53 protein-coding genes and 1 riboswitch (1 of these 54 cut by a window edge) are annotated in these 53992 nt (G+C 72.1%); of the genes, 17 read left to right on the top strand and 36 right to left on the bottom strand.

The genetic code is table 11. From position 1 onward, the window contains the following. A protein-coding gene (locus D3A59_RS08675) for a GspE/PulE family protein (protein WP_205665144.1) crosses the window boundary here: on the bottom strand, window positions 1-1930 show its 5' portion. 425 nt of this gene lie to the left of the window's left edge; 1930 of the gene's 2355 nt are visible here — the first part of the coding sequence; it begins with the start codon at window positions 1928-1930; its stop codon lies off the left edge, out of view. 203 nt (window positions 1931-2133) lie between these two features. Here D3A59_RS08675 and D3A59_RS08670 point away from each other — a divergent pair, with 203 nt between their 5' ends. The 3 genes from D3A59_RS08670 to D3A59_RS08660 are packed head-to-tail and all read left to right on the top strand — an operon-like array spanning window position 2134 to window position 8283. Beyond that, on the top strand, window positions 2134-3330 hold the full coding sequence (locus D3A59_RS08670; protein WP_157991457.1) for a GGDEF domain-containing protein: 1197 nt from the start codon (window positions 2134-2136) through the stop codon (window positions 3328-3330). Next, window positions 3327-4556, top strand: a complete 1230-nt coding sequence (locus D3A59_RS08665; RefSeq protein WP_119154517.1) for a GGDEF domain-containing protein — start codon at window positions 3327-3329, stop codon at window positions 4554-4556. The genes D3A59_RS08670 and D3A59_RS08665 overlap by 4 nt, the downstream gene beginning before the upstream one ends. A gap of 28 nt (window positions 4557-4584) precedes the next feature. After that, window positions 4585-8283 (top strand): hydantoinase B/oxoprolinase family protein, encoded by a 3699-nt coding sequence (locus tag D3A59_RS08660; RefSeq protein ID WP_119154516.1) that lies wholly within the window; start codon window positions 4585-4587, stop codon window positions 8281-8283. 42 nt (window positions 8284-8325) lie between these two features. Here D3A59_RS08660 and tolA read toward each other — a convergent pair whose 3' ends face one another. The 19 genes from tolA to D3A59_RS08565 all read right to left on the bottom strand — a co-directional run bounded on the left by tolA (window position 8326) and on the right by D3A59_RS08565 (window position 24498). Then, window positions 8326-9438 carry a cell envelope integrity protein TolA gene (gene tolA, locus D3A59_RS08655; RefSeq protein WP_119154515.1) on the bottom strand — a complete coding sequence of 371 codons (1113 nt, stop codon included), beginning with the start codon at window positions 9436-9438 and terminating at the stop codon, window positions 8326-8328. A gap of 14 nt (window positions 9439-9452) precedes the next feature. Beyond that, window positions 9453-9878 (bottom strand): ExbD/TolR family protein, encoded by a 426-nt coding sequence (locus D3A59_RS08650; RefSeq protein WP_119154514.1) that lies wholly within the window; start codon window positions 9876-9878, stop codon window positions 9453-9455. A gap of 13 nt (window positions 9879-9891) precedes the next feature. Then, window positions 9892-10614, bottom strand: coding sequence for a protein TolQ (tolQ, locus tag D3A59_RS08645; protein ID WP_119154513.1), 723 nt, complete (start codon window positions 10612-10614; stop codon window positions 9892-9894). Beyond that, the gene (gene ybgC, locus D3A59_RS08640) at window positions 10611-11045 is read right to left on the bottom strand and encodes a tol-pal system-associated acyl-CoA thioesterase (RefSeq protein WP_119154512.1); all 435 of its coding nucleotides are present in this window, start codon (window positions 11043-11045) and stop codon (window positions 10611-10613) included. Before ybgC ends, tolQ begins: the two co-directional genes overlap by 4 nt. A 135-nt stretch (window positions 11046-11180) precedes the next feature. Next, the gene (locus D3A59_RS08635) at window positions 11181-12347 is read right to left on the bottom strand and encodes a pyridoxal phosphate-dependent aminotransferase (protein WP_119154511.1); all 1167 of its coding nucleotides are present in this window, start codon (window positions 12345-12347) and stop codon (window positions 11181-11183) included. Window positions 12348-12361: 14 nt separating this feature from the next. Continuing rightward, window positions 12362-12865 (bottom strand): transcription antitermination factor NusB, encoded by a 504-nt coding sequence (gene nusB / locus D3A59_RS08630; RefSeq protein WP_119154510.1) that lies wholly within the window; start codon window positions 12863-12865, stop codon window positions 12362-12364. Then, on the bottom strand, window positions 12865-13329 hold the full coding sequence (gene ribH / locus D3A59_RS08625) for a 6,7-dimethyl-8-ribityllumazine synthase (protein WP_119154509.1): 465 nt from the start codon (window positions 13327-13329) through the stop codon (window positions 12865-12867). Before ribH ends, nusB begins: the two co-directional genes overlap by 1 nt. Before the next feature lie 31 nt (window positions 13330-13360). Continuing rightward, window positions 13361-14461, bottom strand: a complete 1101-nt coding sequence (gene ribBA, locus D3A59_RS08620) for a bifunctional 3,4-dihydroxy-2-butanone-4-phosphate synthase/GTP cyclohydrolase II (protein ID WP_119154508.1) — start codon at window positions 14459-14461, stop codon at window positions 13361-13363. A 78-nt stretch (window positions 14462-14539) separates the two neighbouring features. Continuing rightward, the gene (locus D3A59_RS08615) at window positions 14540-15172 is read right to left on the bottom strand and encodes a riboflavin synthase (RefSeq protein ID WP_119154507.1); all 633 of its coding nucleotides are present in this window, start codon (window positions 15170-15172) and stop codon (window positions 14540-14542) included. A 155-nt stretch (window positions 15173-15327) separates the two neighbouring features. Then, window positions 15328-16437, bottom strand: coding sequence for a bifunctional diaminohydroxyphosphoribosylaminopyrimidine deaminase/5-amino-6-(5-phosphoribosylamino)uracil reductase RibD (gene ribD / locus D3A59_RS08610; protein WP_240635996.1), 1110 nt, complete (start codon window positions 16435-16437; stop codon window positions 15328-15330). A gap of 37 nt (window positions 16438-16474) precedes the next feature. Continuing rightward, complete coding sequence (locus tag D3A59_RS08605) at window positions 16475-17857, bottom strand: type IV pilus modification PilV family protein (protein WP_119154506.1); 1383 nt, start codon at window positions 17855-17857, stop codon at window positions 16475-16477. A gap of 32 nt (window positions 17858-17889) precedes the next feature. After that, window positions 17890-19101, bottom strand: a complete 1212-nt coding sequence (locus D3A59_RS08600) for a PilX N-terminal domain-containing pilus assembly protein (protein WP_170162325.1) — start codon at window positions 19099-19101, stop codon at window positions 17890-17892. 54 nt (window positions 19102-19155) lie between these two features. Further along, window positions 19156-19908 (bottom strand): PilW family protein, encoded by a 753-nt coding sequence (locus D3A59_RS08595; protein WP_119154504.1) that lies wholly within the window; start codon window positions 19906-19908, stop codon window positions 19156-19158. Beyond that, the gene (locus D3A59_RS08590; RefSeq protein WP_119154609.1) at window positions 19902-20357 is read right to left on the bottom strand and encodes a GspH/FimT family pseudopilin; all 456 of its coding nucleotides are present in this window, start codon (window positions 20355-20357) and stop codon (window positions 19902-19904) included. Before D3A59_RS08590 ends, D3A59_RS08595 begins: the two co-directional genes overlap by 7 nt. Continuing rightward, window positions 20357-20860: a type IV pilin protein gene (locus D3A59_RS08585; RefSeq protein ID WP_157991456.1), complete on the bottom strand. Its 504-nt coding sequence runs from the start codon at window positions 20858-20860 to the stop codon at window positions 20357-20359. The genes D3A59_RS08590 and D3A59_RS08585 overlap by 1 nt, the downstream gene beginning before the upstream one ends. Window positions 20861-20962: 102 nt before the next feature. Continuing rightward, on the bottom strand, window positions 20963-21502 hold the full coding sequence (locus D3A59_RS08580; RefSeq protein ID WP_119154608.1) for a GspH/FimT family pseudopilin: 540 nt from the start codon (window positions 21500-21502) through the stop codon (window positions 20963-20965). A 103-nt stretch (window positions 21503-21605) separates the two neighbouring features. Beyond that, the gene (gene nrdR, locus D3A59_RS08575; RefSeq protein ID WP_119154502.1) at window positions 21606-22046 is read right to left on the bottom strand and encodes a transcriptional regulator NrdR; all 441 of its coding nucleotides are present in this window, start codon (window positions 22044-22046) and stop codon (window positions 21606-21608) included. Window positions 22047-22094: 48 nt separating this feature from the next. Next, window positions 22095-23345: a serine hydroxymethyltransferase gene (glyA, locus tag D3A59_RS08570; RefSeq protein ID WP_119154501.1), complete on the bottom strand. Its 1251-nt coding sequence runs from the start codon at window positions 23343-23345 to the stop codon at window positions 22095-22097. 66 nt (window positions 23346-23411) lie between these two features. Further along, window positions 23412-23544: riboswitch (ZMP/ZTP riboswitch) on the bottom strand. Window positions 23545-23607: 63 nt separating this feature from the next. Next, window positions 23608-24498 carry a lytic transglycosylase domain-containing protein gene (locus D3A59_RS08565; protein WP_205665143.1) on the bottom strand — a complete coding sequence of 297 codons (891 nt, stop codon included), beginning with the start codon at window positions 24496-24498 and terminating at the stop codon, window positions 23608-23610. 247 nt (window positions 24499-24745) lie between these two features. Here D3A59_RS08565 and D3A59_RS08560 point away from each other — a divergent pair, with 247 nt between their 5' ends. After that, on the top strand, window positions 24746-26314 hold the full coding sequence (locus D3A59_RS08560; RefSeq protein ID WP_119154500.1) for a UbiD family decarboxylase domain-containing protein: 1569 nt from the start codon (window positions 24746-24748) through the stop codon (window positions 26312-26314). 240 nt (window positions 26315-26554) lie between these two features. Here the strand turns inward: D3A59_RS08560 and D3A59_RS08555 are convergent, their stop codons facing one another. Beyond that, window positions 26555-27379: a YdcF family protein gene (locus D3A59_RS08555; protein ID WP_119154499.1), complete on the bottom strand. Its 825-nt coding sequence runs from the start codon at window positions 27377-27379 to the stop codon at window positions 26555-26557. A 179-nt stretch (window positions 27380-27558) separates the two neighbouring features. Between D3A59_RS08555 and D3A59_RS08550 the strand changes: the two genes are divergently transcribed. Then, window positions 27559-28503, top strand: coding sequence for an ion transporter (locus D3A59_RS08550; RefSeq protein ID WP_119154498.1), 945 nt, complete (start codon window positions 27559-27561; stop codon window positions 28501-28503). On the opposite strand, the gene D3A59_RS08545 is transcribed toward D3A59_RS08550, so the two are convergent. The 4 genes from D3A59_RS08545 to D3A59_RS08530 all read right to left on the bottom strand — a co-directional run bounded on the left by D3A59_RS08545 (window position 28500) and on the right by D3A59_RS08530 (window position 31759). Further along, window positions 28500-29108 (bottom strand): DUF924 family protein, encoded by a 609-nt coding sequence (locus D3A59_RS08545; RefSeq protein ID WP_119154607.1) that lies wholly within the window; start codon window positions 29106-29108, stop codon window positions 28500-28502. The genes D3A59_RS08550 and D3A59_RS08545 overlap by 4 nt on opposite strands. Window positions 29109-29125: 17 nt before the next feature. Beyond that, window positions 29126-29413, bottom strand: coding sequence for a GNAT family N-acetyltransferase (locus D3A59_RS08540; protein WP_119154497.1), 288 nt, complete (start codon window positions 29411-29413; stop codon window positions 29126-29128). 127 nt (window positions 29414-29540) lie between these two features. Then, complete coding sequence (locus tag D3A59_RS08535) at window positions 29541-30866, bottom strand: Hsp70 family protein (RefSeq protein ID WP_119154496.1); 1326 nt, start codon at window positions 30864-30866, stop codon at window positions 29541-29543. A gap of 80 nt (window positions 30867-30946) precedes the next feature. Then, window positions 30947-31759, bottom strand: coding sequence for an acyl-CoA thioesterase (locus tag D3A59_RS08530; protein ID WP_119154495.1), 813 nt, complete (start codon window positions 31757-31759; stop codon window positions 30947-30949). 142 nt (window positions 31760-31901) lie between these two features. Here D3A59_RS08530 and D3A59_RS08525 point away from each other — a divergent pair, with 142 nt between their 5' ends. The 3 genes from D3A59_RS08525 (at window position 31902) to D3A59_RS08515 (ending at window position 36606) form a co-directional block, all read left to right on the top strand. Further along, on the top strand, window positions 31902-32762 hold the full coding sequence (locus D3A59_RS08525; protein ID WP_119154494.1) for a D-hexose-6-phosphate mutarotase: 861 nt from the start codon (window positions 31902-31904) through the stop codon (window positions 32760-32762). A gap of 92 nt (window positions 32763-32854) precedes the next feature. Beyond that, on the top strand, window positions 32855-33316 hold the full coding sequence (locus D3A59_RS08520; protein WP_119154493.1) for a Rossmann-fold NAD(P)-binding domain-containing protein: 462 nt from the start codon (window positions 32855-32857) through the stop codon (window positions 33314-33316). A gap of 143 nt (window positions 33317-33459) precedes the next feature. Further along, window positions 33460-36606, top strand: a complete 3147-nt coding sequence (locus D3A59_RS08515) for a CHASE domain-containing protein (protein WP_170162323.1) — start codon at window positions 33460-33462, stop codon at window positions 36604-36606. 105 nt (window positions 36607-36711) lie between these two features. Here the strand turns inward: D3A59_RS08515 and D3A59_RS08510 are convergent, their stop codons facing one another. Further along, window positions 36712-36921, bottom strand: coding sequence for a cold-shock protein (locus D3A59_RS08510; protein ID WP_119154491.1), 210 nt, complete (start codon window positions 36919-36921; stop codon window positions 36712-36714). A 408-nt stretch (window positions 36922-37329) separates the two neighbouring features. Between D3A59_RS08510 and D3A59_RS08505 the strand changes: the two genes are divergently transcribed. The 3 genes from D3A59_RS08505 (at window position 37330) to D3A59_RS08495 (ending at window position 39840) form a co-directional block, all read left to right on the top strand. Then, window positions 37330-37818 carry a hypothetical protein gene (locus D3A59_RS08505; RefSeq protein WP_157991455.1) on the top strand — a complete coding sequence of 163 codons (489 nt, stop codon included), beginning with the start codon at window positions 37330-37332 and terminating at the stop codon, window positions 37816-37818. A gap of 186 nt (window positions 37819-38004) precedes the next feature. Further along, window positions 38005-38622: a BON domain-containing protein gene (locus D3A59_RS08500; RefSeq protein ID WP_240635995.1), complete on the top strand. Its 618-nt coding sequence runs from the start codon at window positions 38005-38007 to the stop codon at window positions 38620-38622. A gap of 150 nt (window positions 38623-38772) precedes the next feature. Then, window positions 38773-39840, top strand: coding sequence for a 6-phosphofructokinase (locus D3A59_RS08495; RefSeq protein ID WP_119154489.1), 1068 nt, complete (start codon window positions 38773-38775; stop codon window positions 39838-39840). A 13-nt stretch (window positions 39841-39853) separates the two neighbouring features. On the opposite strand, the gene D3A59_RS08490 is transcribed toward D3A59_RS08495, so the two are convergent. Further along, window positions 39854-40819, bottom strand: a complete 966-nt coding sequence (locus tag D3A59_RS08490) for an AEC family transporter (protein WP_119154488.1) — start codon at window positions 40817-40819, stop codon at window positions 39854-39856. Window positions 40820-40949: 130 nt separating this feature from the next. Between D3A59_RS08490 and D3A59_RS08485 the strand changes: the two genes are divergently transcribed. After that, window positions 40950-41543: an acyloxyacyl hydrolase gene (locus D3A59_RS08485; protein ID WP_119154605.1), complete on the top strand. Its 594-nt coding sequence runs from the start codon at window positions 40950-40952 to the stop codon at window positions 41541-41543. Window positions 41544-41565: 22 nt separating this feature from the next. Here D3A59_RS08485 and D3A59_RS08480 read toward each other — a convergent pair whose 3' ends face one another. Continuing rightward, window positions 41566-42240 (bottom strand): DUF502 domain-containing protein, encoded by a 675-nt coding sequence (locus tag D3A59_RS08480; protein WP_240635994.1) that lies wholly within the window; start codon window positions 42238-42240, stop codon window positions 41566-41568. Between the two features lie 133 nt (window positions 42241-42373). Between D3A59_RS08480 and thpR the strand changes: the two genes are divergently transcribed. Both thpR and D3A59_RS08470 read left to right on the top strand, forming a co-directional pair. Continuing rightward, window positions 42374-42916: an RNA 2',3'-cyclic phosphodiesterase gene (thpR, locus tag D3A59_RS08475; RefSeq protein ID WP_157991454.1), complete on the top strand. Its 543-nt coding sequence runs from the start codon at window positions 42374-42376 to the stop codon at window positions 42914-42916. A 139-nt stretch (window positions 42917-43055) separates the two neighbouring features. Continuing rightward, the gene (locus D3A59_RS08470) at window positions 43056-43418 is read left to right on the top strand and encodes a hypothetical protein (RefSeq protein WP_157991453.1); all 363 of its coding nucleotides are present in this window, start codon (window positions 43056-43058) and stop codon (window positions 43416-43418) included. A gap of 15 nt (window positions 43419-43433) precedes the next feature. Here D3A59_RS08470 and D3A59_RS08465 read toward each other — a convergent pair whose 3' ends face one another. Continuing rightward, window positions 43434-44645, bottom strand: a complete 1212-nt coding sequence (locus D3A59_RS08465) for an MFS transporter (protein ID WP_205665142.1) — start codon at window positions 44643-44645, stop codon at window positions 43434-43436. Window positions 44646-44821: 176 nt separating this feature from the next. Then, window positions 44822-45835: a Tim44 domain-containing protein gene (locus tag D3A59_RS08460; RefSeq protein WP_119154485.1), complete on the bottom strand. Its 1014-nt coding sequence runs from the start codon at window positions 45833-45835 to the stop codon at window positions 44822-44824. Between the two features lie 233 nt (window positions 45836-46068). Here D3A59_RS08460 and D3A59_RS08455 point away from each other — a divergent pair, with 233 nt between their 5' ends. After that, window positions 46069-46773, top strand: a complete 705-nt coding sequence (locus D3A59_RS08455) for a hypothetical protein (protein ID WP_119154484.1) — start codon at window positions 46069-46071, stop codon at window positions 46771-46773. 125 nt (window positions 46774-46898) lie between these two features. After that, complete coding sequence (locus D3A59_RS08450) at window positions 46899-47834, top strand: DUF389 domain-containing protein (RefSeq protein ID WP_119154483.1); 936 nt, start codon at window positions 46899-46901, stop codon at window positions 47832-47834. Window positions 47835-47843: 9 nt separating this feature from the next. On the opposite strand, the gene D3A59_RS08445 is transcribed toward D3A59_RS08450, so the two are convergent. The 4 genes from D3A59_RS08445 to D3A59_RS25305 all read right to left on the bottom strand — a co-directional run bounded on the left by D3A59_RS08445 (window position 47844) and on the right by D3A59_RS25305 (window position 52233). After that, a complete protein-coding gene (locus tag D3A59_RS08445; RefSeq protein ID WP_119154482.1) occupies window positions 47844-48506 on the bottom strand; it encodes an RluA family pseudouridine synthase in 663 nt (220 codons plus the stop codon). 35 nt (window positions 48507-48541) lie between these two features. Beyond that, complete coding sequence (locus tag D3A59_RS08440; RefSeq protein ID WP_119154481.1) at window positions 48542-49552, bottom strand: LLM class flavin-dependent oxidoreductase; 1011 nt, start codon at window positions 49550-49552, stop codon at window positions 48542-48544. An 81-nt stretch (window positions 49553-49633) separates the two neighbouring features. After that, the gene (locus D3A59_RS08435; RefSeq protein ID WP_119154480.1) at window positions 49634-51679 is read right to left on the bottom strand and encodes a thioredoxin domain-containing protein; all 2046 of its coding nucleotides are present in this window, start codon (window positions 51677-51679) and stop codon (window positions 49634-49636) included. A 209-nt stretch (window positions 51680-51888) separates the two neighbouring features. Next, complete coding sequence (locus D3A59_RS25305) at window positions 51889-52233, bottom strand: hypothetical protein (protein ID WP_157991452.1); 345 nt, start codon at window positions 52231-52233, stop codon at window positions 51889-51891. Window positions 52234-52461: 228 nt separating this feature from the next. Between D3A59_RS25305 and D3A59_RS08430 the strand changes: the two genes are divergently transcribed. Further along, window positions 52462-53235 carry a ParA family protein gene (locus D3A59_RS08430; protein ID WP_119154479.1) on the top strand — a complete coding sequence of 258 codons (774 nt, stop codon included), beginning with the start codon at window positions 52462-52464 and terminating at the stop codon, window positions 53233-53235. A gap of 39 nt (window positions 53236-53274) precedes the next feature. On the opposite strand, the gene D3A59_RS08425 is transcribed toward D3A59_RS08430, so the two are convergent. Both D3A59_RS08425 and D3A59_RS25930 read right to left on the bottom strand, forming a co-directional pair. Continuing rightward, window positions 53275-53565: a hypothetical protein gene (locus D3A59_RS08425; protein WP_336470410.1), complete on the bottom strand. Its 291-nt coding sequence runs from the start codon at window positions 53563-53565 to the stop codon at window positions 53275-53277. 221 nt (window positions 53566-53786) lie between these two features. Next, a partial coding sequence (locus D3A59_RS25930; RefSeq protein WP_205665141.1) for a hypothetical protein occupies window positions 53787-53992 on the bottom strand: 206 nt, incomplete at its 5' end.

Here is a 53992-nt window from a genome sequence, read left to right as displayed (position 1 = left end):
CCAGGATCGCCAGCAGCGAGTCGGCGAAGTTGAACGGGTCCACCCCCATGTCGAGCAGCCGGGTGACCGTGTCGGCAGCGCTGTTGGTGTGCAGCGTCGACAGCATCAGGTGCCCGGTGAGCGCGGCCTCGACCGCGATGTGCGCGGTCTCCTCGTCGCGGATCTCGCCGACCATGATCACGTCCGGGTCGGCGCGCAGGAAGGCACGCAGCGCCTTCGCGAAGGTCCACTCGATCCTCGGGTTGATCTGCACCTGGCGCAGCCCGGGCTGCGTGATCTCGACCGGGTCCTCGGCGGTCCAGATCTTGCGCTCCGGCCGGTTCAGGTGGCCGAGCGCCGAGTGCAGCGTGGTGGTCTTGCCCGAGCCGGTCGGGCCGACGCACAGCACCATGCCGTAGGGCCGCTCGATCGCCTCGCGAAGCCGCGCGTGGTTCTCGGGGCTCAGGCCCAGCTGATCCAGCGCGACCGGCCGCGCCGAGGACAGCAGGCGCAGCACCACGTCCTCGAGCCCGCCGTGCGTCGGCACGGTGGCCACCCGCAGCTCGAGCTTGTAGCCGGGGACGAACTTGCCGAAGCTGATCTTGCCGTCCTGCGGCTTGCGGCGCTCGGAGATGTCGAGCTCGCACATGACCTTGATGCGGGCCACCAGCGCGGTGCGGTAGTTGTAGGGCAGCTCCAGGTAGGGCTGCATCACGCCGTCGCGGCGGAAGCGCACCTTGACCTTGTCCCGTCCGGGATAGCACTCGATGTGGATGTCGGAGACGCGGCGCGAGTGCGCCTCGATGATCATGTTGTTGATCAGCCGCACGAGCGAGTTGTCGCTCTGCTCGATCTGGCGGTCCTCGTCGTCGCCAGCGCCGCCTGCGCTGTCGCGCTCGAGCGTCTCGATCAGCTTGCCGGTGTCGCTGGCCTCGAACTCGGCACCGCCGACGTCGGCGCCGAGGCGCTCGAAGTGCTCGCGGATCGCGCCGGCGAGCGCGTCGGCCTGCGCGAGCACCGGGACGACCTTGGACTGGGTGACGAATTCCAGCTCCTCGATCGCGTCGCGTCGCGACGGGTCCTCGAGCGCCACCACCAGCCGCCCGTCCTCGCGCAGCAGCAGCGGCAGCGCGTTGAGCCGCGTCGCCACCGCGTAGGGCAGCAGGCGCACTGCCTCGCTGTCGGCGGGGAAGTGCTCCGCTTCCACCATCGGGTAGCCCATCTTGTGCGCGAGGGCCGCCTGCAGGTCCTGCGGGGAGACCCGTCCCTGCTGCACCAGCAGCGCGCCGAGCGGCACGTCGCGCCGGGTCTTCTGCCGCTCCAGCGCCTCGGCGAGCGCCTCGGGCTCGATCATGCCGAGGCTCAGCAGCGCCTCGCCGAGGCGCACCACCGGCATGCGCGACTGCTGCTCCAGCGCCGTGATCAGCGCCGCCGGCGTGCGGATGCGGTGCGAGACCGGCAGACCCGCGGCGGGCGCGTCCACGACGAAGCGCTCGTAGCTGCCGACGGGCACGAAGAGCCGCGTCACGGCGCCCCCCGGGCCCGCGGGCGGGAACAGGAACAGGCCCGAGGGCGTCTCGACGTGGCCGAGCGTCTGTCCCGCGAGGGCCTCGCCCGCCTTCATCGTCACTTCGTAGCGGCTGGCCGGCAGCGGCTCGGGCGGCTCGCCGCGTGCGATCAGCGGCTCGCCCAGCGCCAGGCTGCGGAACTGCGCGAAGCGGATCGTCAAGGGGATGCGCGCCGGCGGCACCTGCACGAGCACGAGCTCGTCGGCGGGTGAGAAGCGCACCAGCCGCCCCCGCATCTGCCGGCCGTTGTGGCCCGCGATCTCGCACAGGAGCGCGCGCAGGTCGTCGTCGGCGTGGGGGCCGCCGAGCGGCGGGGCCGGCCAGTGCAGCGTCGGCGCGGCGGCTTCGGCCTCCGGCAGGGGAGGGGGGAAGGTGTCGGACATGGGGCAGGGGACTTCTTCGGCCTCGCGAGTATCTGCCAGCGGCTTTCCCCCAGCCCGGCGAACAGGCGGGTCGCACCGGCACAATTCGGCGTTTGCCTCCGTCTTGCCGTTCCTCCCCGCCCATCCGGGTGCCGCCAGCCCGGGGGCGCCCGGCTTGCTGCGGGAGGAGGTGGTGGGCATACTCGGCCGATTTCTTCTTCCCCTTGGACTTCACTGCCCTCGTTCTGGCGAGTTCCGTGCTCGCGTTGCTGCTGTCGCTCGTGCTGGGGCTGACCCTGCGCTGGGTGCCCGACAGCGACGGCGCGCGCCTGTGGGCGTTGGCCTTCGCGCCGCTGGCCGCCGGCCAGGCGCTGAAGATCGTCGAGGTCGACACCACGCTGCAGCTGGTGCTGCGCGACCCGCTCATCCTCACCGGCTTCGCGCTGCTGCTCACCGGACTGCGGCAGTACCTCGCGCTGCCGCGCCTGTGGCTGCCCTCGGTCGCGATCGTGCTCGGCAGCCTGATCGCGAACGCGCTCTTCACCGCGGTCTGGCCCTTGCCCGCGGCGCGCGAGGCGGTGCGGCTGGCCGGCATGGCGGTGCTGGGCCTGGCCTGCGTCGCGGCCCTGCGCGAGTTGCGGGAGGCGGCGCTGCGGCCGGTGCGCGACTTCCTGCAGGGCGTGTTCGGACTCATCGCGCTGCTGAGCCTGCTGCGGCTCGCGCTGCTGCCGCTGGAGCCCGGGGCGCCACTGGCGATGGCGGAAGACCTCGCCCGGCTGGTCCAGGGGCTGCTGCTGCTCGCGGCCCTGCTCGGGCTGATGCTGCTGCTGACGGCCCGCATGAACCTGATGCTCGGGCGGCTGTCGATGCACGACGCGCTCACCGGCGTGCTCAACCGGCGCGGCCTCGACGAGGCAGCGCAGACCACGCTCGCGTTCGCGCGCCGCGTCGGCCGCCCGGTCGGCCTGCTGCTGTGCGACCTGGACCGCTTCAAGGCGATCAACGACACGCACGGCCATGCGCTCGGCGACGAGGCGCTCAAGGCCTTCGCCGAGTTGCTGCGCGAGCAGTTCGACGGGGCCGACCTGATCGGGCGCATCGGCGGCGAGGAGTTCGCGCTGCTGCTGCCGGGCGCCGGCCCGCGCGAGGCGATGCTGGCGGCGGAGGCGCTGCGCCAGCGCGTCGCGGCGCAGCCGCTGCTGCTGCCGGCGGCCGGCACGCCGCTGCGGTTGACGGTGAGCATCGGCGTGCTGTCGCAGCCGGCGCAGGAGGCCTCGTGGGGCGCGATGCTCGCGCAGGCGGACGCCGCGCTCTACGAGGCCAAGGCGCGCGGGCGCGACCGCTGCGTGCTGGCGGGCGAGGACACGCCGGCGGCCGCCGGCCGGCTGCCGCCGGCGCCTGCCGGGGCGGGCTCCGCATGACGGCGGTGTCCGAGCTGCACGCCCTGGCCATCGGCTTCGCGCTGCTGATGGTCCTGTCCGCCGGCCTGATGGAGGTGCTGGCGCGCACCGTTCCCGCCGCGCCGGGGCCGCGCTGGTGGTCGCGCGCCTGCCTGCTCGCGCTCGCCGGCCTGGGGATGTCCGCCGCTGCGGCGTGGCTCGAGGGCATCGAGCTGCTCGCGCCGGCGCTGTGGCTGCTCGCGCTCGGCTGCGTCGCCGAGGGCCTGCTGCGCTTCGGCGGCCGGCAGGGCGCGCTGCGCTGGGTGGCGGGCCTGGCGCTGGCCTACCTGCTCGCCGCGCTGCTGCTGCGGATGCGGGGCGAGACGGCGGGGCAGGCGCTGTTCGCGTCCGGGCTCGTCGCGCTGCTGTGGATCGTCGTCGGCCTCGCGGCGCTGCTGCGGCCGCCCAGGGGCCAGCGCGTGATCCACGCCGGCATCGCCGCCTGCGCCGCCGCGGCGGCGCTCGGCTGGGTGCTGCATGCGCTGCTGCCCGCGAGGACCGGGCCGACATGGCGCCTCTTCACGGATGGCGTCGCCGTGATGCTGTGGCTGCAGTTCGTCGCCTGCGGGCTGCTCGTGCCGCTGCTGGTGCTGGCCGAGAGCTTCCGCGTCACCGAGCGGCTGCGGCGCGAGGCGATCCACGATCCGCTCACCGGAGCGCTCAACCGCCGCGGCTTCGAGAAGCACACCGCGCGGCTGGCCGCGCTGTCGGCGCAGCTCGGCCAGTCGCTGGCGGTGCTGATGCTCGACATCGACCACTTCAAGCAGGTCAACGACCAGCACGGCCACCAGGTCGGCGACCTCGCGCTCCAGTCGCTCGCGCGCATGGTGCAGCGCGCCAAGCGCGAGAGCGACGCCTTTGCGCGGCTCGGCGGCGAGGAGTTCTGCGTCGTGCTGCCGGGCACCGACGTCCCCGGCGCGCGCGTGTTCGCCGACCGGCTGCGGCGCAGCTTCGCCGCCTTCGAGATCGACACCGGCAGCAGCTTCCTGAGCTGCACCGTCAGCGTCGGCGTCGCCTACGCATCGGCCGACACGCTGCAGGCCGGCGGCGCCGACCTGGTCGACCTGCTGCACCAGGCCGACGAGGCGCTCTACGAGGCCAAGCGCGCCGGCCGCAACCGGGTGCGCTTCTACGCCTCGGCCGAGGTGATGTCCAGCCGCCTCGACTCGCGGCTGTTCACCTCGACGATGCCCCATCCCGAACCCTGAACCCGAGGAATCACGGAGGAAGCAGGCCATGGACATGCGCTGGGAGTTCTGGATCGACCGCGGCGGCACCTTCACCGACATCGTCGGCCGCGCCCCGGACGGCACGCTGCACACGCTCAAGCTGCTGTCGGAGAACCCGGCGCTCTACCGCGACGCGGCGGTCGAGGGCATCCGCCGCCTGCTCGGGCTGCCCGCGGGCGCGCCGGTGACGCCCGGGCGCGTCGCCGCGGTGAAGATGGGCACGACGGTGGCGACCAATGCGCTGCTCGAGCGCCGCGGCGAGCGCACCGTGCTCGTCACGACGCGGGGCCTGCGCGACGCGCTGCGCATCGCCTACCAGAACCGGCCCCGCCTGTTCGACCGCCGCATCGTGCTGCCCGAGTTGCTGCACGAGCGCGTGGTCGAGGCGCGCGAGCGTGTCGCGGCGGACGGCGAGGTGCTCGAGCCGCTCGATGAGGCGGCGCTGCACGATTCCTTGCGCGACGCGCGCGACGCCGGCATCGCGGCCTGCGCGATCGTCTTCATGCACGGCTGGCGCCACACCGCGCACGAGCGGCGCGCGGCGGAGATCGCCCGCGGGCTCGGCTTCGCGCAGGTCTCGGCCTCGCACGAGACGAGCCCGCTGATGAAGCTCGTCGCGCGCGGCGACACGACGGTGGTGGACGCGTATCTCTCGCCGATCCTGCACCGCTACGTGCGCCAGGTCGCCGACGAGATGCCCGGCGTGCCGCTGCTGTTCATGCAGTCCTCGGGCGGCCTCACCGAGGCGGGCCGCTTCCAGGGCAAGGACGCGATCCTCTCGGGCCCCGCCGGCGGCATCGTCGGCATGGTGCGCACCGCGGTCGCGGCGGGCCACGAGCGGCTGATCGGCTTCGACATGGGCGGCACCTCGACCGACGTGTCGCACTTCGCCGGCGGCGCGGCGGGCGAGTTCGAGCGCGCCTTCGAGACGCAGGTGGCCGGCGTGCGGGTGCGCGCGCCGATGATGAGCATCCACACGGTGGCCGCCGGCGGCGGCTCGATCCTCGCGTTCGACGGCGCGCGGCTGCGCGTCGGGCCCGATTCGGCCGGCGCCGACCCCGGCCCCGCCGCCTACGGGCGAGGCGGGCCGCTGGCGGTGACCGACGCCAACGTGATGCTCGGGCGCGTGCAGCCGGCCTGGTTCCCGAAGGTGTTCGGTCCCCGGGGCGACGCGCCGCTCGACCGCGACGCGGTGGTGCGGCGCTTCGAGTCGCTCGCCGCCGCAATCTCCGCGGCCGGGCGGCCGATGAGCGCCGAGCAGGCCGCGGCCGGCTTCGTGAGGATCGCGGTCGCGAACATGGCCAACGCGATCAAGCGCATCTCGGTCGCGCGCGGCCACGACGTCAGCGGCTACACGCTGCAGTGCTTCGGCGGCGCCGGCGGGCAGCATGCCTGCGCGGTGGCCGACGCGCTCGGCATGAAGCGCGTCTTCATCCATCCGCTCGCCGGCGTGCTGTCGGCCTACGGCATGGGGCTGGCCGACCGCAGCGCGATGCGCGAGGCCTCGCTGGAGCGGCTGCTCGACGCCGAGGGACTGGCGGCCGCCGGCGAGCGCCTGGACGGGCTCGCCGCCGCCGCGCAGGCCGAGCTGCGCGGCCAGGGCCTGCCGGACGACCGCATCCGCGTGCAGCGCCGCGTGCACCTGCGCTACCAGGGCACCGACACCGCGCTGGTGCTGCGCGCCGGCCCGCTCGACGCGCTGCAGGCCGGCTTCGAGGCCGCCTACCGCCAGCGCTTCGCCTTCCTGATGCCGGGGCGCCCGCTCGTGATCGAGGCGGTGTCGGTCGAGGCGGTGGGCGAGGGCGAGCGCGGCGGCATCTCGCCGGCATCGGCATCCACCCCGCCCGCGCCGCACCGGCCCCAGCCGGTCGAGACCGTCCGGATGGTCTGCGAGGACGAGGCGGGGGAGGCCGGCTGGCGCGAGGCCGCGCTGTTCGTGCGCGAGCGGCTCGCCGAGGGCGCACGCATCGACGGGCCCGCGATCATCGCCGAGCGCAACGCGACCACCGTGCTCGAGCCCGGCTGGCAGGCGCAGGTGCAGGCCGGCGGCGCGCTGCTGCTCGAGCGCGTGCAGCCGCGGCGCACAGCGCACGCGGTCGGCACCGAGGTCGACCCGGTGATGCTCGAGGTGTTCAACAACCTCTTCATGAACATCGCCGAGCAGATGGGCTTGCGGCTGCAGAACACCGCGCACTCGGTCAACATCAAGGAGCGGCTCGACTTCTCGTGCGCGCTGTTCGACGCCGAGGGGCAGCTGATCGCCAACGCGCCGCACATGCCGGTGCACCTCGGCTCGATGAGCGAGTCGATCCGCACCGTGATCGAGCGCAACCGCGGCGCGATGCGCCCGGGCAACGTCTACGCCCTCAACGACCCCTACCACGGCGGCACGCACCTGCCGGACGTGACGGTCGTGACGCCGGTGTACCTCGACGAGCGCGATGCGGCGCCGGCCTTCTACGTCGCCTCGCGCGGCCACCATGCCGACATCGGCGGCGTCACGCCGGGCTCGATGCCGCCCTTCTCGGCGACGATCGACGAGGAGGGCGTGCTGCTCGACAACTTCCTGCTGGTCGAGGGCGGCCGGGAGCCGGGCGGCGCGCCGCGGCTGCGCGAGGCCGAGCTGGCGGCGCTGCTGCAGGGCGGGCCGCATCCGGCGCGCAACCCGGCGCAGAACCTGGCCGACCTGCGCGCGCAGATCGCGGCGAATGAAAAAGGCGTGCAGGAGCTGCGCGCGATGGTCGCGCAGTACGGCCGCGAGACGGTCGCCGCCTACATGGGCCACGTGCAGGACAACGCCGAGGAGTCGGTGCGGCGCGTGATCGGCGCGCTCAAGGACGGCGAGTTCGCGCTCGAGCTCGACAACGGCGCGCGCATCGCGGTCGCGATCCGCGTCGACCGCGCCGCGCGCGCCGCGACGATCGACTTCACCGGCACGAGCGCGCAGCTGCCCAGCAACTTCAACGCGCCCCGGGCGGTGACGATGGCGGCCGTGCTCTACGTCTTCCGCACGCTGGTGGACGAGGACATCCCGCTGAACGCCGGCTGCCTCAAGCCGCTCGAGGTGATCGTGCCCGAGGGCTCGATGCTCAACCCGCGCCCGCCCGCGGCGGTGGTGGCGGGCAACGTCGAGACCTCGATGTGCGTGACCAACGCGCTCTACGGCGCGCTCGGCGTGATGGCGGCGAGCGGCTGCACGATGAGCAACTTCACCTTCGGCAACGCGCGCCACCAGTACTACGAGACGATCTCGGGCGGCTCGGGCGCCGGCGTGCTGCTCGACGCCGAGGGGCGCGTGACGGGCGGCTTCGACGGCACCAGCGTCGTGCAGACGCACATGACCAACTCGCGCCTGACCGACCCGGAGGTGCTGGAGTTCCGCTTCCCGGTGCGGCTCGAGAGCTACGAGATCCGCGCCGGCTCGGGCGGAGCCGGGCGCTGGAAGGGGGGCGACGGCGGCGTGCGCCGCGTGCGTTTCCTCGAGCCGATGACCGCGGCCATCCTCTCCAACAGCCGCCGCGTGCCGCCCTTCGGGCTGGCCGGCGGCGCGCCGGGCGCGGTCGGCGTCAACCGGGTGGAGCGGGCGGACGGCACGGTCGAGCCGCTCGGCCACATCGGCTCGGTCGAGATGCGGCCGGGCGACGTGTTCGTCGTCGAGACGCCGGGCGGCGGCGGCTGGGGCGAGCCGCCTTCGGGCGAGGCGTAAGGCAAGGCGCGGCGGCTTGCTGGCCGCCGCACCGGGGACCGGTCAGAAGTCCTTGGGCCGGAACTCGAGGATCATCACCGTCGGCACGCGGCCGTCGGTGTCGCGCGGCATCGAGCCGGTCTTCTCGACCGCGCGCACCACTGCGTCGTCCCAGCCGGTGTGGCCGCTCGGCTTGATCAGGCGCACCGCGAGGATGGTGCCGTCGGGGGCCGAGCGCACCTCGACCTCCGCCTTCGGGTTGCCGCTGACGAGGTCGGTGAAGACGACGTTGGGCTTCACGCGTGCGCGGATGCGCCCGGCGTAGCCGGCCGACGGGCCGCCCTGCGGGCCGCCGGCGCCGACCTCGCGCGCCGCGCTGGTGTTCGCGCTGCCGGCGCCGGCAGCCGCCTGGCCGAGCGCGCGCTGCAGCTGCGCCTGGCGCAGCGCCTCGGCCTGCGCCTCCTGCCTGCGCTGCTCCTCGGCCTCCTGCTTCGCCTGCTGCTCCTTGCGCGCCTGCTCGCGCTTCGCGAGCTCCTGCTTTTCCTTCTGCCGGGCCAGTTCCTCCTGGCGCTGCTTCTCCTTGGCCGCGAGCGCCTTCTTCTCGGCCTCCTCGCGCTCGCGCCGCGCCAGCTCCTCCTTCTGCTTCTTCTGCTGGCGCGCCAGCTCCTCCTCGCGTTCGCGGCGGGCGAGCTCCTCCTTCTCCTTCTTCTGCTGCGCGAGCTTCCTCTGGCGCTCGGCTTCCTCTTCCTTCTTCTGCTCGGCGAGCTTGCGCTGCCGCTCGGCCTCGAGCTCCTCGCGCTTGCGGCGTTCCTGCTCGCGCTGGCGCTCGATCGCGATGTCGGCCGGGCGCTGCGGTGCCGGCTCGACCGGGCGCGCGGCAGCGGCCGGCGGCGGGGGCACCGGCTTCGGCGGGACGGGCGGCGCAGGCGGGGGCGGGGTCTCGACCCGCGGCGGGGGAGGGGGCGGCGGTGGAGGCGGGGGGGCCGAGACGCTCGGCACGCTGGCCCACAGCTCGGCCTGCACCGCGTCGGGCTCGCTCGAGCGCAGGCTCACGTTCAGCGCGAGCGCGAGCACGATCACGCCGTGCACCAGCAGCGCGAACACGAGGCCCGCGCCCCAGCGCTCGCGCACGGGCGGGCGCAGCGGCAGGGCGGGATCGGGAGTGCGGCGCTCCATGCCTGTCGCGTCCCTCAGCCCGTGCTGCGCACCGCGAGGCCGACGCGCTTGACGCCGGCGCGCTGCAGCGTGTCCATCACGCGCACCACCGCCTCGTAGCGCACCTTCTTGTCGGCGCTGATGATGACCGGCACCTCGTCGCTGCCTTCCTGCACCGCCTGCACGCGCGACGCGAGGTCCTTGAGCGTGGCGCGCTCGCCCTCGCGGCCGTCCACGCGCACGCGCAGGCTCTCGTCGGTGCCGACCAGCACCTCGACCACGCGCTCGGGCCGGTTCTGTCCCTTGCCGACGGTCGGCACGTCGATGACGCTCGGCGTGATCATCGGCGCGCTGACCATGAAGATGATCAGCAGCACCAGCATCACGTCGATGAAGGGCACCATGTTGATCTCGCTGATGCCGCGGCGGCGCGAACCCCCGCGGGGCGTCATGGACGGCATGGCAGCCTCCCCGTCAGCGCAGGCCGCCGGCCGCGGCCTGCGGGGCCGCGGGCTGCGCCGCGACGCCGGCGTTGCGTTGCAGGATGTTGGAGAACTCCTCGACGAAGCTCTCGGTCTGCATCGCGATGCGGTCGATGTCGCGCGAGAAGCGGTTGTAGGCGATCACTGCGGGGATCGCGGCGAAGAGGCCGATCGCGGTCGCGACCAGCGCCTCGGCGATGCCGGGCGCGACGGTGGCGAGCGTCACCTGCTGCACGTTCGCGAGGCCCGTGAAGGCGTGCATGATGCCCCACACGGTGCCAAACAGGCCGATGTAGGGCGAGACCGAGCCGACCGAGCCGAGGAAGGACAGGCGCGCTTCCAGCACGTCGAGCTCGCGCTGCAGGCTCGCGCGCATCGCGCGGCGCGCGCCGTCGAGCAGCGCGCCGGGGTCGGTGATGCGGCGCTCGCGCAGCTTCAGGAACTCGCGCATGCCCGCCGCGAAGATGCGCTCCATCGGGCCGCCGCGCGCGGCGTTGCCGTTGGCGTCGTTGAAGAGCTCATTGAGGTTGCGCCCGGACCAGAACTGGCGCTCGAACTGCTCGTTGAGCCGCCGCACCTCGCCCAGGGAGCGGAACTTGGTGAAGATCACGGTCCAGCTCGCGAGCGAGCCGGCCAGCAGCAGCGCCATCACGACCTGCACGACGAAGCTCGCGTGCAGCACGAGCTGGATGATCGACATGTCCTGGTTGTTCATGCAATTTCCTGGAGGATGTCGGCCGGGATGCGTCGCGGCCGGAAAGTCGTCGCGTCCACGCAGCCGATGCGGATGTCGCCCTCGGCGAGCAGCCGGCCCTCGCGCAGGCACTGCTGCGCGATCACGAGCGAGGCGCGCCCCGCCTCGCGCACCTGCACCGTCACGTCGAGCAGGTCGTCGAGCCGCGCCGGCTGCACGTAGCGTACCGCGGTGTTCGTGACGACGAACATCGCCCCGCCCTCGGTGCGCAGCCGCTCCTGCCCGAAGCCGAGCGCGCGCAGCCACTCGGTGCGCGCGCGCTCGAAGAACTTCAGGTAGTTCGCGTAGAACACCACGCCGCCGGCGTCGGTGTCCTCCCAGTACACGCGCACCCGGTGGCGGTAGGCCGGGAGGTCGGGCGGAGCGGCAGTGGAGAGGGCGGAATCGGACATCGGGCGGGCGAAAAAACAGCCGGGATTATGGCCCCGGGATCGGGCCTTGCCCGGATTGACAGTGCCGCGGCCCGCAAGCCGGCGGCCCGGGCAGGCACTCGGTCACGCTGCGGCTCGCGGCACGGCCGGCGCGCCTCACAGCGCCTGCCGCAGCCGGTGCACCGCCTCCTCGAGCAGCTCGCGCCGCGTCGCGTAGGACAGCCGGATGTAGCGCGCGGTCTGCGCCTCGCCGAAGTCGCGGCCCGGCGTCAGCGCGACATGCGCGCGGTGCATCAGCTCGAACGCGAAGTCCCAGCTGCTCGCGGCGTGCGCCGAGCAGTCGGCCCAGGCGTAGAAGGCGCCGTCGGGCTCGACCGGCACGCTCAGGCCCAGGTCGTTCAGCGCCGGCACGAGGAAGTCGCGCCGCGCGCGGAACTCGGCGCGCCGCCGCTCGTACTCGGCCAGGCTCTCCGGCTCGAAGCAGGCCAGCGCCGCGTGCTGCGCGACGGTGGACGGGCAGATGTAGAGGTTCTGCGCCAGCCGCTCGACCGCCGGCACCAGCGCCTCGGGCAGCACCAGCCAGCCGAGCCGCCAGCCGGTCATGTTGAAGTACTTCGAGAAGCTGTTGACCGTGATGACGTCGTCGCCGCAGGCCAGCGCCGAGCGGCCGAAGCGCTCGTCGAAGGACAGGCCGAGGTAGATCTCGTCGACGATCGTGAAGCCGCCGCGCGCGCGCACCGCCTCGACGATGCGGCGCATCTCGGCCGGCTCGATCGAGGTGCCGGTCGGATTCGACGGCGACGCGAGCAGCACGCCGCGCGTCTTCTCGCCCCAGGCCGCCTCGACCGCGGCGGCGCTCAATTGAAAACGCTCGGCCGGGCCGCTCTCGAGCAGCACCGCGCGGCCCTCGGCCGCCGCGACGAAGTGGCGGTTGCAGGGGTAGCTCGGGTCCGGCATCAGCACCTCGTCGCCGGCGTCCACCAGCGCGAGGCAGGCGAGCTGCAGCGCGCCCGAGGCCCCGGCGGTGACCACGATGCGCCGCGCCGGCACGTCGATGCCGAAGCGCTGGCGGTACCAGGCGCTGATGCGCTCGCGCAGGGGCTCGAGCCCGAGCGCGGGCGTGTACTGGGTCGCGCCGTCGCGGATGCAGCGCTCGGCCGCCTGCTGCACCAGCGGCGCGGCGCCGAAGTCCGGCTCGCCGATGTTCAGGTAGATCATCGGCCGCTCGCGGCACTCGGGCGACTGCGCGAGCTCGGCGGCGGCCTTGGCGCACTCCATGACGTAGAAGGGCGCGATGCGCCCGGCGCGTGCGGCGAGCTTCATGGCGGCCCCGCGGCTCAGCGACGCGCCGCGCGTGCGGCCTCGACCTCGGCGGGCCGCAGGTCGATCGCGATCTTGTCGAGCACGCCGTTGACGTACTTGTGGCCGTCGGTGCCGCCGAAGCCCTTCGCGAGCTCGACCGCCTCGTTGATCGCCACCTTGTAGGGCACGTCCATGCAGTGTTGCAGCTCGTAGCTGCCGATCATCAGCACCGCGTGCTCGACCGGCGACAGCTCGGTGGTCTTGCGGTCCACGTGGCGCGCGAGCATCGCGTCGATGCCGGCGGCCTCGCGGATGCAGCCGTGCAGCAGCGCGTCGAAGTGGGCGGTGTCGGCCTTCGCGAACTCGGGCTCCTGCTCGCGCACATGGGCCTCGATCGCGCCGCCTTCCTCGCCGGAGATCAGCCACTGGTAGAGGCCTTGCAGCGCGAGCTCGCGCGCGCGGCGGCGCGCCGACTTCTGCGGCGTGCGCCGGGCGGACTTGGCCGCCGGGGCGGGGGTGGGGTTGTGGTCTTCGCTCATCAGGACAGATCTTCCAGCAGCAGGGCCATCTCGACGGCCACGCGGGCCGCGTCGCGGCCCTTGTCTTCGGCGCGAGCCCAGGCCTGCGCCTCGTTCTCGACGGTGAGGATCGCGTTGGCGACCGGCAGCCCGTGGTCGAGCGACACGCGGGTGACGCCCGCGCCGCTCTCGTTGGCGACGAGCTCGAAGTGGTAGGTCTCGCCGCGGATGATGCAGCCGAGCGCCACGAGCGCGTCGAAGCGCTCGCTCTCGGCCATCGCCTGCAGCGCCAGCGGCACCTCGAGCGCGCCGGGCACCTGGACATGCTGGATGTGGCGCGCGGCCACGCCGAGCTCCTTCAGCTCGCTCAGGCACGAATCGCAGAGCTGGCGGGTGATCGCGTCGTTGAAGCGAGCCTGCACGATGCCGATGCGCAGCTTGCTGCCATCGAGTCTCGCGGCCTGGCCCTGGTCGGCGCCTTGCATATGGGGTGTTCCTCGGTGTTCTTCGTTCGGTTCAGAGTTCGGGCATGCAGAAGCCGGTGACTTCCAGCCCGTAGCCCGCCATGCTCGGCATGCGGCGCGGGCTGCCGAGCAGCCGCATCTGCGCGACGCCCAGCTCGCGCAGGATCTGCGCGCCGATGCCGTAGGTGCGCAGATCAATCGGGCTGCGCGCCGCCGCTGCGGCGGGTGCGCCGTCGCCCTGGAAATGCGCCAGCAGCTGTTCGGGCCGGTCGCCGCAGTTCAGCAGCACCGCGACGCCGTGCGGCGCGGCCTGCAGCCGCGCCAGCGCCGCCGGCAGCGGCCAGGAGTGGCCGCGCGCGTCGGCATCGAGCAGGTCCAGCACCGACAGCGGCTCGTGCACGCGCACCAGCACCTCGTCGCTCGGCCGCCACTCGCCCTTGACCAGCGCGAGGTGCGTGCCGCCCATGCGGTCGCGGAAGGCGATGGAGCGGAACTCGCCCTGCGCGGTGCGAAGGCGGCGCTCGCCGACGCGCTCGATCAGCGTCTCGTTGCGGCTGCGGTACTCGATCAGGTCGGCGATGGTGCCGATTTTCAGGCCGTGCTCGCGCGCGAACACCTCCAGGTCCGGCAGCCGGGCCATCGTGCCGTCGTCGTTCATGATCTCGCAGATCACCGACGCGGGCGTGAGCCCCGCCATGCGCGCGAGGTCGCAGCCGGCCTCGGTGTGGCCGGCGCGCATCAGCACGCCGCCGTCCTGCGCCTGCAGCGGGAAGATGTGGCCCGGCTGCACCAGGTCGGAGGCCTTGGCGTCGCGGGCGACCGCCGCCTGCACGGTGCGGGCGCGGTCGGCGGCGGAGATGCCGGTGGTGACGCCCTCGGCGGCCTCGATCGAGACGGTGAAGGCGGTCGAGTACTGCGTGCCGTTGCGCGCCGCCATCGGCGGCAGGCGCAGGCGCTCGCAGCGCTCGCGCGTGAGCGTGAGGCAGATCAGGCCGCGGCCGAACTTGGCCATGAAGTTGATCGCCTCGGGCGTGACATGGTCGGCGGCGAGCACGAGGTCGCCCTCGTTCTCGCGGTCTTCTTCATCGACCAGCACCACCATGCGGCCGGCGGCCAGTTCGGCAATGATCTCGGGGACGGGGGAAATCGGCATGGGGCGCGGATTGTAGGAGGCGGACGAAGGCCCGACGCGCGGGTCGGGCCGGGACTTCTTGCGGCGTTCTTCTGTTTCTCAGGCGGCGGGCGCGACGCCGGCCGTCAGCATGCGCTCGACGTAGCGCGCGATCAGGTCGATCTCGAGGTTCACGCGCGCGCCGGCCGCCAGCGTGCCGAGCGTCGTGTGCTCGAGCGTGTGCGGGATCAGGTTGATGCTGAACTCGGCGCCGTCGGCACGGTCCTCGACGCGGTTGACGGTCAGGCTCACGCCGTTGACCGTGACCGAGCCCTTGTAAGCGAGGTACTTCGCGAGCGAGCGCGGCGCGAGGATGCGCAGCTCCCACGACTCGCCGCTCGGCGCGAAATGCGTCACGACGCCGAGCCCGTCAACATGGCCCGTGACGAGGTGACCGCCGAGCCGGTCGTGCGAGCGCAGCGCCTTCTCCAGGTTCACCGGGCCCGGCGCGCCGAGGCCGGCGGTCTTGTCGAGGCTCTCGGCCGAGATGTCGATCGTGAAGCGCGACGCGGCGGCGTCGAAGCTCGTGACGGTCATGCACGCGCCGTTGAGCGCAATGCTGTCGCCGAGCTGCACGTCGTCGAGGAAGCCCGCGGGGGCCGAGACCGTCAGCCGCTTGCCGTGCGTCGCGGTGCCGCCGAGGGGGAGGGCATCGACGATCGCGCCGACGCCGGTGATGATGCCGGTAAACATCCCGCCATTGTCGCAGGCTGCGGGCCCGCTGTCGGCGGCAGGGGATGCGGCAGCGCGCAGTTTGCCCGCCCGATCCCTGCCCGCCGGGGCTGCCGCGACCAGCTCGCCCGCCGGGAAATGCAGGCCTCTCCCGGCGTCTTCCCCGGTCTGCCGGCTCAGAAGCGAGCGCGCCCCGCCACGCGCGCGAGCACGCGCAGGTCGGGGCCGACCCTGTCGATGCCGGTGAACTCGAGTTCGACCGCGTCGGCGAGCGAGCCGAGCGGCCCGAAGCGCATCATCTCGCGCCCCTGGCCGACGAGCTTCGGCGCGAGGTAGACGAGGAACTCGTCCACCAGCCCCTCGCGCACGAAGGAGCCGTTGAGCTTGTGGCCGGCCTCCACGTGCAACTCGTTGACGCCGCGCCGTCCCAGATCGCGCAGCATCGCCGCGAGGTCGACCTTGCCCCCGGGGCCCGGCAGCAGCGCGACCTCGGCGCCGGCGGCCTCGAGCGCCGCGCGCCGCGCCGCGTCGTCCTGCGCCGCATAGATCAGCACCGCGCCGGGGCCGGGGAGGATGCGTGCCTGCGGCGGCGTCTGCAGCTGCGAGTCGACGATCACGCGCAGCGGCTGGCGCGGCGTGTCGACGAGCCGCACGTCCAGGCGCGGGTCGTCCTCCAGCACGGTGCCGATGCCGGTGAGCACCGCCGACGCACGGCGGCGCCAGGCGTGGCCGTCGGCGCGCGCCCCGGGCCCGGTGATCCACTGGCTCTCGCCGCTGTCGAGCGCGGTGCGGCCGTCGAGCGAGGCGGCGATCTTCATCCGCACCCAGGGGAGGCCGCGCACCATGCGCGACAGGAAGCCGATGTTGAGCTCGCGCGCCTCGACGGCGGCGGGATGGTCGCTCGGCAGCACTTCGACCTCGATGCCGGCCGCGCGCAGCCGCTCGATCCCCTGGCCGCCCACGAGCGGGTTCGGGTCCCGCAGCGCGACGACGACCCGGCTGACGCCGGCGTGGACGAGCGCATCGCAGCAAGGCGGCGTGCGGCCGTGGTGCGCGCAGGGCTCGAGCGTGACCCAGGCGGTGGCGCCGCGTACGTCCAGGCCCGCGTCGCGCGCGGCGCGCAGCGCGACGACCTCGGCATGCGGCCCGCCCGCCTGCTGCGTGTGGCCCTGCGCGAGCAGGCGGCCGTCGGGCGTCGTGAGGACGCAGCCGACGCGGGGGTTGGGGTCGGTGAGGCCGGTGGCGAGGCGGGCCTGGGCCAGGGCCAGGCGAATGGGGTCTAGCACGGCGGTCCTCGATGGTCGCTCGACTGGAGCCTTCTTCTCATCCGCACGAGGTGACCGCCTGGGCGGGGGTCAGGTTGGTGTTGGTCGGGGCAGGCTGTTGGGAGCAGGTCCGGTAGTCCACGGAAAGACGGCTGTTGCCGATGGTGTCGGTGCCGGTTGGACAGGCTTGGTTGCCCATGACGACAAGAAAGTTCTGTCCCGTCATGCTGTACGAGACATCGGTATAACTGTAAGGATGTTCCCACTGGTCAATACGGCCATTGCTGTCGTAGTCCGCTGTGTAGCGGCAATTGCGGAAGGTGTCGCTGGTCGAACCGAATGATCTGCTGGAATTCGGGAGAGCCAGAAGCGCCCGTCCGGACCAGGACGGGTTCGGGTTGTCGGTGTTTCTGGGCGGGACATAGATGGCGCAGTAATAGCTCACGTAGCTCCTGTTCGCTTTTACTGCAGCGCTGAAATCGTCGTAGCACTCGAATTTTGGCAGAACGTTGTCAGGGCTGTAGCCCGTGTCATTCGACATGGTCACGTCCAATGCATCGATCGGGGTCGTGATGTGCGCACAGGTTCGGTTGTTTGCGCTGTCCCGAAGCGAGCTGTCAGGGTAGACCCTGTCGTAGAAGTCGCAGGCGGTGCGCCCCGGGTTCACGGACGAAGGGCTGCCGCCGGTAAGGCGAGTATCAAACCGGATGAAACCCTTGAGCAGATAGCCGCTCCTGCTGGTGCAGTAGGTGGTGTTGTCGACGTAGGCATTGTTGGCGTTGTTGTCCATCAGTGCCTGGCCGTTGGCGGAGGTGCACTTTTTGACGATGGCAGCCGAGTTCGAATCGAACACCCAGAAGAAGCTCTGGCCGGGAGGAGCATAGCCGGACTTGCCGCCTCCCAGGTTCACCGCGTCCATGGGAATGCGCACATCCCGGTTCAGAGGGCTTCTCGCGGTGGCAGCCGGCACGGTGACGGACAGGTTGCCGCTGTCGCGCGGATCCTCGCGCGCGATGATGGAGTTGAGCGCGACCTCCTGCGGATTGCCGCGGCGGTCCGTCCAGGTCACCCGCAGGGCCAGTTGTCTGTAGCTCGTGGCTCCCGACGCGTCGACCGCGTCGGTGACGGTGCGGTTGAGCTGGAAGGTGGTGTTGACGTTGTCGAGGATGAGCGACTGGGGGGAGGCGCTGGAGATGGCGGTGATGTCGCCGAAGCTTCTGAGGCCGGCGGTGACGGGCAGCACGGAGTAGGCGCGCAGCTGCTCCATGTTCTCCTGCGCGAGCTGCACGGCCTCGGCGCGCTGGCGAGACAGGTCGGCGGCGAAGCGCAACTCGCTCTGCACGCGGGCGAATGCGAGCAGTCCCATCGAGAGGATCAGGAAGGCCGCCAGCGCCTCGATGATCGAGACGCCGCGCTGGAAGCCAGGCCGACGACGTTGCATGAGAGGTCTCCGGTGGAAAAGGCGTGGCGGCATCAGTCGAGCCAGCTTCCGGGCAGCTTCCTGAACTTGCTGAACTTGGTGCCGCCGGTGAGGGCTGCAAGGATGTTTGGGTCGAAGATGACCTCGCGGGAGCCGTTGCCATCGGCGTAGTCGCCTTCGGAAATGACCGCTCCCTGGATCAGGCTGTTGCCGCCGCCGCGGTTGGTCATCGTGCCGCCAGCGACGTAGAGCACTCCATAGATGGTGGTGGCTCCGCGGATCTCGACGTCGCCGTTGAAGACGAGAATGACCGGGTCGGTCGCCGAACCGAAGGTGCCGCCGGTGATCGAGTAGGAACTGGCTGCTGCCCCGGGGGCAGGGCCGATCCAGAACGCGCGCTTGTCGGTGCCCGCGGTGGCGTTGACGGCGGTCTCCAGCCCGCTCGCGTCGGCGCGCTGCACGGCTCCGCTGTAGTAGTCGGCCTTCGAGGCGCCCATCATGCTGGTGAAGTACTGGTCGGCCGTCGTCATCGAGCGAATCGAGGGGTCGTCGGAGACCACCGACAAGGCGGTGTCGTTGCCCTGCGGCGTGCCCGGCACGCTCATCAGGTTGACGCGCGAGTTCAAGTCCACGTTGCCGCCGGCATTGATGGAGATGCCGTTCGTGTTGGGATCGCTGTTGGCCACGTAGAGCGAGGAGACGGCCCCCTGCCAGCTGACGTTGCCGCGTGCGGTGAGCGCCGCCTTCGGGGTGGGGTTGGCGGTACGCACCTCCGCCAGCACGATCGAGACGCTGGCCGCGCCGTCCAGCGACTCGTTGCTGTGCGCGGCCGAGGTGATCCGGACCATGCGGGGCCGCGCCGGGTTTGCGGCCGAGAAGGTGACCGTGAAGCGGCCGCCGGCCCCGCTCAACGTCGGAGCGCCGCTGGTCGGGCAGGAGCAGGCGAGGTCGCCGTTGGCGTTGATCACGCAACCCGGTTGGGCATCCCGCGGCGTGATCTCGCGCGTCGTCGAATCAATGTTCAGGTAGCGTTCGGCGAACTTGTTGGTCGCCCCGGTGCCGCTCGTGCAGGTGGCAGTGAGGGCCGGGGAATTGTTGAGCAGCGCCACGGCCCAGTCGATCCCGGCTTCAGCGACCGCCAGGGCCTGGGTCGAGCGCATCTGGTTGGCACCGGTGCGCTGCTCGAAGATCAAGCTGCGGTTGGCGAAGGCGAACGTGATGGACATCACGAGCACCAGCACCATCACCGTGATCAGCGCAGCCATACCGCGTTGACGCGCGGGCCGGGACAAGGGCGGTGTGAGCATGACGGCGGATCCTTAGGAGCAGGAGCCCTGGAGCGCGTCATTGCGCACGCGCACGTCGCTGCGCAGGGTACGCTGCACCGAGCTGTCGAGGCTGCGGGCGGAGAGCTGGAAGGTGAGGGTGCGGATCGCGAGCTCCGGACAGTTTTGCGAGACGGGATTGCAGGTCGTGGTGCACTTGTCGTAGAGCGGCAGCCAGGTGACGCGTGGCGTGATGCTGAAGGAGGTCACGACCATGGAGCCGGGATCGGTCACGTCCTGCCAGCCGCCGCTGCCGATCTGCATCTGGATCTTGTTGCTGTCGAGCCGGAACTGGTAAGCCTCGTTGGCATCAAGATCGCCGTTGGCGTTTCTGTCCCACCGGTAGGTGATCAAGGAAGCGGCGTTGCCCGTGGCGGAGACCGGCGTCGTGCTGTCTACGCGGTTCGGACGGTCCGGCATCGTGGAAAGATCGATCGCGATGTGAGGGTTGGCGGTGGCCGAGGAGGTGGCAGTGGGGACGCCCCGGACCGCCGAGCCCCAGTAGCCCGCGTGCCGTGTGTCGCGGGTGATCAGGTCCATTGCCGCCCGCAGGTCCTGCTGCAGGCGGGCTTCGAGCAGCAGCAGCCGGTTCTCACGCAGCGAGGTCGTGATGCCGAGGACGGCGGCTCCCATGACGAAGAGGCCGATGGTGGCGCCTACCAGCAGTTCCACCAGGGAGAGGCCGTGTTGACGGCTCCGTCGGGAAGAAGGCGGGGCGGCACGAGCAGGGGAGACACTGTTCAGCATGACGCGTTTCCGGACAGGACCTCGCACTGCACCCGCCCCAGGGGATGAAGGGTGACTTGCAGGGAGTGCGACGAGTTCGCGAGAGTCACGGCTGCGGAGGACACTGGATCGAGGATGCCGCGGCGCGTGAAAGTGACCGTGGTGCCGTTGCCGCTGCTGATCGTGGTGCCGCCAGCGAGGACGACCGATCGCAGGGTCGTGCCGCCCGAATCGAGGCTGTAACCCGTGGCGGAGAAAGTCACTGTTACTTCGGTGTTGCGGGTCACTGCTTCGCTGCGAGCATTCCGCAAGTCTGTCGTCAGCTGTGAGGCGGCACCCCTGAGCCGGCTGGCGGCAAGGAAGCTGTTGAACGCGGGGGCCGCCTGGGTGGCGAGAATGGCCATCACCGCCAAGACCACCATCGACTCGATCAGGGTCAATCCCCGTGGGGATCTCACCGGCCTTCGCATCACTGTCTCCAGCAGTTCGGTTGCGAGGGCGTCGGGGTGCCGTTGTTCACCACCACGGCCATGACGGTGCAGCCGCTGTCGGCCGCTTGAGATGTGCCGGATGCGGCCGTCGCGGTCACCGTGTAGCCAGTGCGGTTGGCGTTGCCCGTGGTGCTGGTCGTGACGGTGATCGTGTAGAGCCGGTTCGGACTGAAATAGGTGGTCGTGGTGCCGCTTGTCGTCGTCTGCAGGCCCTGCGCGTTGAGCGAGGCGAGACTGTCGGTGTAGGTCGCATTGTTGGCGCGCCACCGCTCCTGAGCTTGCTGTACGGCCGTGATGGCGGCCACCGCGTCGGCGCGCCGTGAGCTGCGTACTTGCGACATGAACGATGGATAGGCCACGGCGGCCAGGATCCCGGCGATCGCGACCACCACCATCAGCTCGATCAGCGTGAATCCTCTCTTGCTGCGCAAGGAGATGAAGCAGTCAACACACGAAGGATATGTAACAGAAGGAATCAACATGTGGCCAATTGTGTGTCTGTGCGGATCCTTTTCGGGCATCGAAGCTGGCCGGTCGTCCAGCCCTTGCGACCGCTGATCGGTCGGGGGGCGCAACGGGGGAGGTCAGGAGCTGCAGACCGGATGGCCGAGCACGCTCGTGTTCTCTGCACAGGTACGTACGCGTCCCATGATGTTGACGACATGGCGCACCGTGAGGCCGCTGGAATTGCTGACGCGGATCGTGCTGGCGGGGGTGACCGTGCCGAGCCGGGCGCTGTAGAGCATCGAGTTGCTGCTGGACTCCACGCTCACGCCGCTTCCAACGGGCCGGAACACGCCCTTGATGACCGCGGCCGGGGCGGTGCAGCTGATAGCGCCATCTCCATTGCAGCTGCAGTCGCTGGCGACGCCGCTGTGAATCAAATAGCAGCTGCCGCCCGGGGTCGGAAGGAACGTGAGCCGCAGGTTCGTGTTGCGGCTCACGGCCTCGCTGCGCACGTACTGCAAGTCGGCCAGCAACTCCGCCGAGACGCCGGCGAGCCGGTGGCGCTGGATCCAGTCACCCCAGGCCAAGGCGGCGCCGAGGCTCAGCACTGCGAGAATCGCGATCGTGATCAGGGCCTCGATCAGGCTGAGGCCTTGATGAAGGCTGTTGCTCACCATGTCCCTCTCCCCGAGTCTGCCGGGGACTATAGGACTGGCGGAACAAAAAGAAACAATAGATGAGAAGGGGCCGCGGCACGGAAGGCGGCAGGGGAGGCCGGCCTCAGATCTCCTTGATCAGCCGGCTGAATTCCTCGACGTCCTCGAAGCTGCGGTAGACGGATGCGAAGCGCACGTAGGCGACCTTGTCGAGGGCCTGCAGCTCGTGCATCACGAGCTCGCCGAGCTGCGCGGTCGTGACCTCGTTGCTGCCGAGCGCGAGCAGCTTCTCCTCGATGCGGCCGAGCGCCGCCTCGACCCGGTCGGTCGCCACCGGCCGCTTGCGCAGCGCCAGCGCCATCGACGCACGCAACTTGGCGCGGTCGAACTCGGCGCGGCTGCCGTCCTTCTTGACCACCGTCGGCATCGCGATCTCGGCGCGCTCGTAGGTGGTGAAGCGCTTGTCGCAGGCGGTGCAGCGCCGCCGCCGGCGCACCACCCCCTCGTCCGAGCCGCGCGTCTCGGTGACCTGGGTGTCGTGGTGGGCGCAGAAGGGGCAGCGCATCGGCGTTCTCGAGGCAAGGAAGGCCCGGCAAGCGCCGGGCCCGCAGGGTCAGCGGTAGACCGGGAAGCGCGCGGTCAGCTCGTTGACCTTGGCGCGCACGGCAGCGATGGTGGCTTCGTCGCGCGGATTGTCGAGCACGTCGGCGATCAGGTTGGCGGTCAGCGCCGCTTCCGCCTCCTTGAAGCCGCGCGTCGTCATCGCCGGCGAGCCGAGGCGGATGCCGCTCGTCACGAAGGGCTTCTCCGGGTCGTTCGGGATGCCGTTCTTGTTGCAGGTGATGTGCGCCTGCCCGAGGATGGCCTCGGCCTCCTTGCCGGTCAGGCCCTTCGGGCGCAGGTCGACGAGCATCACGTGGCTCTCGGTGCGGCCGCTGACGATGCGCAGGCCGCGCTGGACCAGCGTGTCGGCCAGTACTGCGGCGTTCTTCACCACCTGCTGCTGGTAGGCCTTGAACTCGGGGGACAGCGCCTCCTTGAAGGCCACTGCCTTCGCGGCGATGACGTGCATCAGCGGGCCGCCCTGGATGCCGGGGAAGATCGAGCTGTTGATCTTCTTGGCGATGGCCTCGTCCTTCATCAGGATGATGCCGCCGCGCGGGCCGCGCAGGCTCTTGTGCGTCGTGGAGGTCACCACGTCGGCGAACGGGACCGGGTTCGGGTAGACGCCGCCGGCGATCAGGCCGGCGTAGTGCGCCATGTCGACCATGAAGTAGGCGCCGATGTCCTTCGCGACCTTCGCGAAGCGCTCGAAGTCGATGCGCAGGCTGTAGGCCGAGGCGCCGGCGATGATCAGCTTGGGCTTGTGCTCGTGCGCGAGCCGCTCCATCTGCTCGTAGTCGATCTCTTCCTGGGCGTTCAGGCCGTAGCTGACCACCTTGAACCACTTGCCGCTCATGTTCAGCGGCATGCCGTGCGTGAGGTGGCCGCCCTCGGCGAGGCTCATGCCCATGATCGTGTCGCCGGGCTGCAGCAGCGCGAAGAACACGCCCTGGTTGGCCTGCGAGCCGGAGTTGGGCTGCACGTTGGCGAACTCGGCGCCGAACAGCGCCTTGAGGCGGTCGATCGCGAGCTGCTCGGCGACGTCGACGTACTCGCAGCCGCCGTAGTAGCGCTTGCCGGGATAGCCCTCGGCGTACTTGTTGGTGAGCTGCGAGCCCTGGGCGGCCATCACGGCCGGCGACGCGTAGTTCTCCGAGGCGATCAGCTCGATGTGCTCCTCCTGGCGCCGGTTCTCCTTCTGGATGACGGCCCACAGCTCGGGGTCTACGTTGGCAAGGGTGGATTCGTTGCGGTCGAACATGGCAGTCCTCTTCGTTCGGTTGGAAGTCCCCGGCGCACGGCGAAGCCAGCGGTCGCGCTCCGATGCAGGGGCTGCCCAGGCGAACGGCGGAACGGCGCCCCGGAACGACAGAAGGGGGCCGGCGGCACTTCCCGGTGGTTCACCACCTCGGGCGCGCCTGCTCAAGGCAGGGGCCCTATCGCCAGTTGTGCCGCGGCAGGAGTGTAATGGACGCCGGTGGCCGGCCCGGCCGAGGGCCCCGGCGAGGCGCCGGCACCGGCCCTCAGCGCACGACGGTGGGCTCGACCGCGGGGTCGACGGCGGCCACGGTTTCCTCGTTCGCCGGCACGCTGCGCTGCGGCGCGACGAAGCGCGGCAGCGGCGCGGTCACGGGCACGCTGCGGCCCTGGGCGACACGCTGGAGGTGCCCCTGCTCGGCCAGCACCTTGCTCGTGTAGCCGCCGTCCTGCTCGAGGTTGGCCGCGCCGACGTAGTAGCGCAGCCCGCCCTCGATGCTGCCGGCGCGCTTGATGCACTCGCGCAGCACCTGCACGCCGACGCGCAGGTTGGTCACCGGGTCGAAGGCGGCATGCGTGCCGCCGAAGGCCTCGTACTTGTCGTCGTGCACGCGCGTCATCACCTGCATCAGGCCCTGCGCGCCGACCGAGCTCTGCGCGAAGGGGTTGAAGCTCGATTCCACCGCCATGATGGCGAGGATCAGCGTCGGGTCGAGTTGCGTGCGGCTGCCGACCTCCCAGGCCTCCTTGACGAGGCGGGCGAGCGGCTCCGGCGCGACGCGGTAGCGGCGCGACAGCCACAGCGCGACGGCGGACTGCTGCTTGGACAGTTCACGCGGGTCGGCGGCCGTGGCGCGCGCGATCGCGTCCGGCTCGGCAAGCACCGGGGTCACCAGCGCCGCATCGGTGCCTTCCGCGCGCGCTTCCTGACGCGCCTGCAGCCAGCCGAGCGCCTTCGCCTCGAAGCTCTCGCGCAGGTCCGGGCGACCGGCCGCGAACAGCGTCACGGCGACCACCGCGAGGCCGAGCAGCGCGAGCGTGTTGTGGCTGATCTCCACGAGGCCCTGGACGACGTCGGTGACGAACACCTCGATGGCAGACTGGGCCGAGACGCGGGCTTCATGGGCTCCGCGTACGAGACTTCGGAACGCTGTCATGTCACTCCTTTCCCTCCCTCGAGCGTCGGCCGGCGCGCGCAAAGGCGGCGGCGGACCCGAAGGCGATAATTTGCCGGGACCCGGACCGGCCCGCGTGATCGCAGGGGTCGGGAACGGCGATTTGCATCGGCAGCGTCGCACCGGCAGCTGCGGTGCGCCATCCCTTGTAACAAGGGACGAGCGGATTCTAGGCAGCTGTCAAATAACTGGTCAAGCTGATAGATTTCGTGTTCAATTATTAAAAGTTATGAAGTACAGTGATTTGCGTGACTTCATGCACGGTCTCTCGCGTCTGGGCGAGCTGCATTCCGTGACGGCACCAGTCTCCACGCACCTGGAGATGACTGCGCTCGCGGACCGCGTGCTGCGCAGCGGCGGACCCGCGCTGCGCTTCGAGCGGCCGACGAACGGTCACAAGACTTACGACTTTCCCGTGCTGGCCAACCTGTTCGGCACCCCGCGAAGGGTGGCCCTGGGCATGGGCGCGGCGGATGTCGGCGAGTTGCGCGACATCGGCCGGGTGCTCGCGAGCCTGAAGGAGCCGGAGCCGCCGCGCGGGCTCAAGGACGCGGGCCGGCTGCTGCAGATGGCCCGGGCGCTGTGGGACATGAAGCCGGCCGAGACGCGCTCGGCGCCCTGCCAGCAGGAGGTCTGGGAGGGCAGCGAGGTGGACCTGACGCGGCTGCCGATCCAGCACTGCTGGCCCGGCGACGTCGCGCCGCTGCTGACCTGGGGGCTGGTGGTCACGCGCGGCCCGCAGCGGGTACCCAACCCGCGCCGGCGCCAGAACCTCGGCATCTACCGGCAGCAGCTGATCGGACCGCGCCAGCTGATCATGCGCTGGCTGGCGCACCGTGGCGGCGCGCTCGACTTCCGCGAGTTCGCGCTCGCCAATCCCGGCGAGCCCTTCCCGATCGCGGTGGCGCTCGGCGCCGACCCGGCCACGATCCTCGGCGCGGTGACGCCGGTGCCCGACAGCCTGAGCGAGTACCAGTTTGCCGGGCTGCTGCGCGGCAGCCGCACGCAGGTGGTCAACAGCGGCGTCGGCGAGGCCGGCCAGATGCTGCAGGTGCCGGCGAGCGCCGAGTTCGTGCTCGAGGGCCACATCCCGGTCGCGCCGGCGGGCTTCGAGGGCGTGTCCGAGCACGGCGTGCCGCTGAAGGAGCGCGGCGGCTACCTGCATGCGCTCGAGGGGCCCTTCGGCGACCACACCGGCTACTACAACGAGCAGGACTGGTTCCCGGTGTTCGAGGTGCGGCGCATCACGATGCGGCGCGACGCGATCTACCACTCCACCTACACCGGCAAGCCGCCCGACGAGCCGGCGGTGCTCGGCGTCGCGCTCAACGAGGTGTTCGTGCCGATCCTGCAGAAGCAGTTTCCCGAGATCGTCGACTTCTATCTGCCGCCGGAGGGCTGCAGCTACCGGATGGCGATCATCAGCATGAAGAAGAGCTATCCGGGCCACGCGAAGCGGCTAATGTTCGGCCTGTGGAGCTTCCTGCGCCAGTTCATGTACACGAAGTTCATCGTCGTCACCGACGACGACGTGAACATCCGGGACTGGCAGGACGTGATCTGGGCCATCACGACGCGCGTGGACCCGGGGCGCGACACGACGCTCGTCGAGAACACGCCGATCGACTACCTGGACTTCGCGTCGCCGGTGTCGGGCCTTGGCGGCAAGATGGGGCTGGACGCGACCAACAAGTGGCCGGGCGAGACCGACCGCGAGTGGGGCCGCGTCATCAGGATGGATGCTGCGGTGGAGCAGCGCGTCGAGGCGCTGTTCCGGGACGTGATGGGGCAGTCCTGAGACGGCGGGCCGTGCTGGCGCCGCCGCGGCATCGGCGCCAGCAATTGAGGCCTTTTCACCCATAGAGAAATGGGCGTTGCCAGGGCTCCTGCGAGCGCCTATCTTTGAGTCACCTGCACTCTGCAGGTTTCTCCAAGGCGCAGTCTCTGCGCGAGGGGCGGCGGACGAGACTCTCCCCCGCTCCATCGGTGGCGTCAGCCACCCACCCCCCGGCTGCAAGGGCGGGGGGTTCGCGTTTTTTCAGCGCTGCACCAGCAGGGCCAGCAGTTCGCGCAGCGCCCAGCGGTTCTGCTGCAGCCCCTCGGTGCTCGGCAGCCAGTCGAGCAGCCAGTTGTCCCGCATCACGAAGTAGCCCATCGCCGCCGGCTCGACAAGGAGCGCTCCGCCGGCCGCATCGCGGAAGGCGCGCAGCGCATGCGGCATGTGCCAGGCATGCGTGACGAGCACGATGTGCCTCACCCCGGCCTCGCGCAGCATGCGCACGCTGTTCGTGGCGTTCTCCTGCGTGTCGCGCGAATTTCCCTCCACCCAGCGCAGCGGGCGCCCGAAGTCCTGCTGTGCGACGCGCTCGGCGATGCGTGCCTCGCTCAGCCCCTCGTCGCGCTGGCCCCAGCCCACCCCGCCGCTGAAGGCGAGCGAGGCGCCGGTGCGGCGTGCGAGCCAGGCGCCGTAACGCAGGCGCTCCAGCGAGGTCGCCTGCAGGTCGGCGGTGCCGTACTCCGGCGCCAGCGGGTCGCGCCCGCCGCCGAGCACCAGGATGGCCACCGACTTGGGCTGGCGCCGCGCCTCGGCCTCCAGCCGCTGGAAGTCCGCCTGGTTCATCGGCATCGGCGGCTTGAGCATGTGGACCATCAGCGTGCGCGAGAAGCCCTGCGTGGAGAGCAGCCACAGCGCGAGGCAGGCGAGCAGCGCGAGCGCGTACCCGGCCTGCTTGTGCGACACCATGCCGCCCTTGCCGGCACCGATCGAGACCAGTCGCGTGCCCGCGAGCATCAGCAGGATCAGAGGCACGGGCGGCAACAGCAGGGCGGCGATCACCGGCTTGAGCGATGCGAGCGAATCCATGGGCGGAGAGGCGGGAAGACACGGAAAATACCGCCGTCCGATTCTGCCGCACCGTCACTCCAGAAAGACGAGATTTCGTCAAGCGGTCCGCAGAAATACCCTTCGACTGTTGCTAGTAACCAAATATTTCGGATGCGGCAAGGAAAAGGGCGAGAGAAGGCCCGGCGAGAATCCGCGCCATGAACACCCCTTTCTTCCCGTCGAGCCCCGCTTCCCGCGGAAGCCGGGACCTCGGCCGACCGCTGGCCGGCTGGCGCCTGCGGCTCTACACGATCATCTTCGAGGCCGACACGCGCGCCGGCCGCCTGTTCGACCTCGCCGTGATCGCTGCGATCCTGCTGAGCGTGGGGGTGGTGATCGCCGACAGCGTGCAGGACATCGCGGACCGCCACGGGGCCCTGCTGAAGAGGGCCGAATGGGCCTTCACGATCCTGTTCACGCTCGAGTACGTCGCGCGGCTGCTGTGCGTGCGCCGCCCGCTGCGCTACGCGTGCAGCTTCTTCGGCGTGATCGACCTGCTCGCGCTGCTGCCGACCTACCTGGCCGTGCTGGTGCCGGAGGCGCACGCGCTGATCGACGTGCGCATCCTGCGGCTGCTGCGTGTCTTCCGCATCCTGCGCCTCGCGCAATACGTCAGCGAGTACCAGGCGCTCGGCCGCGCGCTGGCGGCGAGCCGCCGCAAGATCGCGGTGTTCCTGTCCTTCGTCGTGATGGTGGTGCTAGTGATGGGCACGCTGATGTACGTGATCGAGGGGCCGGCTCACGGCTTCACCAGCATCCCGACCTCGATGTACTGGGCGATCACGACGATGACCACGGTGGGCTTCGGCGACATCACGCCGAAGACCGATCTCGGCCGCGCGATCTCCTCGATGATGATGCTGCTCGGCTGGGGCATCCTCGCGGTGCCGACCGGCATCGTGACCGCCGAGATGACGCTGCAGCACCGGGGGCTCGCCCCGACGGTGACGACACGCACCTGCCACGAGTGCCTGACCGAGGGCCATGCGCCGGAGGCGAACTACTGCCGGCAGTGCGGAGCGCCGCTGCCGACCTACCAGCGCGACACGCCCCGCGCGGAGCGGGCGGGCGAAGCGGCCGCCCAGGGGCGGCCCGGCGGCTAGAAGCTCGAGCCGGGCTGCTCCAGGAAGCGGGCCTCCTCGGCGGTGGTGGCGCGTCCCAGGATCTCGTTGCGGTGCGGGAAGCGGCCGAAGCGCTCGATCACCGCCAGGTGTCGCCGCGCGTAGTCGAGTGCCTCCTCGACGCCGTCGCCCGGCGCCTCGCGCGCCAGCGCCTCGAAGAGCGCGACAGCGCTGCGCTGCGCCTCGGGATCCTCGGCATGCTCGAAGGGCAGGTAGACGAACCAGCGCTGCACCGGCCGCAGCTGCCGGTCCCAGCCGCGCTCGACCACCGCGCGCGCGACCTCCAGTGCCTGCGCGTCGCCGGCGAAGGCGCGCGGCGTGCCGCGATGCACGTTGCGCGTGAACTGGTCGAGCAGCAGCAGCAGCGCCAGCGCCCCTTGCGGCGTGGCCGCCCACGGCCGCAGCTCCCCGGCGATCGCCGCGTCGATCAGCGGGCCGAAGCGCTCGCGCACCCGCGCGTCGAAGGCCGGGTCCTTGAGGAACCACTCTCGGCGCGGCTGGCCGAAGAGGGCGTCCTGCGGCGCGCCGAACCAGAAGTCCAGCACGGCCTGCGCGTCGGCCGGCGGCGGCGCTTCCCCCGGACACATCGTCGAGCGCCCGCCGCTCACGCGCGCAGCGCGTCGGTTTCCGGGTGGCGGCGCATGTAGGCCTGCACGTAGGCGCAGACCGGCTGCACCTTCAGGCCTTCGCGCCGGGCGTGTGCGAACGCGGTTTCGACGAGCCGGGCCGCGATGCCGCGACCCTGGAGTTCCGGCGGGACGACGGTGTGCGTCATCTGCATCACGCCGTCGCCGAGTTCGTAGGCCGCGACGCACGACAGCCCGTCCACGCTGGCGTGGAAGCGCCGCCCCGCGGCATCGTGCTCGACCTGGAGGGGGGAGGTGTTGTCCATGCGGGCCATTCTGCGTCGGGCGCGGCCGGACGAGGTCGGCCGCCCGCATGGCCCTGTCGCGACCGCGGCTTGGGAGCGGCTGCCGGAAGGGCGCTGCCCCGCCGGGAGGGGCCGCCGCCCGCGCCCTTCAGCGCGGCTCGCCGAAGTGCCGCGCCGCATGCAGGCCGAGGCCGGTCGCGACGCTCGCCAGGCGGTCGCCGCGCACCGGCCGGGCTTCCGGCAAGGCCCCGGCGAGCCGCTCGGTGAGCAGGCGCAGGCCGGTCGAGCCGCCGGTGAAGTAGAGCGCATCGACCTGCTGCGGCGCGAGGCCGGCGAGGCGCACCGTCTCCAGCGCGGCGTCGACGATGCGGCCGAGGTCGGCCTCGATCGCCTCCAGCGCCTGCGCCTCGCTCACCTCGACCTGCAGCCCGCGCTCGACGAAGGACAGCGGGGCCTCGTGGCAGCCGCCGGCGGCGACCGCGATCTTCGCCTCCTCGGCGCGCCCGAGCAGCTCGTGGCCGAGCCGCTCGGTGACGACGCGCATCAGCCGGCCGTGCAGCGCGGCGTCGGCGTAGAAGGACGCCATCGACTTCAGCTCCGCGATGCGCTGCGGCGGGTAGACGGTGTTGATCAGGTGCCAGGTCGCGAGGTCGAAGTACACCGCGCTCGGCACCTCGCGCGGCGACTGGCCGCTGCGCACCGGCCCGAGCGAGCGGTAGCCGAGCGGCGGCATCAGCCGCGCGAGCGCGACGCGGCGGTCGAAGTCGGTGCCCGCGACGTGCACGCCGTGGCTCGCGAGGATGTCCTCGCGGCGCTCGACGCGCGCGGCGCGCGCCGCGCCCACCCGCACGACCGAGAAGTCCGAGGTGCCGCCGCCGATGTCGGCCACCAGCACGCGCTGCTCGGCGATGCCCTCGGCCGCCGCCAGCCGCTCGTAGTCCAGCGCCGCGGCGATCGGCTCGTACTGGAACGCGACCTGCTCGAAGCCGACCGCGCGCGCCGCCGCCTCGAGCGCGTCCTGCGCGGCGCGGTCGCGCTGCGCGTCCTCGTCGACGAAGAACACCGGGCGGCCGAGCACCACCTGCGTCAGCGCCCGGCCGCCCGCGGCCTCGCCGCAGGCCTTCAGGTGGCGCAGGTAGCCGGTGATGACGTCGAGGTACTTCACCGCGCGGCCGCCGCCGACGTCGGTGACCTGCTCGATCAGCGAGGAGCCGAGCAGGCTCTTCATCGAGCGCATCAGCCGGCCCTCGTGGCCCTCGACGTAGGCGCGGATCGCGGCGCGGCCGAAGGCGCGCGGCGGCTCGGCGCCGGCCGGCACCGGCGTCTCCGGGTCGGCGAAGTAGAACACCGCGGTCGGCATCGTGCGGTGCTCGCCTTCGAGCGGCACCAGCGCCATGCCGGGGGCGCCGGCCGCCGCGTCGGGGATCGCGAGCGCGGAGTTGGAGGTGCCGAAGTCGATCGCGCAATAGCTCATGGGGGAGGGCGGCCCGCCCGTCGCGCGGCGCCGCAGGAAGAGGAAAAAAGGGCGCGGATTGTAGGCCTCCCGCCGCGGCCTCAGCCGTAGAAGGCCATCACCTGATGCCCCCAGGCGGCCGCCCGCCCGTCGGGCGTCCACACCGTGGTGCTCTCGTTGACGTAGCCCTGCGCCGCGGCGCGCACGTCCTTGTCGATGCGCCACCAGTCGCCGGGGTAGGCGAGCGCGTCGGGCGGCGCCAGCTCCAGCGCCCACGACACCGAGCTCACCGGCACCGGGCCGCGCAGCCGCGCCGCCGCCGGCGAGGGCGCCGCGTCGGCCATCATCACCGTCATCAGCTCGGCATCGACCGGCTCGCCCTGCAGCCGCAGGTGCGCGCGCGCCTGCCAGCCCTCGCCGCCGCTGTAGGGCAGCGGGCCCTCGGCCCAGCGCAGCGCGAAATGCGCGAAGAAGCGCGGCGCGAGCTCCGGCACGAAGGGCACCGGGCTCGACTCCTGCGGGGCGGGCGCCGCGGGCGGCTCTGCCTGCCGCAGGGGAATCGAGCTCTCGCGTGCCGCGCCGAACACGCCGACCAGCAGCATCCGCGTCTCGCCGTCCTGCATCAGGCTCGCCTGCACCTGGCAGACGTTGCGCCCTTGGCGCAGCACCCGCCCCGCGACCTCCACCTCACCCGTGCTCACCGGGGCGATGAAGTTGACCTGCAGCGCGCGCAGCGGCCAGCCCTGTGGCGCGCCGTGGCCGCTGACGTCACGCATCGCCTGCACCCCCAGCACCGTCAGCAGCCCGCCGAAGGTGGTGCGGCCCTGCAGCCAGTCGTCGGTGGTGCGAAAGCGCACCGTGTCGGCATCGCGCTCGCGGCGGGCGAGGAGTTCGGGCAGTCGGGTGAGGTTCATCGTCGGGGCGGGTCAGGGTGATCGAAGCGGTGATTATCGAACGATCGTTCTTTTTTTGCCCGCAACGCCGGCGCGGGACGCGCGCGCCGGTCGCCGGCGGGGGCTTAAGCTACGCGCCTTTCCACTGTCCGGCCCGCCACGCATGAGCACGCCCGCCACCCCCGAACTGATCAACTTCCAGGGCCGACCCGCCGTGCGGCTCGAGGCGCCCGACGGCGCGCGGGCCACCGTGCTGCTGCACGGCGGCCACGTGGTGTCGTGGCGACCGGCCGGCGGCGACGAACGGCTCTACCTGTCGCCGCGGGCGGTCCACGCGCCGGGGCAGGCGGTGCGCGGCGGCGTGCCGGTGGTCTTCCCGCAGTTCGAGCGGCGCGGGCCGCTGCCGCGCCACGGCTTCGCCCGCACGCGCGACTGGCAGCTGGTGCGCGCCGAGGTCGGCGCCGCCGATGCGATGGCGGTGCTGCGGCTCGCCGACGATGCCGAGACGCGAGCCTTCTGGCCGCATCCCTTCGCGCTGGAGCTCACCGTCAACGTCAGCGGCACGCGGCTCGACCTGGAGCTGGAGGCGGTGCACACCGGCGAGGCCGGCTCTGCGCCGTGGAGCTTCACCGCCGCGCTGCACACCTACCTGGCGCTCGACGAGGTGGAGCTCGCGCGCGTGCAGGGTTTACAGGGCCTGCGCTACATCGACAGCGCGCGCGGCGGCGAAGGGCTCGAGCGCGGCGAGGAACTGCGCTTCGACGGCGAGGTCGACCGCATCTACCTCGGCGCGCATGCGCCGCTGCTGCTGCGCGAGCCGCAGCGGGCGCTCGCCGTCGAGCAGCTGCAGTTCCCGGACACGGTGGTCTGGAATCCGGGCGCGGAGAAGGCCGCGGCGATCGCCGACCTGCCCGAGGGCGGCTTCCGGCACTTCGTTTGCCTCGAGGCGGGTGTGATCGGCGAGCCGGTCACCCTCGAACCCGGCGGCTCCTGGTGGGGCCGCCAGACGCTGCTGGCGGGCTGATCCCGTCCCGGGCGCAGCGCGCCGCGACGCGGGGGCGCGGCGCCCGGGTGCCGGGCGGGCCGCGAGCGCCGACCCAACCGGGAGCCGTCGCGATGCCTGCATTCACCCTGTCCGCGCTGATGGCGCTGCTGCTCGCCGGCCTCGCGCCGGGGGCCGGCGCCGCGACCGTCTCCGAGCCGCTGCTGCCGGTGCCGGCGCTGGGGCCCGGCGAATTGCAGGCCTGCCTGGCGCAGCGCGAGCACATCGCCCGCGCCGAGGGCGAGCTCGAGGCGCGCCAGGCGGAACTGGCGCGCGACCGCAGCGAGATCGAGCAGCTCAGCACCGCGCTCGACGAGCGGCTCGGCACGCTTGATCGCGAGGACCCGCGTGCGGTGGCCGCCTTCCACGAGGAGATGATGCAGCGCGACCGGCGCGTGCTCGCCCACGTGGACCGGCTGCCGGTGTTCCACGCGCATGTCGAGGCGGTGAAGGCCGAGGAGGCAGCGTGGACCGCGCGCTGCGCCGACCGGCCCTACGAGGCCGCCGACGAGGCACGCATCCTTCACAGACGCTGAGGATTCGGGGCGGCCGCGCGCCGCTCTCGCCGCAGGGGCTCCACTACACTGCTGCGCTGTTCTCGCAGACCGGGCCGGCGCCCCTTGCCGGACCGCTCGCTTCCCCGACCGCGCACGGCCGGTCGCCGTCCCGGGATCCTTCCGTGCTGCAGAAAAACGCCCTTGTCGCCGCGCTCTACGCGCTGGTGGGGTGGCTGGCCCTGTCGCTCGCCATCCCGCCGAGCTTCGCCTCGCCGCTTTATCCCTCGGCCGGGCTGGCGCTTGCCGCCGTGCTGAGCTGGGGCCCGCGCGTGCTGCCGGGCGTGGCGCTGGGGGCGGCCGGCGTCAACCTGCTGATCCACCTGCTCGAGAGCGGTTTCACGTCCGCGCCGGTGCTGGTCTGCGCGAGCCTCGGCATCGGCGCGGCACTGCAGGCGGGGGCCGCGGCCTGGCTGGTGCGCCGCTGCTGCCCGGGGCCGCTGCTGCTCGACGAGCCGAGGGACGTGCTGCGCTTCTTCGTCGCCGCCGGGCCGCTCGGCTGCGTCGTGAGCGCCGGCTGGGCCACGGCCACCTTCGGGCTCGGCGGCGTGGTGGCGCCGGCGCAACTCGGCAACACGCTGTGGACCTGGTGGGCCGGCGACACGCTTGGCGTGCTGATCGGCGTGCCGGTGGCGCTGTCCTTCTTCGGCCAACCCCGTGGGCACTGGCGCATGCGCCGCCTCACGGTGGCACTGCCGCTCGGCGTCGTGACGCTCGTGATCGGCGTCGCGATCGCGCTGATCGCGCGCTGGGAGGGCGACCGCGTCGAGCATGCCTTCGAGCGCGACGCCGAGCGCCTGAACGAGCAGGTCCGCGACGGCATCACGCGTCATCTCGCCGCGCTGGAGGCGCTGCACGGCCTCGCGCGCGCCTCCGACATGGAGTCCGCGCAGTCCTTCCGGCTCGCCACCGAGGGGTGGCTGGCGGGGCTGCCGAGCCTGCGGGCGATGGGCTGGTCGGCACATGTGCCGGCCGCCGGGCGCGAGGAGTTCGAGGCCCGCATGAGGCAGCAGTTGCCCGGCTACCGCATCTTCGACCGCGAGCCGGGGGCGCCCGCCGACGCGATCGCCATCACGCACATCGAGCCGCATGCCTCCAACGCGGCGGCGCTGGGCCTCAATGCCCTGTCGCTGGCCGCGACACGGGAGGCAATCGAGCGGGCGGTCCGGGAGCGCCGGCCCGCGGCGACCGAGGGCTTCGTGCTGACCCAGGACCTGCAGGCGGCCGCCTCCGCGGGCGGGCCGGCGCGCTACGGCGTGGTGGTCTACCGCGCCGTGATGGCGCCGCCCGACGCGCAGGGTCGCGAGGCGCTGCGCGGCATCGTCTTCGTCACGCTGCGCCTGCACGAGGCCTTCGACGAGCTGCTTCCCGACGCCGGCGGCCGGTTCCAGGCCTGCCTGCTGGAGGACGGCGGCGGTGCGCCGCGGCTGCTCGCCGGGCCTGCGCAGTGCGTGCTGCAGGCCGGCGTCGCGGCGCGGCTGTACGAGGAGACCGTGCGTTTCGCGGGCCGGGAATGGACGCTGCGGGTGCTCGCCTCGCCCGCCTACGTGGCCGGTCTGCGGAGCTGGGCGCTGTGGTCCTTCTCGGCGCTGGGCCTGCTCACCACCGGCCTGCTCGGCGCCTTCCTGCTGCTCTTCAGCGGCCGCGCCCGGCGCATCGAGGAGGCGGTGCTGCAGCGCACCGCCGAGCTGAACGAGGAGATGGGGCGGCGCCAGCACGCCCAGCAGGCGCTGGCCGACAGCGAGCGGCGCTTCCGCGAGATCTTCGACACCGCGCCGGTCGGCATCGCCTACATCGACCTGCACGGGCGCCTGCGCCGCGTCAACCCGCGCCTGTGCGAGATCGCCGGCCGTCCCGCGTCCGAGCTCGAGGCGCTCGGCCTGCCGGACCTGCTGCCCCCCGGGGAACGCCTCGCGCTGCAGGCGCTGCTCGCCGAGCTGCGCAGCGGCCAGGGTGCCCGGCGTCCGCACCGCATGCGCTGCTGCCGCCCCGACGGCAGCGAGCTGTGGGTGCAGTTCACCGGCTCGCAGGTGGACCGGCCCGAGGCCGGCGGCGGCGCGAGCCTCGTCGGCATCGTCGAGGACATCACCGAGCGCCTGCGGCTCGAGGACGCCGAACGCGCCCGCGAGGTGGCGGAGACCGCCAATCGCGCCAAGAGCGAGTTCCTGTCGCGCATGAGCCACGAGCTGCGCACGCCGCTCAACGCGATGCTCGGCTTCGCGCAGCTGCTGGCGAGCGACGGCAGTGAGCCGCTCACGTCCGCGCAGCGCCAGGGCGTGCGCCACATCGAGCAGGCGGGCTGGCACCTGCTGGAGCTGATCAACGAGGTGCTGGACCTGTCGAGGATCGAGAGCGGCAGCCTGCGGCTCTCCCTCGGCCCGGTCGCGCTCGCGCCGCTGCTCGACGAGACGCTCGCGCTCGTCTCGGGCCAGGCGCGGCAGCGGGGCATCGTGCTCGAGCAGCGCTTCGGGGCCGGCGCGCATGCCGTCAGCGGCGACGCCACCCGCATCAAGCAGGTTGCCACCAACCTGCTGTCCAACGCGATCAAGTACAACCGGCCGGGCGGGCGCGTGCTGCTCGAGACCCGGCTCGCGGCGGACGGCAGGCGAGTGCTGCTGCAGGTCAGCGACACCGGGCCGGGCCTGAGCGCGCAGCAGCAGGCCCGCCTCTTCCAGCCCTTCGACCGGCTGGGGCGCGAGCATTCGGGGATCGAGGGCCTGGGCATCGGGCTCGTGATCAGCCAGCGGCTGGCCCATGCAATGGGCGGCGAGCTGCGCTGCGACAGCCCGCCGGGCGAGGGCGCGACCTTCACGCTGGCGCTGCCGGTGCCCGGCGAGACCGCCGCCGCAAGGAGTCCGTCGGGCGACATGTCCGCCCCCCCGGTGCGCCGCGCCGGCGGGCGGCGGGTGCTCGCGGTCGATGGCGACGCGAGCGGGGTGCCGAGGCTGCGCGCGCTGCTGGCGCAGCAGGGCTTCGAAGGGGTGTTCGCGTGCTCGGCCGCCGAGGGGCGGGCCCTGCTGCACCGCGAGCCGCCCGAGGTGCTGCTGCTCGATCTCGACCTGCCGGAGCGGCAGGGGCTCGAACTGCTGGACGAGATCCGCCGCGACCCCCGCCTCGGCGGGCTGCGCGTGCTCGCGCTGTCGTCCGGCCTGCAGGGCGCCGCGATCGCGCAGGCACTGGCCGCGGGCGTCGAGCATTGCCTCGGCAAGCCGCTCGACACCGAGGTGCTGCGCGCGCTGCTGGAGCCGCGCATCACCGCGGACGCGGGCTGAGCGGCGACGCAGGCCGGCCGCACCCGGGACGAAAAAAAACCGCAGCCGGGAGGCTGCGGTCTTTTTCAGGCGCCGGGGCGGGCCCCGGCGGCATCGGCCCTGCGATTACAGCGGGCGGATGTTGGCGGCCTGCAGGCCCTTCTGGCCCTGCTTGACTTCGAATTCGACGCGCTGGTTTTCCTGCAGCGTCTTGAAGCCGTTGCCCTGGATGTCACGGAAGTGCGCGAACAGGTCGGCGCCGCCCGCGTCCTGGGCGATGAAGCCGTAGCCCTTGCTTTCGTTGAACCACTTGACGGTGCCGGTTTGGGTAGCCATTGAGACGTTCCTCAAAAAAAGAATGGATGGAGAAGGCGAAGCACTGCCTCGCTCGCAGAAACACGCAAGAAACGCCTGCCTGGGGGGATCAAACGGCGCCACCTTCGGGGAGAAGGCGGGCTGAAGAAAGACCTCGAAGAACCACGGTCCTGTGTATCGCTGACGGCAGCGACTGTACACCAAGAACGCGCCCAAGTCGGCGAAACGGTCATCAGGAACGGATTCCCACCTTGCGTTTCCTTGCATCTGCAGGCATGGCCGTTGCCGAGTCCCCGGCACGGGCGTCGCCGCGAGACGACGTCCACAGCAACCGTACCCGCTGTCTTGAAGCCCCCCTGCGGGACAGGCACTGGGCGGAAATCAGCCGCGTTTCTCGAGGCGGCATCCATTCCCATCAGGAGAGCAGAGATGAAAGCATTGACCGTGGCAGGAGCACTTGCCGTCGCACTCGCGCTGAGCGCCTGCGGCCGCAACGACGAGGGCGCCGGCGCCCAGGGCTCGGACGCATCGGGCACGTCGAACAGCAGCACGACCAGCCCTTCGGGCACCGCGGGCACCACCGGCGCGACCGGCAGCACGGATGCGTCCGGCACCACGGGCGCGAGCGGCAGCCTCGGCAGCCCCTCGGGAGCGACGGGCTCGGGCGGCGGCGCGGACGCCAGCGGCGGCACCGGCACCAGCGGGGGCATGGGCGCCTCGGGGCCGAGCGGCTCGGCCGGCGGCACGGGCGGCATGAGCGGCTCGGGCGCGACCGGCGGCTCGGATGCCAGCGGCAGCAGCGGCGGGATGGGCAGCAGCAGCGGCGGGATGGGCGGCAGCACCGGAACGAGCGGTTCCGGTGCAGGAACGACCGGCACTTCTGACACCAACGAAGAGCAGAACCGCAAGCGCCAGTGAGGCTGCTGCGCCCGGCCGTCGTGACGGCCGCCGGGCACATGCATTGCCGTGATCCGGGCATGGGGGCCCCTCCCGGGGCCCTCCCGGAACCGTCCCCGGTCTCGAAGCCGTCGCCACGGCGGCTGCCGGGTGAAGATCGGCCGCGCCTCGCGCTGCGGCCTCCATCCTGTGAAGGAGAACAGAAGCATGAAAGCATTGACTGTGGTGGGTACGCTCGCGGCGGCGCTGGCCTTGACGGCTTGCAGCCCCTCCAACAACGAAGGCCGGGATGCGGCAGGCACGCAAGGGAGCGAGCAGCGCGCCGGGGACAGCAGCAATGCGACGGTCGAGAGCAGCCGCGATGCGAGCGGCTCGAGCGGCTCCGACACGGCAGCCGGCACGATGGTCAACCGGCCCGCGGATGCCGCCCCGTCGGTTCCCGGCCAGCAGGACGCGGTCGTCACCGGGACGCCGCAGGCGGGCGCCGCCGCCGAGCGGGCCGGCCAGGCGACGGAGAACACCACGGAGAAGGCCGGCAACGCGATCCAGAACGCCGGCGAGCGGGCGATGGACGCCACCGCCCGCGGCGCCGATGCGGCCACCGACGCCGTCGCCGACGCGGCGATCACCGCCAGCGTGAACGCCGAGCTGGCGCGCGACGAGCAGCTCAGCGCGCTGCGCATCAACGTCGACACGGAGAACTCGCGCGTCACGCTCAGCGGCACCGCGCCCAGCCAGGAGGCCGCGCAGCGTGCGACGCAACTCGCGCAGAAGGTGCGCGGCGTCAAGGAAGTCGAGAACGAGCTGAAGGTCGAAGCGCGCTGAGGAAGGCGGGCGGAACCGCGCCGCACGCGCGGTGCGGGGTCCTTCCCGGGCGGACGGTCCGCGGCGATCCCCGCCTCCGTGCCGCCACCGGCGCGAGGCCCGGCACAATCGGGGGATCGTCGTCCTACCCTCGCGCGAAGGAGATTCCCCATGCATGTCGGCGTGCTGACCGGCGGCGGCGACTGCCCCGGCCTCAACGCGGTGATCCGCGTCGTCACGAAGGCGCTGATCAACGAGTGCGGCGCGCGCGTCACCGGCATCGAACGCGGCTTCCTCGGGCTTGTCGAGCGGCGCGTGCGCCCGCTCGACGCGCGTGCCGTCGGCGGCATCCTGGGCCAGGGCGGCACGATCCTCGGCACGCACAACCGCGCCGACCCCTTCCGCTGGTTCGGCGCGGGCGGCGCCGACGTCTCGGCGCAGGTGCTCGACTACCTGCGCGAGCTCGGGCTCGACGCGCTGGTCGCGATCGGCGGCGACGGCACGATGGCGATCGCGCACCGCTTCAGCCAGCTCGGCGTGCCGGTGGTCGGCGTGCCGAAGACGATCGACAACGACCTGATGCACAACGACCGCAGCTTCGGCTTCGACAGCGCGGTGGCGGTCGTGACGGATGCGATCGAGCGGCTCGAGACCACCGCGCGCAGCCACGGCCGCGTGATGATCGTCGAGACGATGGGCCGCTATGCCGGCTGGATCGCGCTGGAGGCCGGCATCGCCGGCGGCGCCGACGCGATCCTGATTCCCGAGATCCCCTACGAGCTCGACGCGCTGGTCGCGCTGTGCCGCGAGCGCGAGCAGGCGCAGGGCTACACCATCGTCTGCGTCGCCGAGGGCGCCAAGCCTGCCGGCGGCACGCTGACCGTGCAGGCCCGCCTCGCCGACAGCCCCGATCCGCTGCGCCTCGGCGGCGTCGGCCAGGTGCTGCGCGCGCAACTCGAGCAGCACCTCTCGAGCGAGGTGCGCGCCACGCTGCTCGGCCACGTGCAGCGCGGCGGCGCGCCGACCGCCTTCGACCGCGTGCTCGCCACCCGCTTCGGCCATGCCGCGGCGCGCCTCGTGCAGCGCGGCGAGTTCGGCCGCATGGTGACGCTGCAGGGCGCCGACTGCGTCAGCGTGCCGCTCGCGCAGGTGGCGGGCCTCAACCGCTGCGTGCCGATCGACCATCCGCTGCTCGACACCGCGCGCAGCCTCGGCGTCTCGCTCGGCGAGCGGCGCTGAGCCGGACGGAGCCTCAGTCCAGCAGCAGCCACAGCCACAGCGGCGCGGTGGCGACGAAGCCGAGCGTGCTCAGCACGATCGTCGCGGTCGCCTCGCCCTCGCGGCTGCGGTAGCGCTGCGCGAACATCAGCGCGTTCGAGCCGGTGGGCATGCCGGCGGCGAGCACCATCACCGTCAGCGGCAGCCCGTGCAGTCCCGCGACGAAGTGGCCGACCAGCGCCACCAGCAGCGGCAGCGCCAGCAGCTTGGCCGCCGCGAGCGGCAGCGCCTCGCGCAGCGAGCCGGCGAGCCCGTAGTGCGCCAGCGACATGCCGATCGCCAGCAGGCACAGCGGCACCACCGCCTGCGCGAACATCAGCAGGATCTCGTCGACCGCGCCGGGCAGCGTCGCGCCCGTGAGGTTGAAGGCGAGGCCGGCGATCACCGGCAGCACCACCGGGTGGATCACGGTGTTGCGCGCGGTGGTCCACAGCATGCGGCCGAGGTGCGGGCGCGCGCCGAGCGTGCGCGCCCGGGCGTGCGCCACGTCCATCTCGGCCAGCAGCGTCAGCAGCGTCAGCAGCGTCAGCGCGTGCACGCTCAGGATCGTCAGGTGCACCGCGAGTCCCGCCTCGCCGAAGAGGGCCGTGGCCATCGGCACGCCGAGCTGCGCCTGGTTGCCGAAGATCGCGGAGATGGTGCGCACCGCGGGCGCCGGCGCGTCGTCCTCGCGGGCGCGACGGCGCTGCAGCAGATAGAGCGCCATCGCGAAGCCCAGCACCGGCACGAAGAAGGCCGCCAGCAGCGACCAGGGCAGCGTCGTCAGGTCGATGCGCGCGGTGGTGCGGAACAGCAGCGCCGGCGTGAACACGAGGAAGGCCGCGTTCGACAGCACGCGCGCGGCATCGTCGCTGCCGAGCCAGCGCGTGCGCCCCGCCACCCAGCCCACCAGCACCACCGCGGCAATCGCCAGCAGCTTCAACAGCATCTGCATCGTCATGGGGGCGGGATTATCCAAACGGAACGCTCGCCATTGCTCCAGGGGGCCGAGAACGGCACTTGCCCTTCAGGCACCATCCCCGCAACTCAGGGCTGCGCAGCACATGCCGCAGCGGCCGATCATCTCCAGCATGCACACCCCGACGACCTCATCGATCCTGCGCTCTCCTGCGGCCCGGCGCGGCTCCGCCTGGCTGCTCGGCGCGCTGCTGGTCGGCTCCGGCGGCCCGCTGCTCGCGCAGCCGGCCTGGGCGCCGCAGGGGGGCTTCGTGCAGGCCGGAGCGGGCGAGGACGTGGGGGCGCTGACGGCGGGCCTGACCTGGCCCTGGGAGCGCCGCTGGCGCGTCGCGGGCGGCGAGCTCGGCGGCTACTGGGAGGCCTCGCTGAGCCGCTGGCGCATCGGGCACGACACCGCGCCGCGCAGCGGGCTCAACCAGTTCGCGCTGACGCCGGTGTTCCGCTGGCGGCCCGGCGGCGGCGCCTCCGACTGGTTCGCCGAGGGCGCGATCGGGCTGACCTACTCCAGCTCGCGCTACGACACCGGCGAGAAGCGCTTCTCGACGCACTTCAACTTCGGCGACCACGTCGCGCTCGGCCGCAGCTTCGGGGCGGACCGCCGGCACGAGCTGCTGCTGCGGGTGCAGCACTTCTCGAACGCCGGGGTGCGCCGGCCCAATCCGGGCGAGAACTTCGTGCAGTTGCGCTACGCGGCGCGCTTCGACTGAATCCGCGACGGCGGGCGTCGGGCTACGAGGCGACGGACCGCTCGCCTGCCGGCGCCAGGTGCTGGGCGGAAGTCACGCCCATCGACACGTAGATGCTGGTGAGCGCCTCCATGCCGACGTCGGCCGGCTTCACCCATTCCTGCGGCACATAGAGCAGCCCGCCGCCGATCGGCACTGGCGCGGTCGGCACCACCACCGCGTGGTAGAGCCGCCCGTCGATCGTCAACGGCTGCGGCGTGGACAGCAGCGCCAGCACCGCCGCGCCGCCCGGGCCGCCGAAGTGGCACCACACCGGGCTCATCGAGCGCAGTCCGTCCTTGTTCGCCGGCTCGCGCCGCGCCATCAGCTCCACCACGCGGGTGACGAGGTCGTGGATGCTGCGCACCAGCGGGATGCGCTGCAGCGCCGACGAGATCGCGCTGGACAGCCCGCGCTGCACGCCGGTCTCGACCACCACGCCGAGCCCGAACACGCCGAGCAGCACCAGGCCGATGCCGATCAGGTAGCTCAGCCACACCGAGCCGGTGACGCCGAGGCCGAGCGCGACCAGCACCGTGCCGAGCAGGCTGTTGGGCCCGAGCAGCGAGTAGACCAGGCTGCCCAGCCACAGGATGATCAGGAAGGTGGCGGCCAGCGGCAGCACGGCGAGCAGGCCGGCGAGGAAGGTGCGCAGGAGGTGTCGGAACGAGGATTTCACGGGGATCGTCAGGGGAAGGATGGGGACGTGGAGGCAGCAGTGTCCGGTGTCGGGGCGCGGCAAGGCACGGACCCTGACCCCCTTGGCGGGGGGCGGGCCGGCGGGCGCCCGGTTTGCCTGTCGACCTTCGACCATGCCTGCCGACGACACCGTTCCTGCCAGCGGCGCCGCATCGACGGCGCGCCTCTTCTACGCATTGTGGCCCGAGCCCCCGCTGAGGGAGGCACTGCTCGCGCACCAGCGCGCCTGGTCCTGGCCGCCGGGCGTGTCGCTGACCCGGCCGGAGCGCCTGCACATGACGCTGCACTTCCTCGGCGAGCTGCCGCGTGCGCTGCTGCCCGCTCTCGCCGCCGCACTGCCGCCGGCGCAGGCGCCGTTCGGGATGCTGCTGGCGCAGCCGGTGCTCTGGCGCGGCGGCCTGGCGGTGCTGCTCGCGCCCGAGGCGCCCGCCGCGCTGGTCGAGCTGCATTCCCGGCTCGCGGCGGCGCTGCATGCGCTGGGGCTGCCGACCGAGACCCGTCCCTTCGCGCCGCACGTGACGCTGGCGCGACGCGCTCACCAGGCCCGTCCGCCCTTGCAGTTCGATCCGATCCCCTGGACGGCGCGCGGCGCGGTGCTGGTCGAGTCGGTGCGTCCCCATGGCGGCTACCGGGTCCTGGCCGAGGCGCCGGGCTGATGGCGGCGAGGGGGGCGAGGGGGGCGGAGCGGGAGAGCAGTCCCTGCGCACACGGGGACGGGAGCCGGGCCGGATTGATCGCGGATTCGCCTGTCGGCTTGAAACTTTCGCCGCCACCGCCATCTAAGAATTCTTTGCAATGCCCGAAAGTCCCGTGATGAACGCCCTGGCCGACCTGCCCCGACGAATCGTCTCCGCGCTGCTGCGAGGCGTGCTGCTGCTCTGCGGGCTGGTGTTCACGCTGGCCTTGCTCGCGGCCGGCCTGGTCGCGGTGCTCGGCATGGTGCTGTGGGGCCTGCTGCGCGGGCGCGGTCCGCAGATGGGCCTGTACTGGCGCATGTTCCGCGCCGCCACCGCCCGCCGGCCTTTCACGGCCGCGGGCATGCGGCGGCCGGCGGGCGGCGCGCAAGCCTGGCGCGGCGGCGCGAGGGTCGTCGACGCCGAGGTAGTGGACGTCGAGGTGCGCGAGGTTCCCCCGGCCAGCCTGCCGTCGCGGCGCTGACGCGGGGACCGGCGCTCAGCCCTGCGCGAGCTTCTCGCGCCGCGCCAGCTCCGGGAAGAGGCGCATCCACAGCCCCGCCACCAGCAGCGTGCCGGCGCCGCCGAGCACCACCGAGCCGACCGGCCCGAGCAGCGCCGCGGTCGCGCCCGACTCGAACTCGCCGAGCTGGTTCGAGGCACCGATGAAGACCGAATTGACCGCGCTGACGCGCCCGCGCATCGCGTCCGGCGTCTCGAGCTGCACCAGCGACTGGCGGATCACGACGCTGACCATGTCGGCCGCGCCCGAGACCGCCAGCGCGGCGAGCGATAGCGCGAACACTTCCGACAGCGCGAACACCAGCGTCGCGACGCCGTAGACCGCCACCGCGGCGAACATCAGCGCGCCGGCGCGGCGCGTGATCGGCCAGCGCGTCAGCGCGATCGACATCAGCAGCGCGCCCACCGCCGGCGCGCCGCGCAGCAGGCCCAGGCCCCAGGGCCCGACATGCAGCACGTCCTTCGCGAAGATCGGCAGCAGCGCCGTGGCGCCGCCGAGCAGCACCGCGAACAGGTCGAGCGAGATCGCGCCGAGCACCACGCGGCGCTCGCGGATGTAGCGCACCCCGGCCAGCAGCGAGGCGAGCGTCACCGGCTCGCGCGGCGGCGGCTCGTGGTCGTAGCGCAGGCGCAGCAGCAGCGCGGCGGCGAGCGCGAACAGCAGCGCGCAGACCGTGTAGACCGCCGAGGCGCCCGCGACGTAGATGAAGCCGCCGATCGCCGGCCCGGCGATGATCGCCCCCTGCATGCCGGCCGAGCTGAAGGCCAACGCCCGCGGCAGCACCGCCGCCGGCACCAGCAGCGGCGCGAGCGCCTGCTGCGAGGGCATCTGGAAGGCCTTGGCGCCGCCGAGCGCGAGCGACAGGCCGAGCAGCAGGTCGCGGCTCGCCCAGCCCCCCTGCGTCGCCGCGAGCAGCACCGCGACCACCGCGAGCTGCGCCGCCATGCACAGCGCGAGCACCCGCTCGCGCCGGAAGCGGTCGGCGACATGGCCGGCCACCAGCGTCAGCGCCAGCGCCGGCAGGAACTGCAGCAGCCCGACCAGGCCCAGGTCCCAGGCGCTGCCGGTGAGGTCGTACATCTGCCAGCCGACCGCCACCATCATCATCTGGTTGGCCGAGGTGCCGGCCAGGCGCGCCCACCAGAACTGCAGGAAGGCGCGGAACGAGAGCAGGGAGTCGGGGGCCACGGTGGTCGGGGGGGCTGCCGGCAAAAGGCAGCGAGCTTAGCGCGCAAGGACACGGCGTGCCGTGCGGGCCGCAGCATGCCCGTCCCCTGACGAAGAAACGCCCCGGCGGGCGGGCCCGGCCGGGGCGTCGTTCCTTCATTGCGGGAGCGCGGCGGGCGCCGTCTCCCGACGGGGCGTCAGGCGCTCTGCTGGATGCCGGCGATCGCCCACTCGCGGCTGCCGTCGGCCGGCCGCACCAGGTGCCAGATCTCGTCGAAGGTCTGGGCGGTGCCGTTGGCCTCCTCGCGGATCAGGCCGTGGTAGCGCACGCTCACCACCTCGCGGTCGCTCTCGCGGGCGAAGTCGACCACCTCGGCGTCGAGCTGCACGACGTCGGTCTGCTGGGCGCCGCCGCGGCGGTCCTGGATGTCGAGCCGCGCCGCGGCGAACATCTCCGGCGTCGTGAAGCGGCGCAGGTCCTCGAGGTCGCCGGCATCGTTGGCAGCCTGCAGGCGGATGAAGATCAGCTTCGCGACACGCTCGAAGGCGCTGCGGTCGAAGTCGGCCGGCAGCGCGGACGGGGCGCCGGTCTGGACCAGCGGCGCGGCCGCGAGGCCGGTCGAGGCCGCCGGGCTGCCGTAGCTGCCGCCCATCGCGGTGCCGCTGCGCTGCAGTGCCGAGTCCTGGCCGGACAGCGTATTGCCCATCGGCGCGCCCGCGCCGGCGTACTGCATGCCGCGCGCACCCTGTGCCTTGTTGGCGGCGAAGCGGCGCACCAGGAAGGCGATCAGCGCGAACGCCACGATGCCGATCAGCATCAGCATCATGAAGTTGGCCAGCTCCTCGCCGAAGCCGAGGTGGCTCGCCAGCGCCGCGAGGCCGAGACCGGCGGCGAGGCCGGCGATCGGACCCATCCACGAGCGGCGCGCGCCCTGCGCGGCAGCGCCCGCGGCGGCACCCGCGACGGGCGCGGCGGCTGCCGGGCTCGCCGGGGCCTGGCCGCCCGGATTGGTCGTGTTCTGCCCGGCGGCGTTGTTCTGCGCGGGGTGCTGCTGCGGCGGAGGATTGGTGGGCGCCTGGCGTGCCGGCGTCTGCCGGCTCATGCCGGACGAGCCCCCGCCGCCGAGCCGCTTGGCCTCGACATCGATGGACGTCGCCGTCATGCCCACCGCCATCAGCGCGACCATCGCGCCGACAAACATCTTTTTCATTTGAAGGGTCTCCTCGATCGACTGCCCTGAGCCGCACCTGCGGCTCTTGACCAGGGGCTTGAAGGTATAGGACTCGCGCGGATGCCGCAGGTTCCGCAAATCGCACGCCCGGGGACGTTTTTTCCTGCCGCTGCGCGGCCGAGCGACGATGGTAACCAAGCGGGGCGGGCGGCGTGCGCCGGGGGCGCGACAATCGGCCTGTCCTCCCGACCCCTTGGCCGCATCCCGCCCTCATGAAGAAAGCTCTCGCCCTGATCCTGCTGCTGGTGGCGCTCGTGCTGATCGCGCCGGTCGTCTGGCATGCCGTGCGCGGCCCGCAGCCATCGGAGCCGATTCGCCACCTGCCGTGGCAGATCGAGCCGCTCGAGGGCGGCGCCTCGCGGGTGTTCGGGCTCGCCCTCGGCGGCGGGGCCACGCTCGGCGACGCACGCGCACTGTGGGGCCCGGAGATGCAGCTCGCGGTGGTCGCGGCACCGGGCGAGAGCGGCGCGCTCGAGGCCTATTTCGAGAACCTCACCGCCGGCGTCGTGACGGGGCGCATGGTGCTCGCCGCGGACCTGCCGGCGCGGCAGGTGCAGCGCCTGCGCGAGCGCGCGGTCAAGACGGAGTTCATGGACAGCACCACGCGCCGCTTCACGCTGCATCCCGAGGACGTGGAGGCGGCGCTGCGTGCGCCGCTGCTCGGCATCAGCTTCGTCCCGTCGGCGCAGCTCGACGAGGCGGTGGTGCTGCAGCGTTTCGGCGAGCCGGCCGAGCGCATCCGCACCTCCGAGCAGGTCGAGCACTTCCTCTACCCGGGCAAGGGGCTGGCGCTGACGCTCGACGCGAAGGGGCGCGAGGTGCTGCAGTACGTCGCGCCGGCGCGCTTCGAGCGGCTGAGCGCGCCACTGCATCGCTCCGCTGGTGACCCGGCGCCGGGAGGGGCCGCGTCCCGCTAGCGCTTCGCGTGCGCGGCCCCGTCAAGGAACCGGACCCCGCGACGGCATCGCGTTTGCCCCGGGCGGAACAGCCGTGCAGGGCGCCGTCCGGGTGTGCCTGCCGGCCTCCTTGAAAGGGGCGCGCGATGACGAGAACCGTCGAGATTGTCCTTCCGTCCAAGCACTCCGGCGCCGTCGTGGAAAGACTGCAGGCGATGAGCGGCGTGATGCAGGTGCAGCTGCAGCCGGGCGCATCGCTGACGCCGCCCGGCGACGTGATCCGCCTCACGGTGCTCGGCCGCGCGCTGCCGCAGGTGGTGGGCTGGCTCGACGAGCGTGGGCTGCTGCGCGGGGAGGGCAGTTCGGTGAGCACGCAGCGCCCGGCCAGCGTGGTGTCCTCGCCGCACCTGCGCGCGCTGGCCCACGACAGCAGCGAGGCGACCTGGGAGGAGATCGACTTCATGATCGTCGCCGAGAGCCACATGAGCGCCAACTCGCTGGTCAACATGGCCTGCAGCGGAGCGCTGGCGTCGATCGGCCTGCTGACGGACTCTCTGCACGTGGTCATCGCGGCGATGGTGGTGGCGCCGGGCTTCGAGCCGCTGTCGCGCATGGGCCTGGGGCTGGGTTGCGGGGGACACGGCCTGCGCCGCGGGCTGGCCGACGTCCTGAAGGGCTATCTCGCGCTGCTCGCGGGTGCGCTGCTGGCGCCGCTGCTGATGCTGGCGATGGACATGCTGCAGCTTCCGATGAGCGGCAGTGCCTACCTCGCGCAGGGCTCGCTGCTGTCGTACTGGGTCTCGATCTCCGCGAGTTCGATCCTCGTCTCGCTGCTCGCGGGCGTGGTCGGCGCGATCGTGCTCGCGACGCACCGCTCGGTGCTCACCGCCGGCGTGATGATCGCGCTGGCGCTGGTGCCCGCGGCGGCGATGGTCAGCCTCGGGCTGGTGCTGGGCGACCCCTACCTATCCGCCCAGGGGGCCAAGCGCTGGCTGCTCGATGCCCTGCTGGTGATCCTGACCTCGGGGCTGGTGTTCGGCTGGAAACGTTGGCGCATCCACCGCCGCGGCATCGTCGACTGAAGGACCGGCTCAGAACGGCGGCGGGCACTCGAACTCCATCGCCGCGCCGCTGGCCGGATGCTCGAGCTCGAGGCGCCAGGCGTGCAGCAGCAGCCGGGGGGCGAGCGCCTGCACGGCCGGGGAGGCGTAGAGCGCGTCGCCGAGCATCGGGTGGCCGAGCGCGCGCATGTGCACGCGCAGCTGGTGCGAGCGGCCGGTGACCGGCTCGAGCTCGACGCGGGTGGTGCCGGGCGGCAGGTCGTGCGCGAGCACGCGCCAGCGCGTCACGGCCGGCTTGCCGTGCTCGAAGCTGACGATCTGCCGCGGGCGATTCGGCCAGTCGCAGGCGAGCGGCAGCTCGAGCGTGCGCCAGCCGCCGCCCGCCAGCCCCAGCCTTCCGTCGACGAGCGCGACGTAGCGCTTGTGCACCCGCCGCGTCTCGAAGGCGCGGCCGAGCCGGCGTTGTGCCTCATCGCCGCGCGCCATCAGCATCAGGCCGGAGGTGGACATGTCGAGCCGGTGCACGACGCGGGCGTCGGGAAAGCAGGCCTGCGCGCGCGCCGCGAGGCAGTCCTGCTTGTCCTCGCCGCGGCCCGGCACCGCGAGCAGCCCGGCGGGCTTGACCAGCACGAGCAGGGCCTCGTCGGCGTGCAGCAGCTCGAGCGGCGGCTCGGTCGGGGGGGCTTGTTCCATCGGCGCGCATTGTCCATGCGCCGCCGCGGCCCGGCTCAGCCCGCCTTGCCGAACTCGCGCGCGATCAGCGCGTAGGAGTGGCGGCGCACCGCCGGGTCGTGGGCCCAGGTGTTGATCACGAGCTCGTCGAGCGCGAGCCGCCCGGCGAGCTCGCGCAGCTGCTCGGCGACCCGCTCGGCGCTGCCGACGAAGGCCTTGCTGCGCGCGATCGCCAGCGTCTCCAGCTCCGACGCCGAGAAGCCGACCGTCGCCACCGTGTCCGGGGACTGCAGCGGCCCGAACACGCCGCGCGCGCGGTCGAGCCGCCAGCGCTCGCGGCTGAGCGCGTGGTGGCGCGCCTCCTCGTCGGTGTCGGCGGCCAGCGCCCAGACGCAGATCGTCGCCTGCGGCTTCGGATGGCGCTCGCTCGGGCTGTAGAGCGAGCGGTAGAGGGCGAGCGACTCATCGACCCCGTCGCCGTCCATGAAGAAGTAGGCGAAGGCGTAGGGCAGGCCGAGCTGCGCCGCGAGCCGCGCGCCGTAGTCGGAGCTGCCGAGCATCCAGACGTCGGGGATGCGCTCGAAGGTGCGGTCGCCGATCGGGCCGGCCGGGTGCGCGCAGATGCCGCGGTGCGGCAGCCCGGTGAGCCAGGCCTGCAGGTCCTGCACCTGCTCGGGGAAGTTCTCGGCCGCCATGTAGGCGTTCGGGTTCAACGCGCGCGCGGTGCGCATGTCGCCGCCCGGCGCGCGGCCGACGCCGAGGTCGATGCGGCCCGGCGCCAGCGAGTCCAGCACGCGGAACTGCTCCGCGACCTTCAGCGCCGAGTAGTGCGGCAGCATCACGCCGGCGCTGCCGATGCGGATGCGCTGCGTGCGCATCGCGATCGCGGCCATCAGCACCTCGGGCGCGGTGCCGACGATGGTCGGCAGGCTGTGGTGCTCGCTGAGCCAGAAGCGGTCGTAGCCGAGCGCCTCGCAGTGCTCGGCAAGCGACACGGTGTCGCGGATCGCTTCGTCTTCGCCGTGGCCGCTCAGGGCGACGGACTGGTCCAGGACGGAAAGTTTCATGCGACCTCGTCAGTGCGGGAGGAAGGGATCATTGTCGGCAATCCGGGCGGACGCCGCGAGGGGCGCCGGGACCGGCGCGTCTCAGGGCGGCGGGGGGCCGAGCAGGGCGCGCAGCGCGTCCTCGTCTTGCACCGGCGCCAGGCACTGCGTGCCGCGGCAGACCCAGGCGGCCGTGTGGCCGGGCGGTGGCAGGGGGCGTGCCAGCGCGGCCGGCAGCGCCGCCTCGTGCCCCGGCAGCGCGATGACCAGCCGCCCCGGCGCGTACTGCGCGAGCAGCGCGTCGCGCCAGGCACCGGCCTGCTCGCCGCGCAGGATCACGAGCGTCGGCGGCCGCAGGTGCTCGGCCAGCGCCTCGAGCAGCCTGCCCTGGCCGCCGGGGTGCTCGGCGAGCGAGGGGGCGAAGAGCTCGAGCGTGCGCTCGGCGGCGCGCAGGTAGCGCGGCTCGCCGAGCAGGTGCCCGAGGCGCTGCAGCGCCAGCGCGGCGCTCGCGTTGCCGGCCGGCAGCGGGCTGTCGTGCACCGGCTTCGGGCGGTGGATCAGCCGCTCGTGGTCGTGCGCGGTGAAGAAGAAGCCGCCGTCGGACGGATCCTCGAAGCGCGCGAGCAGTGCCTCGGCCAGCTCGCCCGCCCACACCGGGTCCGCGGGCCGGAAGTCCGCCTGCATCAGCGCCAGCAGCGCCTCGAGCAGCCAGGCATGGTCGTCGAGGTAGGCGTCGAGATGCGCGCGCCCGTCCTTCCAGGTCGCGAGCAGCCGGCCATCGGTCCACAGCGTGCCGCGGACGAAGCCGAGCGCGCGCCGCGCCGCGGCGAGCCACTCGGGCCGGCCCCGCACCGCGCCCGCGCGCGCCAGCCCGGCGATCGCCAGCGCGTTCCAGCTCGTCAGCACCTTGTCGTCGCGGCCGGGCCGCAGGCGCGTCTCGCGCGCCGCGAGCAGCTTCCCGCGTGCCGAGGCGAGCCGGTCGGCGAGCACCGCCTCCGACGCGCCGAGACGCTGCGCAAGCTCGGGCAGCGTGCGGGCGACCCGCAGGTGCCAGAAACGGCCCTCGAAGTTCGGCGCCGCGTCGAGACCCCAGTGCGGCTCGGCGACCGCCCACTCCGGCGGCGTCAGCAGCGCGCGCACCGCCTCCGGCGTCCAGACATAGAAGCGGCCTTCCTCGCCCGCCGAGTCGGCGTCGAGCGAGGAGCAGAAGCCGCCTGCCTCGTGCTGCATCTCGCGCAGGAGCCAGCCGGCGGTGTCGTCGACGACGCGGGCAAGGCAGGCGTCGCCGCTCAGCGCAAGCGCATCGGCATAGAGCGCGAGCAAGGGCCCGTTGTCGTAGAGCATCTTCTCGAAGTGCGGGATCTCCCAGCGCGGGTCGGTGCTGTAGCGGAAGAAGCCGCCGCCGAGCTGGTCGAGCAGGCCGCCGCGCGCCATGGCGCCGAGCGTGTGCAGCGCCATGCCGCGCGCGCCCGCGTCACCCTCGTCCGCCGCGAGGCGCAGCAGCCAGGCGAGGTCGGTCGGGTGCGGGAACTTCGGCGCGCCACCGAAGCCGCCGTGCTCGGCGTCGTAGGCGCGCGCGAGCCGCTCGCGCGCACTGCGCTGCGGCCCTGCGTCGAGGACGGGCGGCGATCCGCTGGGTCTCGGCAGCGAGCGCGCATAGGTCTCGAGCACCGCCTCGTTCTGCTGCAGGATCGCTTCGCGCTGCTCCTGCCAGGCGGTGGCGACCGACTGCAGCACCTCGCGGAAGGCCGGGCGGCCGCGGCCGACGCGCGGCGGGAAGTAGGTGCCGCAGAAGAAGGGCGTGCCGTCGGGCGTCAGGAAAGCGGTGAGCGGCCAGCCGCCGGCGCGGCGTGCGAGCATCAGGTGGGCGGCCTGGTAGATCTGGTCGAGGTCGGGGCGCTCCTCCCGGTCGACCTTGATGTTGACGAACAGCTCGTTCATCAGCACGGCGGTGTCCGGGTCCTCGAAGGACTCGTGCGCCATCACGTGGCACCAGTGGCAGGCCGAGTAGCCGATCGACAGCAGGATCGGCTTGTCCTGCGCACGCGCTGCTGAGAGCGCCTCGCCGTCCCAGGGCTGCCAGTGCACCGGCTGGCCGGCATGCTGCAGCAGGTAGGGCGAGGTCTCGCCGGCGAGTCGGTTTTCCATCGACGCCTCCATGGAGGCAGAGGCGAGCAATCCGCCGGCCCGGGGGACGGTGCGGGCGAGCCGATGGGGAGGGGCGCCGCGCGCTCAAACAGCGTGCGACGAGGGCGCGGGCATCGACGAGTCCGGTCCCGGCGCTCGCCGTCCTCGTGTCGGGGGCAGGTGGCGTCTCTCGGGCACCCCGGCGCGGCGGCCTCCTGCGATGCCCGGGTTCAGGCGTCGACCTTGAGCGTGAAATTCCTGCAGATGTCGCGGCGATGCACGACGAGTTGATGGGCTTGGCAGCGTTTGAACGGCAGGGGGCCGGGCTGCAGGCAGCGAAGGCAGTTGCCGCAGTTCCTTGCCGAGGCACCCGAGGCCCGATGGATGCCCCGGTCCATGCGGCGTGCAGCTTGGTGGCGGTAGACCGCGCCGAGCCAGTAGTTCCCCAGTCTTCTCAGCAAACGCATCATCTTCCAACAGTGCGCGGCATGCCGTGCCGCCGGCTCACGTTCCCGCTTCTCTTCGAAATCGCGACAACTCGTTTCCCGGACGTCCCGCTCCGGGAGCACCAGCATTGCATATTCTTGACATATTTTGTTACTAATTCATTGCCGTTCAGGGGGGGGATCGGCGGGTCATCCTCTCGCTTGTTCCGGGACCGGACGGAAAACACGCTTCTTCCTGCTGCATGCGGCGGTGCAGCATCCGGCGGCACAATGGAGGTCGCCGGTGACCGTGGGGCCGCAACGTCAGCCGCCTTGCACCGGTCGATGCCCGCTCTCGTTCAGGAAAGGTCCCGGTCCATGCGCCACGTCGTGTTCAACCAGAAGGGGGGGGTGGGCAAGTCCACCATTGCCTGCAACCTCGCCGCGATCAGCGCCCAGAAGGGGCTGCGGACCCTGGTGGTGGACCTCGACCCCCAGGGCAACTCGACGCACTACCTGCTCGGGGCGGCGGTCGACTCTGCCGGGGCGACACTGGCCGGCTTCTTCGATCAGATGCTGAAGTTCAGCGTGCGGCCCAGGAGCGTGATCGAGTTCGTGCATGCTTCGCCCTTCGAGCGACTGCATGTGCTGCCCTCCCATCCGGAGCTCGAGGAGATGCAGGGCAAGCTGGAGTCGCGCTACAAGATCTACAAGCTGCGCGAGGCGCTGGAAGAGATTGCCTCCGAGTACGACCGGGTCTACATCGACACGCCGCCCGCGCTGAATTTCTATACCCGCTCGGCGCTGATTGCCGGGGAGGGGTGCTTGATTCCGTTCGACTGCGACGATTTCTCGCGTCGCGCGCTCTACTCGCTGCTCGAGAACGTGCAGGAGATCCGGGCCGACCACAATGCGGGGCTGCGCGTGGAGGGCATCGTCGTGAACCAGTTCCAGCCCCGCGCCAACCTGCCGCAGAAGCTGGTGCAGGAACTGATCGACGAGGGGCTGCCGGTGCTGCAGCCCTACCTGAGCGCTTCCGTGAAGATCCGCGAATCGCACCAGCAGGCGCTGCCGATGATCCACCTCGACGCGCGGCACAAGCTCACCCAGGAATTCCTCGCGCTGCACGAGACGCTGGGCAAGCAAGGATGAAGAACGAGGAGCAGGCTCCCTGCTGCACAGAGGCGTTCCTCACCCCTCCGAGCGGGACTGCTCCAGCCCGGTCTTCAGCAACCCGGCCACCAGTTCGTTGAGGGGAAGCCCGCGCGCTTCGGCCTGCGCATGGAGTTCCTTCACGAGGTCGCCGTGCAGCTTCACAGCGAAGGGCACGAGCCCCTGGGCCTGCTCGATGCGGCGGCGCTCGCGCCGGTCGGGGACCGACCCCGCTTTGGCGCCAAAGCGGCCGGGCGCTCCCGCCTGCTTCATCTGGCCGGCAATCTTCAACCCCTTGTTCTTTTCCAGATCGGTTCTCTTCATCGACATGTTGGCTTGCCTCTCGGAGCGCTGCTCCTGTCAGTGGAAGGGCGCCATCATCGCGCATGTGCTCGTCGCGCAGGGGCGACACCCTGACGGCGTGCGAGGCGGGGGCGGTGCCGGGAGGATCCCGCCTTGCGCAAGTTCGGGCGCGGGGCACCTTTCCAAGAGTGGCCTGCGAGACCGAAAACGGTCAGCAAAAAAGTGCTTGCGCGGTGCCTTGCCTACTGCTAAAGTCTCACCTCTTCGCTGCCTGGCAGCGGAATCCGGGAAGGCGCTACGGTGTCGAGGACGGATTCCGGGGTTGGGTGGTCGAGGGCTTCGAGGTCGGCGGATGTCGACCGCGAAGCGGCCGAAAAGACCGAGCGCTTGACAAGGAATTGAAAAGCGAGCGAGAATAGCGGTCTTCGCTGCTGATGAGCGGCGGTTGTGAGCG

The organism is Caldimonas tepidiphila, from assembly GCF_003569765.1.
GTDB classification, from domain to species: domain Bacteria; phylum Pseudomonadota; class Gammaproteobacteria; order Burkholderiales; family Burkholderiaceae_C; genus Caldimonas; species Caldimonas tepidiphila.
Note: the sequence above shows the minus strand (reverse complement) of the source record. Positions and strands in the feature narration are given on the sequence as shown.

What these genes read in the sequence shown, in the direction of transcription:
- D3A59_RS08665 (WP_119154517.1), top strand. Translation starts at nt 3,327, where the DNA reads ATGACGGCGGTGTCCGAGCTGCACGCCCTGGCCATCGGCTTCGCGCTG.
- D3A59_RS08660 (WP_119154516.1), top strand. Translation starts at nt 4,585, where the DNA reads ATGGACATGCGCTGGGAGTTCTGGATCGACCGCGGCGGCACCTTCACC.
- tolA (WP_119154515.1), bottom strand. Translation starts at nt 9,438, where the DNA reads ATGGAGCGCCGCACTCCCGATCCCGCCCTGCCGCTGCGCCCGCCCGTG.
- D3A59_RS08650 (WP_119154514.1), bottom strand. Translation starts at nt 9,878, where the DNA reads ATGCCGTCCATGACGCCCCGCGGGGGTTCGCGCCGCCGCGGCATCAGC.
- tolQ (WP_119154513.1), bottom strand. Translation starts at nt 10,614, where the DNA reads ATGAACAACCAGGACATGTCGATCATCCAGCTCGTGCTGCACGCGAGC.
- ybgC (WP_119154512.1), bottom strand. Translation starts at nt 11,045, where the DNA reads ATGTCCGATTCCGCCCTCTCCACTGCCGCTCCGCCCGACCTCCCGGCC.
- D3A59_RS08635 (WP_119154511.1), bottom strand. Translation starts at nt 12,347, where the DNA reads ATGAAGCTCGCCGCACGCGCCGGGCGCATCGCGCCCTTCTACGTCATG.
- nusB (WP_119154510.1), bottom strand. Translation starts at nt 12,865, where the DNA reads ATGAGCGAAGACCACAACCCCACCCCCGCCCCGGCGGCCAAGTCCGCC.
- ribH (WP_119154509.1), bottom strand. Translation starts at nt 13,329, where the DNA reads ATGCAAGGCGCCGACCAGGGCCAGGCCGCGAGACTCGATGGCAGCAAG.
- ribBA (WP_119154508.1), bottom strand. Translation starts at nt 14,461, where the DNA reads ATGCCGATTTCCCCCGTCCCCGAGATCATTGCCGAACTGGCCGCCGGC.
- D3A59_RS08615 (WP_119154507.1), bottom strand. Translation starts at nt 15,172, where the DNA reads ATGTTTACCGGCATCATCACCGGCGTCGGCGCGATCGTCGATGCCCTC.
- D3A59_RS08605 (WP_119154506.1), bottom strand. Translation starts at nt 17,857, where the DNA reads ATGCAACGTCGTCGGCCTGGCTTCCAGCGCGGCGTCTCGATCATCGAG.
- D3A59_RS08600 (WP_170162325.1), bottom strand. Translation starts at nt 19,101, where the DNA reads ATGGCTGCGCTGATCACGGTGATGGTGCTGGTGCTCGTGATGTCCATC.
- D3A59_RS08595 (WP_119154504.1), bottom strand. Translation starts at nt 19,908, where the DNA reads ATGCTGAACAGTGTCTCCCCTGCTCGTGCCGCCCCGCCTTCTTCCCGA.
- D3A59_RS08590 (WP_119154609.1), bottom strand. Translation starts at nt 20,357, where the DNA reads ATGCGAAGGCCGGTGAGATCCCCACGGGGATTGACCCTGATCGAGTCG.
- D3A59_RS08585 (WP_157991456.1), bottom strand. Translation starts at nt 20,860, where the DNA reads ATGTTGATTCCTTCTGTTACATATCCTTCGTGTGTTGACTGCTTCATC.
- D3A59_RS08580 (WP_119154608.1), bottom strand. Translation starts at nt 21,502, where the DNA reads ATGGTGAGCAACAGCCTTCATCAAGGCCTCAGCCTGATCGAGGCCCTG.
- nrdR (WP_119154502.1), bottom strand. Translation starts at nt 22,046, where the DNA reads ATGCGCTGCCCCTTCTGCGCCCACCACGACACCCAGGTCACCGAGACG.
- glyA (WP_119154501.1), bottom strand. Translation starts at nt 23,345, where the DNA reads ATGTTCGACCGCAACGAATCCACCCTTGCCAACGTAGACCCCGAGCTG.
- D3A59_RS08565 (WP_205665143.1), bottom strand. Translation starts at nt 24,498, where the DNA reads ATGACAGCGTTCCGAAGTCTCGTACGCGGAGCCCATGAAGCCCGCGTC.
- D3A59_RS08560 (WP_119154500.1), top strand. Translation starts at nt 24,746, where the DNA reads ATGAAGTACAGTGATTTGCGTGACTTCATGCACGGTCTCTCGCGTCTG.
- D3A59_RS08555 (WP_119154499.1), bottom strand. Translation starts at nt 27,379, where the DNA reads ATGGATTCGCTCGCATCGCTCAAGCCGGTGATCGCCGCCCTGCTGTTG.
- D3A59_RS08550 (WP_119154498.1), top strand. Translation starts at nt 27,559, where the DNA reads ATGAACACCCCTTTCTTCCCGTCGAGCCCCGCTTCCCGCGGAAGCCGG.
- D3A59_RS08545 (WP_119154607.1), bottom strand. Translation starts at nt 29,108, where the DNA reads ATGTGTCCGGGGGAAGCGCCGCCGCCGGCCGACGCGCAGGCCGTGCTG.
- D3A59_RS08540 (WP_119154497.1), bottom strand. Translation starts at nt 29,413, where the DNA reads ATGGACAACACCTCCCCCCTCCAGGTCGAGCACGATGCCGCGGGGCGG.
- D3A59_RS08535 (WP_119154496.1), bottom strand. Translation starts at nt 30,866, where the DNA reads ATGAGCTATTGCGCGATCGACTTCGGCACCTCCAACTCCGCGCTCGCG.
- D3A59_RS08530 (WP_119154495.1), bottom strand. Translation starts at nt 31,759, where the DNA reads ATGAACCTCACCCGACTGCCCGAACTCCTCGCCCGCCGCGAGCGCGAT.
- D3A59_RS08525 (WP_119154494.1), top strand. Translation starts at nt 31,902, where the DNA reads ATGAGCACGCCCGCCACCCCCGAACTGATCAACTTCCAGGGCCGACCC.
- D3A59_RS08520 (WP_119154493.1), top strand. Translation starts at nt 32,855, where the DNA reads ATGCCTGCATTCACCCTGTCCGCGCTGATGGCGCTGCTGCTCGCCGGC.
- D3A59_RS08510 (WP_119154491.1), bottom strand. Translation starts at nt 36,921, where the DNA reads ATGGCTACCCAAACCGGCACCGTCAAGTGGTTCAACGAAAGCAAGGGC.
- D3A59_RS08505 (WP_157991455.1), top strand. Translation starts at nt 37,330, where the DNA reads ATGAAAGCATTGACCGTGGCAGGAGCACTTGCCGTCGCACTCGCGCTG.
- D3A59_RS08500 (WP_240635995.1), top strand. Translation starts at nt 38,005, where the DNA reads ATGAAAGCATTGACTGTGGTGGGTACGCTCGCGGCGGCGCTGGCCTTG.
- D3A59_RS08495 (WP_119154489.1), top strand. Translation starts at nt 38,773, where the DNA reads ATGCATGTCGGCGTGCTGACCGGCGGCGGCGACTGCCCCGGCCTCAAC.
- D3A59_RS08490 (WP_119154488.1), bottom strand. Translation starts at nt 40,819, where the DNA reads ATGACGATGCAGATGCTGTTGAAGCTGCTGGCGATTGCCGCGGTGGTG.
- D3A59_RS08485 (WP_119154605.1), top strand. Translation starts at nt 40,950, where the DNA reads ATGCACACCCCGACGACCTCATCGATCCTGCGCTCTCCTGCGGCCCGG.
- thpR (WP_157991454.1), top strand. Translation starts at nt 42,374, where the DNA reads ATGCCTGCCGACGACACCGTTCCTGCCAGCGGCGCCGCATCGACGGCG.
- D3A59_RS08470 (WP_157991453.1), top strand. Translation starts at nt 43,056, where the DNA reads ATGCCCGAAAGTCCCGTGATGAACGCCCTGGCCGACCTGCCCCGACGA.
- D3A59_RS08460 (WP_119154485.1), bottom strand. Translation starts at nt 45,835, where the DNA reads ATGAAAAAGATGTTTGTCGGCGCGATGGTCGCGCTGATGGCGGTGGGC.
- D3A59_RS08455 (WP_119154484.1), top strand. Translation starts at nt 46,069, where the DNA reads ATGAAGAAAGCTCTCGCCCTGATCCTGCTGCTGGTGGCGCTCGTGCTG.
- D3A59_RS08450 (WP_119154483.1), top strand. Translation starts at nt 46,899, where the DNA reads ATGACGAGAACCGTCGAGATTGTCCTTCCGTCCAAGCACTCCGGCGCC.
- D3A59_RS08445 (WP_119154482.1), bottom strand. Translation starts at nt 48,506, where the DNA reads ATGGAACAAGCCCCCCCGACCGAGCCGCCGCTCGAGCTGCTGCACGCC.
- D3A59_RS08440 (WP_119154481.1), bottom strand. Translation starts at nt 49,552, where the DNA reads ATGAAACTTTCCGTCCTGGACCAGTCCGTCGCCCTGAGCGGCCACGGC.
- D3A59_RS08435 (WP_119154480.1), bottom strand. Translation starts at nt 51,679, where the DNA reads ATGGAAAACCGACTCGCCGGCGAGACCTCGCCCTACCTGCTGCAGCAT.
- D3A59_RS25305 (WP_157991452.1), bottom strand. Translation starts at nt 52,233, where the DNA reads ATGCTGGTGCTCCCGGAGCGGGACGTCCGGGAAACGAGTTGTCGCGAT.
- D3A59_RS08430 (WP_119154479.1), top strand. Translation starts at nt 52,462, where the DNA reads ATGCGCCACGTCGTGTTCAACCAGAAGGGGGGGGTGGGCAAGTCCACC.
- D3A59_RS08425 (WP_336470410.1), bottom strand. Translation starts at nt 53,565, where the DNA reads ATGTCGATGAAGAGAACCGATCTGGAAAAGAACAAGGGGTTGAAGATT.